Annotated in this window: 56 protein-coding genes and 1 riboswitch (1 of these 57 only partly in view); of the genes, 28 read left to right on the plus strand and 28 right to left on the minus strand. The window is 61.1% G+C overall.

The window, feature by feature from the left end; translation table 11 throughout:
• Window positions 1–86 precede the first annotated feature (86 nt).
• Complete coding sequence (mtgA, locus tag KGA82_RS22615) at window positions 87–809, minus strand: monofunctional biosynthetic peptidoglycan transglycosylase (RefSeq protein ID WP_008026152.1); 723 nt, start codon at window positions 807–809, stop codon at window positions 87–89.
• Window positions 810–883: 74 nt separating this feature from the next.
• On the opposite strand from mtgA, the gene KGA82_RS22620 reads away from it, so the two are divergent.
• The 4 genes from KGA82_RS22620 to trmB all read left to right on the plus strand — a co-directional run bounded on the left by KGA82_RS22620 (window position 884) and on the right by trmB (window position 3136).
• Window positions 884–1255 (plus strand): DUF423 domain-containing protein, encoded by a 372-nt coding sequence (locus KGA82_RS22620; RefSeq protein ID WP_223452577.1) that lies wholly within the window; start codon window positions 884–886, stop codon window positions 1253–1255.
• 90 nt (window positions 1256–1345) lie between these two features.
• Window positions 1346–1546: a sulfur carrier protein ThiS gene (thiS, locus tag KGA82_RS22625; RefSeq protein WP_008026157.1), complete on the plus strand. Its 201-nt coding sequence runs from the start codon at window positions 1346–1348 to the stop codon at window positions 1544–1546.
• A gap of 60 nt (window positions 1547–1606) precedes the next feature.
• Window positions 1607–2401: a thiazole synthase gene (locus tag KGA82_RS22630; RefSeq protein ID WP_008036703.1), complete on the plus strand. Its 795-nt coding sequence runs from the start codon at window positions 1607–1609 to the stop codon at window positions 2399–2401.
• Window positions 2402–2410: 9 nt separating this feature from the next.
• A complete protein-coding gene (gene trmB, locus KGA82_RS22635) occupies window positions 2411–3136 on the plus strand; it encodes a tRNA (guanosine(46)-N7)-methyltransferase TrmB (protein ID WP_008026161.1) in 726 nt (241 codons plus the stop codon).
• A gap of 129 nt (window positions 3137–3265) precedes the next feature.
• On the opposite strand, the gene KGA82_RS22640 is transcribed toward trmB, so the two are convergent.
• From KGA82_RS22640 to KGA82_RS22680, 9 genes are all read right to left on the minus strand, one after another.
• Window positions 3266–3589, minus strand: a complete 324-nt coding sequence (locus KGA82_RS22640) for a DUF3392 domain-containing protein (protein WP_223452578.1) — start codon at window positions 3587–3589, stop codon at window positions 3266–3268.
• 22 nt (window positions 3590–3611) lie between these two features.
• Entirely contained in the window at window positions 3612–4817 is a 1206-nt protein-coding gene (gene hemW, locus KGA82_RS22645; RefSeq protein ID WP_223452579.1) for a radical SAM family heme chaperone HemW, read from the minus strand.
• On the minus strand, window positions 4814–5410 hold the full coding sequence (rdgB, locus tag KGA82_RS22650) for an RdgB/HAM1 family non-canonical purine NTP pyrophosphatase (protein ID WP_223452580.1): 597 nt from the start codon (window positions 5408–5410) through the stop codon (window positions 4814–4816). The genes hemW and rdgB overlap by 4 nt, the downstream gene beginning before the upstream one ends.
• A complete protein-coding gene (locus KGA82_RS22655) occupies window positions 5407–5841 on the minus strand; it encodes a DUF4426 domain-containing protein (RefSeq protein ID WP_223434050.1) in 435 nt (144 codons plus the stop codon). The genes rdgB and KGA82_RS22655 overlap by 4 nt, the downstream gene beginning before the upstream one ends.
• A gap of 26 nt (window positions 5842–5867) precedes the next feature.
• Window positions 5868–6488, minus strand: coding sequence for a methionine biosynthesis protein MetW (gene metW, locus KGA82_RS22660; protein ID WP_008026169.1), 621 nt, complete (start codon window positions 6486–6488; stop codon window positions 5868–5870).
• Between the two features lie 7 nt (window positions 6489–6495).
• Complete coding sequence (metX, locus tag KGA82_RS22665) at window positions 6496–7635, minus strand: homoserine O-succinyltransferase MetX (RefSeq protein ID WP_008026171.1); 1140 nt, start codon at window positions 7633–7635, stop codon at window positions 6496–6498.
• A 202-nt stretch (window positions 7636–7837) separates the two neighbouring features.
• The gene (locus KGA82_RS22670; protein ID WP_192227547.1) at window positions 7838–8425 is read right to left on the minus strand and encodes a YggT family protein; all 588 of its coding nucleotides are present in this window, start codon (window positions 8423–8425) and stop codon (window positions 7838–7840) included.
• Between the two features lie 24 nt (window positions 8426–8449).
• A complete protein-coding gene (gene proC / locus KGA82_RS22675; RefSeq protein ID WP_207284875.1) occupies window positions 8450–9268 on the minus strand; it encodes a pyrroline-5-carboxylate reductase in 819 nt (272 codons plus the stop codon).
• 36 nt (window positions 9269–9304) lie between these two features.
• Window positions 9305–9991: a YggS family pyridoxal phosphate-dependent enzyme gene (locus KGA82_RS22680; RefSeq protein ID WP_223452581.1), complete on the minus strand. Its 687-nt coding sequence runs from the start codon at window positions 9989–9991 to the stop codon at window positions 9305–9307.
• Window positions 9992–10048: 57 nt separating this feature from the next.
• Between KGA82_RS22680 and KGA82_RS22685 the strand changes: the two genes are divergently transcribed.
• Complete coding sequence (locus tag KGA82_RS22685) at window positions 10049–11083, plus strand: type IV pilus twitching motility protein PilT (protein WP_223452582.1); 1035 nt, start codon at window positions 10049–10051, stop codon at window positions 11081–11083.
• 132 nt (window positions 11084–11215) lie between these two features.
• On the opposite strand, the gene KGA82_RS22690 is transcribed toward KGA82_RS22685, so the two are convergent.
• A complete protein-coding gene (locus tag KGA82_RS22690) occupies window positions 11216–11836 on the minus strand; it encodes a C40 family peptidase (protein ID WP_008036675.1) in 621 nt (206 codons plus the stop codon).
• Window positions 11837–12086: 250 nt separating this feature from the next.
• Here KGA82_RS22690 and KGA82_RS22695 point away from each other — a divergent pair, with 250 nt between their 5' ends.
• Window positions 12087–12518, plus strand: a complete 432-nt coding sequence (locus KGA82_RS22695) for an NINE protein (RefSeq protein WP_008026184.1) — start codon at window positions 12087–12089, stop codon at window positions 12516–12518.
• Between the two features lie 94 nt (window positions 12519–12612).
• Here the strand turns inward: KGA82_RS22695 and KGA82_RS22700 are convergent, their stop codons facing one another.
• The 8 genes from KGA82_RS22700 to KGA82_RS22735 all read right to left on the minus strand — a co-directional run bounded on the left by KGA82_RS22700 (window position 12613) and on the right by KGA82_RS22735 (window position 19026).
• Entirely contained in the window at window positions 12613–13884 is a 1272-nt protein-coding gene (locus tag KGA82_RS22700; protein ID WP_008026186.1) for a dihydroorotase, read from the minus strand.
• Window positions 13881–14885: an aspartate carbamoyltransferase catalytic subunit gene (locus tag KGA82_RS22705; protein ID WP_008026189.1), complete on the minus strand. Its 1005-nt coding sequence runs from the start codon at window positions 14883–14885 to the stop codon at window positions 13881–13883. The genes KGA82_RS22700 and KGA82_RS22705 overlap by 4 nt, the downstream gene beginning before the upstream one ends.
• A 27-nt stretch (window positions 14886–14912) precedes the next feature.
• Window positions 14913–15416: a bifunctional pyr operon transcriptional regulator/uracil phosphoribosyltransferase PyrR gene (pyrR, locus tag KGA82_RS22710; protein ID WP_008026190.1), complete on the minus strand. Its 504-nt coding sequence runs from the start codon at window positions 15414–15416 to the stop codon at window positions 14913–14915.
• An 82-nt stretch (window positions 15417–15498) separates the two neighbouring features.
• On the minus strand, window positions 15499–15936 hold the full coding sequence (gene ruvX / locus KGA82_RS22715; RefSeq protein ID WP_007945492.1) for a Holliday junction resolvase RuvX: 438 nt from the start codon (window positions 15934–15936) through the stop codon (window positions 15499–15501).
• Entirely contained in the window at window positions 15936–16508 is a 573-nt protein-coding gene (locus KGA82_RS22720) for a YqgE/AlgH family protein (protein WP_032832312.1), read from the minus strand. The genes ruvX and KGA82_RS22720 overlap by 1 nt, the downstream gene beginning before the upstream one ends.
• 214 nt (window positions 16509–16722) lie before the next feature.
• The gene (locus tag KGA82_RS22725; protein ID WP_008026197.1) at window positions 16723–17622 is read right to left on the minus strand and encodes an energy transducer TonB; all 900 of its coding nucleotides are present in this window, start codon (window positions 17620–17622) and stop codon (window positions 16723–16725) included.
• Window positions 17623–17699: 77 nt separating this feature from the next.
• Window positions 17700–18653, minus strand: a complete 954-nt coding sequence (gene gshB / locus KGA82_RS22730) for a glutathione synthase (protein ID WP_008026199.1) — start codon at window positions 18651–18653, stop codon at window positions 17700–17702.
• A 202-nt stretch (window positions 18654–18855) separates the two neighbouring features.
• Entirely contained in the window at window positions 18856–19026 is a 171-nt protein-coding gene (locus tag KGA82_RS22735; protein WP_157214348.1) for a hypothetical protein, read from the minus strand.
• Between KGA82_RS22735 and pilG the strand changes: the two genes are divergently transcribed.
• The 15 genes from pilG (at window position 19015) to madM (ending at window position 36539) form a co-directional block, all read left to right on the plus strand.
• The gene (gene pilG / locus KGA82_RS22740; RefSeq protein WP_008026200.1) at window positions 19015–19419 is read left to right on the plus strand and encodes a twitching motility response regulator PilG; all 405 of its coding nucleotides are present in this window, start codon (window positions 19015–19017) and stop codon (window positions 19417–19419) included. The two genes, KGA82_RS22735 and pilG, sit on opposite strands and share 12 nt — an antisense overlap.
• A gap of 57 nt (window positions 19420–19476) precedes the next feature.
• Complete coding sequence (gene pilH, locus KGA82_RS22745) at window positions 19477–19842, plus strand: twitching motility response regulator PilH (protein ID WP_007897961.1); 366 nt, start codon at window positions 19477–19479, stop codon at window positions 19840–19842.
• Between the two features lie 10 nt (window positions 19843–19852).
• On the plus strand, window positions 19853–20386 hold the full coding sequence (locus KGA82_RS22750) for a chemotaxis protein CheW (protein ID WP_223452583.1): 534 nt from the start codon (window positions 19853–19855) through the stop codon (window positions 20384–20386).
• Between the two features lie 145 nt (window positions 20387–20531).
• On the plus strand, window positions 20532–22589 hold the full coding sequence (locus KGA82_RS22755; RefSeq protein ID WP_008026203.1) for a methyl-accepting chemotaxis protein: 2058 nt from the start codon (window positions 20532–20534) through the stop codon (window positions 22587–22589).
• 37 nt (window positions 22590–22626) lie between these two features.
• Window positions 22627–28632 (plus strand): Hpt domain-containing protein, encoded by a 6006-nt coding sequence (locus KGA82_RS22760; RefSeq protein WP_223452584.1) that lies wholly within the window; start codon window positions 22627–22629, stop codon window positions 28630–28632.
• Window positions 28625–29080, plus strand: a complete 456-nt coding sequence (locus KGA82_RS22765; protein ID WP_008026207.1) for a chemotaxis protein CheW — start codon at window positions 28625–28627, stop codon at window positions 29078–29080. The genes KGA82_RS22760 and KGA82_RS22765 overlap by 8 nt, the downstream gene beginning before the upstream one ends.
• A 201-nt stretch (window positions 29081–29281) precedes the next feature.
• The gene (gene mdcA / locus KGA82_RS22770) at window positions 29282–30952 is read left to right on the plus strand and encodes a malonate decarboxylase subunit alpha (RefSeq protein WP_008026213.1); all 1671 of its coding nucleotides are present in this window, start codon (window positions 29282–29284) and stop codon (window positions 30950–30952) included.
• Window positions 30952–31827 (plus strand): triphosphoribosyl-dephospho-CoA synthase, encoded by an 876-nt coding sequence (locus KGA82_RS22775; RefSeq protein ID WP_223452585.1) that lies wholly within the window; start codon window positions 30952–30954, stop codon window positions 31825–31827. Before mdcA ends, KGA82_RS22775 begins: the two co-directional genes overlap by 1 nt.
• Window positions 31827–32126 (plus strand): malonate decarboxylase subunit delta, encoded by a 300-nt coding sequence (locus KGA82_RS22780; protein ID WP_008026217.1) that lies wholly within the window; start codon window positions 31827–31829, stop codon window positions 32124–32126. The genes KGA82_RS22775 and KGA82_RS22780 overlap by 1 nt, the downstream gene beginning before the upstream one ends.
• Window positions 32119–32970, plus strand: a complete 852-nt coding sequence (locus KGA82_RS22785; protein WP_008026220.1) for a biotin-independent malonate decarboxylase subunit beta — start codon at window positions 32119–32121, stop codon at window positions 32968–32970. Before KGA82_RS22780 ends, KGA82_RS22785 begins: the two co-directional genes overlap by 8 nt.
• Window positions 32967–33770, plus strand: coding sequence for a biotin-independent malonate decarboxylase subunit gamma (gene mdcE, locus KGA82_RS22790; protein ID WP_223452586.1), 804 nt, complete (start codon window positions 32967–32969; stop codon window positions 33768–33770). The genes KGA82_RS22785 and mdcE overlap by 4 nt, the downstream gene beginning before the upstream one ends.
• Window positions 33764–34384, plus strand: coding sequence for a malonate decarboxylase holo-ACP synthase (locus tag KGA82_RS22795; protein WP_223452587.1), 621 nt, complete (start codon window positions 33764–33766; stop codon window positions 34382–34384). The genes mdcE and KGA82_RS22795 overlap by 7 nt, the downstream gene beginning before the upstream one ends.
• On the plus strand, window positions 34381–35292 hold the full coding sequence (gene mdcH / locus KGA82_RS22800; protein WP_223452588.1) for a malonate decarboxylase subunit epsilon: 912 nt from the start codon (window positions 34381–34383) through the stop codon (window positions 35290–35292). The genes KGA82_RS22795 and mdcH overlap by 4 nt, the downstream gene beginning before the upstream one ends.
• 64 nt (window positions 35293–35356) lie before the next feature.
• Window positions 35357–35773, plus strand: coding sequence for a malonate transporter subunit MadL (gene madL / locus KGA82_RS22805; RefSeq protein ID WP_192416726.1), 417 nt, complete (start codon window positions 35357–35359; stop codon window positions 35771–35773).
• Between the two features lies 1 nt (window position 35774).
• Window positions 35775–36539 carry a malonate transporter subunit MadM gene (gene madM, locus KGA82_RS22810; protein WP_223452589.1) on the plus strand — a complete coding sequence of 255 codons (765 nt, stop codon included), beginning with the start codon at window positions 35775–35777 and terminating at the stop codon, window positions 36537–36539.
• A gap of 112 nt (window positions 36540–36651) precedes the next feature.
• On the opposite strand, the gene KGA82_RS22815 is transcribed toward madM, so the two are convergent.
• Complete coding sequence (locus tag KGA82_RS22815) at window positions 36652–37566, minus strand: LysR substrate-binding domain-containing protein (protein WP_008033325.1); 915 nt, start codon at window positions 37564–37566, stop codon at window positions 36652–36654.
• Window positions 37567–37787: 221 nt separating this feature from the next.
• On the opposite strand from KGA82_RS22815, the gene trhA reads away from it, so the two are divergent.
• Window positions 37788–38405: a PAQR family membrane homeostasis protein TrhA gene (gene trhA, locus KGA82_RS22820; RefSeq protein ID WP_223452590.1), complete on the plus strand. Its 618-nt coding sequence runs from the start codon at window positions 37788–37790 to the stop codon at window positions 38403–38405.
• 113 nt (window positions 38406–38518) lie between these two features.
• Here trhA and KGA82_RS22825 read toward each other — a convergent pair whose 3' ends face one another.
• Together KGA82_RS22825 and KGA82_RS22830 are read right to left on the minus strand one after the other, a co-directional pair.
• The gene (locus KGA82_RS22825) at window positions 38519–39238 is read right to left on the minus strand and encodes a 16S rRNA (uracil(1498)-N(3))-methyltransferase (protein ID WP_223452591.1); all 720 of its coding nucleotides are present in this window, start codon (window positions 39236–39238) and stop codon (window positions 38519–38521) included.
• 140 nt (window positions 39239–39378) lie between these two features.
• Entirely contained in the window at window positions 39379–40785 is a 1407-nt protein-coding gene (locus KGA82_RS22830) for an adenosylmethionine--8-amino-7-oxononanoate transaminase (protein WP_207284869.1), read from the minus strand.
• 223 nt (window positions 40786–41008) lie between these two features.
• Between KGA82_RS22830 and KGA82_RS22835 the strand changes: the two genes are divergently transcribed.
• From KGA82_RS22835 to KGA82_RS22845, 3 genes are all read left to right on the plus strand, one after another.
• On the plus strand, window positions 41009–42775 hold the full coding sequence (locus KGA82_RS22835) for a flavin monoamine oxidase family protein (protein WP_223452592.1): 1767 nt from the start codon (window positions 41009–41011) through the stop codon (window positions 42773–42775).
• A 252-nt stretch (window positions 42776–43027) separates the two neighbouring features.
• Window positions 43028–43579, plus strand: a complete 552-nt coding sequence (locus KGA82_RS22840; RefSeq protein WP_008033319.1) for a cytochrome b — start codon at window positions 43028–43030, stop codon at window positions 43577–43579.
• A 32-nt stretch (window positions 43580–43611) separates the two neighbouring features.
• Window positions 43612–44208 (plus strand): YceI family protein, encoded by a 597-nt coding sequence (locus KGA82_RS22845; RefSeq protein WP_008033318.1) that lies wholly within the window; start codon window positions 43612–43614, stop codon window positions 44206–44208.
• 238 nt (window positions 44209–44446) lie between these two features.
• Here the strand turns inward: KGA82_RS22845 and KGA82_RS22850 are convergent, their stop codons facing one another.
• From KGA82_RS22850 to ahcY, 4 genes are all read right to left on the minus strand, one after another.
• Window positions 44447–46321, minus strand: coding sequence for a DEAD/DEAH box helicase (locus KGA82_RS22850; protein WP_223452593.1), 1875 nt, complete (start codon window positions 46319–46321; stop codon window positions 44447–44449).
• Between the two features lie 222 nt (window positions 46322–46543).
• Window positions 46544–47359, minus strand: a complete 816-nt coding sequence (locus KGA82_RS22855) for a substrate-binding periplasmic protein (RefSeq protein WP_223452594.1) — start codon at window positions 47357–47359, stop codon at window positions 46544–46546.
• Window positions 47360–47555: 196 nt separating this feature from the next.
• On the minus strand, window positions 47556–48401 hold the full coding sequence (metF, locus tag KGA82_RS22860) for a methylenetetrahydrofolate reductase [NAD(P)H] (protein ID WP_008045026.1): 846 nt from the start codon (window positions 48399–48401) through the stop codon (window positions 47556–47558).
• A gap of 191 nt (window positions 48402–48592) precedes the next feature.
• A complete protein-coding gene (ahcY, locus tag KGA82_RS22865) occupies window positions 48593–50002 on the minus strand; it encodes an adenosylhomocysteinase (protein WP_008033313.1) in 1410 nt (469 codons plus the stop codon).
• 23 nt (window positions 50003–50025) lie between these two features.
• A riboswitch (S-adenosyl-L-homocysteine riboswitch) is annotated at window positions 50026–50124 on the minus strand.
• Between the two features lie 198 nt (window positions 50125–50322).
• Here ahcY and KGA82_RS22870 point away from each other — a divergent pair.
• Window positions 50323–50715: an acyl-CoA thioesterase gene (locus tag KGA82_RS22870; protein WP_008033312.1), complete on the plus strand. Its 393-nt coding sequence runs from the start codon at window positions 50323–50325 to the stop codon at window positions 50713–50715.
• Window positions 50716–50911: 196 nt separating this feature from the next.
• Window positions 50912–51793, plus strand: a complete 882-nt coding sequence (locus tag KGA82_RS22875; protein WP_223452595.1) for a formate/nitrite transporter family protein — start codon at window positions 50912–50914, stop codon at window positions 51791–51793.
• On the opposite strand, the gene KGA82_RS22880 is transcribed toward KGA82_RS22875, so the two are convergent.
• Complete coding sequence (locus KGA82_RS22880; protein ID WP_207284864.1) at window positions 51794–53059, minus strand: cation:proton antiporter; 1266 nt, start codon at window positions 53057–53059, stop codon at window positions 51794–51796.
• A 133-nt stretch (window positions 53060–53192) separates the two neighbouring features.
• Window positions 53193–54362 carry an MFS transporter gene (locus KGA82_RS22885; protein WP_008033308.1) on the minus strand — a complete coding sequence of 390 codons (1170 nt, stop codon included), beginning with the start codon at window positions 54360–54362 and terminating at the stop codon, window positions 53193–53195.
• A gap of 285 nt (window positions 54363–54647) precedes the next feature.
• Between KGA82_RS22885 and KGA82_RS22890 the strand changes: the two genes are divergently transcribed.
• On the plus strand, window positions 54648–55326 hold the 5' portion of the coding sequence (locus KGA82_RS22890) for an EamA family transporter (protein WP_008033307.1). 155 nt of this gene lie beyond the right edge of the window; 679 of the gene's 834 nt are visible here — the first part of the coding sequence; its start codon is at window positions 54648–54650; its stop codon lies beyond the right edge, outside the window.

Here is a 55326-nt window from a genome sequence, read left to right on the forward strand (position 1 = left end):
CGCGAAGGCGGCGTGTCAGTCGAGGAGGATGGCGACTGACACACCGCCTTCGCGGGCAAGCCTCGCTCCTACAGGATTTGCGTCAATCACTGGGCCCAAGGCGCCCGGCGCGAATCGTTGAGCCCCAGCAGATAGCTGTCGCCACCCAACTGGCTCATCTGCTGCCGAATCCACCCGGCGCGACGTGCGACGTAATTCGTCGGGTGACTCGCGCTCCACACCCGTGGGTTAGGCAATACAGCCGCCAGATAACTGGCCTGCTGCCGGGACAGCGACTTGGCGCTTACACCAAAGTGATGGCGAGCCGCCGCTTCCGCGCCAAACACCCCGTCATCCCACTCGACGCTGTTCAGGTACACCTCAAGAATCCGCTGCTTGGGCCAGAATACTTCGATCAGCCCGGTAAACCAGGCTTCCAGACCTTTGCGCAGCCAACTACGGCCGGACCATAAAAACAGGTTTTTCGACACTTGCTGGCTCAAGGTGCTGGCGCCGCGAACCGAACCACCCAGCTCGTTGTGCGCCAGGGCTGCACGGATCGCGCCGAGGTCAAAACCCCAGTGCTCCGGGAATTTCTGATCCTCACCGGCAATCACCGCGACTTTAAGGTCGTCGGAGATTTCATCCCAGGGTTTCCAGGTGCGTTGCAGGTCGATGGGCTCGCCGTCGAACCAGGATTCGATCTTGCGCTCGACCATCAGCGTCGTGCCCGGTGGCGGCACCACGCGGAAAATCAGCACCAGCAATACGCTGCCGCCCGCGAACCAGAGCACGGCCTTTGTAAATCGTCGTAAAAATAAACGCAGCATAGAGATGGCTTGGCCGAACCCATTGAGCGGGCCATTATACAGACCCTGTTGATCGAGTCTGACTGGAGTTCTTCATGCTGCGTGGCTTTCTGATGCTGGCCGCTTTCTTCGGCTTCACCGGCGTTGCCCTTGGCGCATTCGCCGCCCATGGCTTGAAAAGCCGCCTGACGCCTGAATACCTGGCGATTTTCCACACTGGCGTCACCTACCAATTGGTGCACACCTTGGCGTTGCTGGGTGTGGCGCTGCTTGCCACGCAGATCCAGGGTCGTTTGATCACGTGGGCCGGCGCCTCGTTTGCCATTGGCATCCTGCTGTTTTCCGGCAGTTTGTACCTGTTGACCCTGACCGGTATCAGCAAGCTCGGAATCATCACGCCCTTCGGCGGCCTGGCATTCCTGATCGGTTGGCTCTGCCTGGGCCTTGCCGCCTGGCGGTTGAGCTGACCGGGTGGTCCATTTCATGACGAATGGCTTGGGTCGCCAAGACTGATCGGGCTAGAATGCCAGCCCCTAAAAATGATGGCGGCATCCGGCATGCGCATTCAGTTGAACGGCGAATCCCTTGAACTGCCCGACGGTGAAACCGTTGCGGCCCTGCTGACCCGTCTGGAACTGACCGGACGCCGGGTAGCGGTCGAACTCAATCTGGATATCGTCCCGCGCAGCCAGCATGCGGACACCACATTGAACGACGGCGATTCCGTCGAAGTGGTACACGCCATCGGCGGCGGCTAGTCGCCCGGCCCGCAAGGGCACAGAATTCTGCAAGAACCTCACCCCTACAGAGGATTTCCCATGAGCATCGTTCGTAGCGACAAGCCCTTCGTCCTGGCCGGTCGTACTTACCAGTCGCGTTTGCTGGTAGGCACCGGCAAGTACCGCGACATGGAAGAAACCCGCCTGGCCATCGAGGCCTCGGGAGCCGAGATCGTCACCTTCGCCGTGCGCCGCACCAACCTCGGTCAGACCCCGGGCGAACCGAACCTGCTCGAAGTCCTGTCGCCGGATCGCTACACCTTCCTGCCTAACACCGCCGGTTGCTTCGACGCTACCGAGGCTGTGCGCACCTGCCGCCTGGCCCGTGAGCTGCTCGGTGGCCACAACCTGGTGAAGCTGGAAGTGCTGGCGGACCAGAAAACCCTGTTCCCCAACGTGATCGAAACCCTCAAGGCCGCCGAAGTGCTGGTCAAGGAAGGCTTCGACGTGATGGTCTACACCAGCGATGACCCGATCATTGCCCGTCAACTGGCGGAAATCGGCTGCATTGCGGTCATGCCGCTGGCCGGTCTGATCGGCACGGGCCTGGGGATCTGCAACCCGTACAACCTGCAGATCATCCTTGAAGAGGCCAAGATTCCCGTGCTGGTGGATGCCGGTGTCGGTACCGCTTCCGACGCCACCATCGCCATGGAGCTGGGTTGCGAGGCGGTGCTGATGAACTCGGCCATCGCCCATGCCCAGCAGCCGATCATGATGGCTGAAGCCATGAAACACGCCATCGTTGCAGGCCGCCTGGCCTACCTCGCCGGCCGCATGCCGAAAAAACTCTATGCCAGCGCCTCTTCGCCGCTGGATGGTCTGATCAAGTAAGAGCCATTGATGACTGAATCAAACGACACGCCAATCCAGACGGAAGAAGGCGACGAGCGCCAACACCGCCGCATCAAGAGTTTCGTGATGCGCGCCGGGCGCATGACCGAAGGCCAGCAAAAAGGTCTGGAGCAGGGCACGCCGCTGTTTGTGCTGCCATTGGCCGACGCGCCGGTGGACTTCGACCAGGTGTTCGGTCGCTCGGCACCGCGTTCGCTGGAAATCGGTTTCGGCATGGGCCATTCGCTGCTGGAAATGGCCGCCGCTTCGCCGGAACAGGATTTCATTGGCGTGGAAGTGCACCGTCCGGGTGTGGGTGCGCTGCTCAATGGCGTGCTGACTCAGGGCCTGACCAACCTGCGGGTCTACGATTGCGACGCGATCGAAGTGCTCAACCGTTGCGTGGCCGACAACAGCCTCGATCGCCTGATGCTGTTTTTCCCGGACCCATGGCACAAGAGCCGCCACCACAAGCGCCGTATCGTTCAGGCGTCGTTCGCTGAACTGGTGCGCAGCAAGTTGAAGGTCGGCGGTATTCTGCACATGGCCACCGACTGGGAACCGTACGCCGAATACATGCTGGAAGTGATGAACGTTGCGCCGGGTTATCGCAACCTGGCCGAAGACGGCAAGTGCGTGCCACGCCCGGCCGAGCGCCCGATCACCAAGTTCGAACGCCGTGGCGAACGACTTGGGCATGGCGTGTGGGACCTGAAGTTCGAAAAGCAGTCCTAAGCCCAACGCTATAAACCTGTAGGAGCGAGGCTTGCCCGCGAAGGGGCCGTACCAGTCACTATCATCATCGACTGACACACCGCCTTCGCGGGCAAGCCTTGCTCCTACAGGTTTTTTTGTGTCCGGAAATCAGCGGCGGTCGGCGACGACGCCAATCAGCACCAACACCACCAACAACACCGGTGCCAGGCTGTAGTTGTTGAACTGGCTCAAACCACGAACGATCCACGGTGTGGCGTAGATCAGCGCGGCACCGCTGCCGATCATGCACACCAGCGCGAGCAACGGGACGCGCAAAGCGTCGGCGATGCTGCCCAGGCGTTGATCGATCCAGGCTTTGATGTCCGCGCCGAACAGCACCAGCAAACAGCCCACCAGCGCCAGAGAGATTTCCGACAGGTTACTGCGGCTCCAGCGGGAGACGGTGGCGAGCAGGTCGAGTATCAAATCCATTCGTTTTCCCTTACGGCTGAAATCAGCTCAGAAATGTTTGCAGCAAGTCATTGAGGAACAATTGCCCGCGCTCGGTGGCCGCCAGGCGTGACGGTTCGACCTGCAACAGGCCGCTTTGTTCGGCTTCGCGGCGGCCTTCGGCGAGGCTTTCCAGGCTCAGCCCGGTGCGCTCCGGATACAGCCGTGATTCCACGCCATCAGTCAGGCGCAAAGCGTTCATCAGGAAATCGAACGGCAGTTCATCGTTGGTCAGCGCTTTCTCGCCAGCCTTGAAGCTTTTCGCCGGGTTCAGGTAATCCTTCGGCAGGCGCGTCTTCCAGGTGCGCACGATGCGCCCGTCCGGATGACTGAGCTTGCCGTGGGCGCCGGCGCCGATGCCGATGAAGTCGCCGAAGCTCCAGTAATTGAGGTTATGCCGCGCCGGACGACCGGGCAGGGCATACGCCGAGACTTCGTATTGTGCGTAACCGTGCTCGGCGAGCAGCGCCTGGCCGGCCTCTTGAATGTCCCACAGCGTGTCGTCTTCCGGCAGCACAGGCGGCTGGTTCCAGAACACCGTGTTCGGCTCCAGCGTCAGCTGATACCAGGACAAGTGGGTCGGCTTCAGGGCGATGGCCTGGCGCAGATCGCTCAAGGCGTCGTCCAGCGACTGATCGGGCAAACCGTGCATCAAGTCCAGGTTGAAGTTATCGAACCCGGCCTGGCGCGCCATGCCGGCGGCTCGCACCGCTTCATCGCCGTTGTGAATCCGCCCCAGTGCCTTGAGTTTCTCTTCCTGAAAGCTCTGGATGCCGATCGATAGCCGATTGATGCCCAGCGCGCGGTAGGCGACGAACTTCTCTTGCTCGAACGTGCCTGGATTGGCCTCCAGGGTGATTTCAATGTCGCCGGCAAACGGAATCCGTTGCTCGACGCCTTTGAGCAGGCGGCCCAAGGCTTCGGCGCTGAACAGGCTCGGCGTGCCACCACCAAAGAAGATCGAGCTCAACTCGCGGCCGTAGACCGCGTGCAAATCCTGATCAAGGTCCGCCAGCAAGGCGTCGACGTACTCTTCTTCCGGCAGCACGGGGCTTGCGGTGTGGGAGTTGAAGTCGCAATAAGGGCATTTGCGCACACACCACGGGATGTGGATGTACAGCGCCAGGGGCGGCAGCACGGGAAGCGCGGCCCGAGGCGATTGTGCGTCACCGCCGTAGATCAGCGGTGGCGCGGATGATTCACGGGTCATTTCAAGCCCAGACGCTGGCGCAGCAGATCCATTGCACGGGCGCGGTGGCTGATGAGGTTCTTGTCGCTCGGGCTCAGCTCGGCGCTGGAGCAATCGCGCTCTGGCACCCAGAACAGCGGATCGTAACCGAAACCGTGCTCGCCACTGGCTTGGGTCAGGATGCGCCCATGCCACAGCCCTTCGCAGAGGATCGGCAGCGGATCATCAGCGTGGCGCACCAGCGCCAGCACGCAGACGAACTGCGCGCCGCGCTCGGCTTGCGGCACGTCTTTCAAGGCGTCGAGCAGTTTGGCGTTGTTCGCCGCATCGCCTTTGCCGTCAGCGTAACGAGCCGAGTAGATACCCGGTGCGCCGCCAAGGAAATCCACCGCCAACCCGGAGTCGTCGGCCAACGCCGGCAGGCCGGAAATGCGCGCGGCATTGCGGGCCTTGAGAATGGCGTTCTCGACGAACGACAGACCGGTTTCTTCAGGCTCGATGCTGCTGAACTCGCCGATCGAGCGCAGATGCACCGAGTCGCCGAGCATGGCCTGGAGTTCCTTGAGTTTGCCGGCGTTGTGGCTGGCCAGTACGAGTTGCGTGAAATTCATCATTGGCCGGGGAAAAGCTCTTGTTGGAAACTGATGGTGTTGGTTTTATCGCCGGTCTGCACTTTGATATCGAAGGTGCGGACTTCCTGTTGCTCCACAGGGTATTGCGCAATGTAGTAGATCGCGCCTTGTTCGGTGATCTGCTTGAATTTCAACGGCACACTTTGGCTGGTGAGGTCTTTGACCGTGCCGCTGACCTCAGAGATCAGCGGTTTGCCATCCTTGATCACTGAGACGTTGATCACGCCCTGGTTCTTGCTGCGGACCAGTTCGGCGGACTTGGCAATGTCCGGTGTCAGGAACGTGGAGTTGAAGGTGTTGTAATGCACCGTCACGTCACCGAAGGTTTCCTTGCGCTCGCCCTTGATGACGTCGGCGGCCATGGCGGTAACGCTCAGGCAGGCAGTGAGTAGAAATAACGCTAGACGACCCATGATCGTTCTCCTTGAAATAGGGTGGTTCAGACCGCGACCTTGTGATCCTGCAGTCCTGGACTGCTGACGCGGTAAATACCGATCTCACCTAACAGATTAGGCCATAGCTTACTGGCCCACCCGTGCCGATGCTGTTGATCCACGGCAAGCCGATCAATGACCTTGGCTTCACGTTCGCGGCAAAGTGCTTCAAAGTCTTCGAAAGTGCAAAAGTGGATGTTCGGCGTGTTGTACCAGGTGTACGGCAGAAACTCGGACACCGGCATCCGACCCTTGCTCGCCAGATACCAGCGGCAGCGCCAGTGACCGAAGTTGGGGAAGGTGATGATGCATTGGCGACCGACCCGCAGCATTTCGTCGAGGATCTTGTCCGGGTAGTGCACGGCTTGCAGCGCCTGGGTCATGACTACGACGTCGAAACTGTTGCTGGCAAAGTTGCCCAGGCCCTTGTCCAGGTCCTGCTCGATCACGTTGATGCCCTTGGCCACGCACTCGGCGATGTTGTCCGGGTCGTTTTCCAGGCCGTAGCCGGTGACTTGCTTGTTGTCGCGCAGCCACGTCAGCAGCTCGCCGTCACCGCAACCGAGGTCGAGCACGCGGCTGCCGGCGGGGATCCATTCCTGGATGATTTCCAGATCAGCTCTCATGGCTTTCTCACAACGTAATGCGGTTCATGTAATTGCTGAACGCCTGCAAGTAACGCGGGATCGGAATCAGGAAGGCGTCGTGGCCTTGCGGAGCGTCGATCTCGAGGTAGCAGACGTCTTTCTTGGCCGCCATCAGCGCGTCCACCAGTTCCCGCGAGCGGGCCGGGGAGAAGCGCCAGTCGGTGGTGAAGGACATCACGCAGAACTTGGCCGAAGCGCCGGCGAAGGTTTTCGCCAGGTCATCGTCGAAGTTTGCTGCCGGGTCGAAGTAGTCCAGCGCCTTGGTCATCAGCAGGTAAGTGTTGGCATCGAAACGCCCGGAGAACTCTTCGCCCTGATAACGCAGGTAGCTTTCAACCTGGAACTCGACGCTGTGGAAGTCGTAGTTGAGCTTTTCGCTCTTCAGGCCGCGGCCGAATTTTTCGCCCATCGAGTCATCGGACAGATAAGTGATGTGCCCGACCATCCGCGCCAGCATCAAGCCGCGCTTGGGGATCACGCCCGCTTCCTGGAACGAACCACCGTGGAATTCGGGGTCGGTGAGGATTGCCTGGCGCGCCACTTCGTTGAAGGCGATGTTCTGTGCCGACAGCTTCGGTGCCGAGGCAATGGCCAGGCAGTGACGAATGCGATCCGGGTAGGTGATGCTCCATTGCATCGCCTGCATGCCGCCGAGGCTGCCACCAATCACGGCGGCCCATTGGCTGATGCCGATCCGGTCGGCCAGGCGCGCCTGGCTGTGCACCCAGTCTTCCACGGTCAGCACCGGGAAATCGGCGCCGAACGGCTTTCCGGTTTCCGGGTTGACGCTGCTCGGGCCCGTGGAACCGTTGCAACCGCCGAGGTTGTTCAGGCTGACCACGAAGAACTTGTTGGTGTCGATCGGCTTGCCGGGGCCGATGCAGCTGTCCCACCAACCGGGTTTGCGGTCGTCGGGGCTGTGGAAGCCGGCGGCGTGATGGTGCCCGGACAAGGCGTGACAGATCAGCACGGCGTTGCTCGCCGTGGCGTTCAGCGTGCCGTAGGTTTCGTAAATCAGGTCATACGCTGGGAGCGAACGGCCACAGGCCAGGGCCAGGGGTTCACTGAAGTGCGCCACTTGCGGCGTCACCAGACCAACAGAATCGGCGGGAAAGGCAGTTGGCATCGACCCTGCTCTCGTTGAAATGAGGCGTAAGTCTAAAGACCGGTGGGGTTAGCGGCAAGCAAAGGCCGGGCCTGATTTCATTCAGTTGAACCGAGGCGCTACATTCGCGGGCAAGCCTCGCTCCTACAGGTCATGCGGCAATGTTGAAATGGCGCATGACCTGTAGGAGCGAGGCTTGCCCGCGAAGAACGATGACGCGGTATCAGATCAAACCGAGCAGCCCCTGCGGCATCAGGGCAAAGTACGCCAGACGCGGAATCAGCCAGCTTTGCAGCAACTGGATCACGATAAACGCGAAGATCGGCGAGATATCGAGGCCGCCCAGGTTCGGGATGATCCGGCGGAACGGGGCCAGTACCGGTTCAGTAATCTGCGCGACCAGCTCGGCGCCCGGATTGTGGCTACCCGGCGCGACCCAGGACAGAATCACGCTGATGATCATCGCCCAGAAAATAATATTCAAAAACAGCGAGAACAGCGCAATCAGCGCCCACGGCACCAGCAGCACCCAGTCGACCATGAAGCCTTTGAGCGACACGATGACCGCGATCAGCAGCATTTGCACGATCAGCGCCAGCACCAGTGACGACATGTCCAGCCCGAACATGCTCGGGATGACCCGGCGCAGCGGCTTGAGCAGCGGCTGGGTGGCTTTGACGATGAACTGGCAGAGCGGGTTGTAGAAGTTCGCCCGGACCAGTTGCAGGATGAAGCGCAACAGCACAATCAGCAGATACAGGCTGCCCAGGGTCTTGATGATGAAAATGGCAGCGTCGTTGAGTCCTAGCATCATTTATTCCTTTGTAAGGGCTGATTAGCGACCGAGCTGCTCAGCCATCTCGGCCGAGCGGTGCGCAGCGGCGCCGAGTGCTTTTTCTACCAGCGCTTCGAAGCCGCCAGCCTGGAACGATTTGATTGCAGCTTCTGTGGTGCCCGCCGGCGATGTCACACGGCGACGCAGTTCAGCCGCGTCGACATCGCTGGCAACCGCCATGTGTGCGGCGCCCAAGGCAGTTTGCAGGGTCAGTTGGGCAGCGATGTCCGCCGGCAGGCCGAGCTTCACGCCGGCGGCGGTCATGGCTTCGATCAACAGGAAGAAGTACGCAGGGCCCGAGCCGGAGACGGCGGTGACGGCGTCCAGTTGCTGCTCTTCATCCAGCCACAAGGCGATGCCCACGGCCGACAGCAGTTCTTGCGCCTGTTGGCGCTGTTCTGCGGTGACTTCGGCGGTTGCGAACAAACCGCTCACGCCCTGACGCAGCAGCGCCGGGGTGTTGGGCATACAGCGCACGATCGGTTGTGCGCCGAGCCAGTTGTTCATGCTGGCGCAGGTGATGCCGGCAGCGATGGATACCACCAGTTGATCCGGTTTCAAGCTCGGGCGAATCGCTTCGCACACGGCTTTCATCGCTTGCGGTTTGACCGCCAGAACGACCACGTCGGCGCCTTGAATGGCCTCGGCGTTGTCAGCGAATACTTCGATGCCGTGTTCGGCGTTCACTTTGGTGCGGGTTTCTGCGCCCGGATCGCTGGCGCGGATCTGCGCGGCGTCCAGACCTTTGGCGCGCAGGCCGCCGATCAGGCTGGCGGCCATGTTGCCGGCACCGATAAAGGCAATACGAGTCTTGCTCATGTCAGGTCCTTATAAATAGAAGAGTCGGCCATGGGTTCAAGGCTGACCGTAGTCGCGGGCGCCAAACAGGGCCGTACCGATGCGGACCCAAGTGGCGCCTTGGGCGATGGCCGACTCAAGGTCGTGGCTCATGCCCATGGAAAGTGTGTCGAGCGGCAGGTTCAGGCTGGCTTGCAGGCTTTGCACGGCAGCAAAAGCGGCGTCCTGGGCGGCGCGATCTTCCGTCGGCTCGGGAATCGCCATCAGCCCGCGCAGCTTGATGCGCGGCAGTTCGCTGATGGCGTTGGCCAGGGCCGGCAGGTCGGCCGGGGTGCAGCCGGATTTGCTGGCCTCACCGCTGACGTTAACCTGGATGCAGATGTTCAGTGGCGGCAGATCGGCAGGACGTTGTTCGGACAGGCGTTGTGCGATTTTCAAGCGATCCACGGAATGCACCCAAGCGAAGTGCTCGGCGATAGCGCGAGTCTTGTTCGATTGAATGGGGCCGATGAAGTGCCAGATCAAGGGCAGGTCGGCCAATTCGAGCTGTTTGCCCAGGGCTTCCTGCAGGTAGTTCTCGCCAAAGTCGCGCAGGCCGGCGGCATATGCTTCGCGCAGGGCCTCGGCGGGCTTGGTCTTGCTCACGGCCAGGAGCTGAACGCTGTGTTCGTCACGGTGGGCGGCGAGGGCGGCAGCCCGGATGCGTGAACTAACCAGGGCTATGTTGTCTGCTATCGTGGACATTCAAGAGGCGCCAGCGGGTCTGAGGTTGGCGGCATTCTACTGGAATTGAGGAGTGCTATGGATATCACTGAGCTGCTGGCGTTCAGCGCCAAACAAGGAGCGTCCGACTTGCACCTGTCGGCAGGCCTGCCACCGATGATTCGCGTCGACGGCGATGTGCGGCGCATCAATCTGCCAGCCCTGGATCACAAGGAAGTTCAGGAGCTGGTCTACGACATCATGAACGACACCCAGCGGGTGGATTTCGAGAAACACCTGGAAACCGACTTTTCCTTTGAGGTGCCCGGCGTTGCGCGTTTCCGGGTCAATGCGTTCAACCAGAACCGTGGCGCCGGCGCAGTGTTCCGGACCATTCCGTCGAAGGTCCTGAGCATGGACGACCTCGGAATGGGGGAAGTGTTTCGCAAGATTACCGACGCCCCCCGTGGCCTGGTGCTGGTCACCGGCCCGACCGGTTCCGGCAAGTCCACCACCCTGGCGGCGATGATCGACTACCTGAACAACCATCGTCATCACCACATCCTGACCATTGAAGACCCGATCGAATTCGTCCACGAATCGCGTAAATGCCTGATCAATCAGCGTGAGGTCCATCGCGATACCCGCAGCTTCGCCACAGCCTTGCGCTCGGCGTTGCGGGAAGACCCGGACGTGATTCTGGTGGGTGAGATGCGTGATCTGGAGACTATTCGCCTGGCGCTGACGGCTGCCGAGACTGGCCATCTGGTGTTCGGCACGTTACACACCACGTCGGCGGCGAAAACCATCGACCGGATCGTGGATGTGTTTCCGGGGGATGAGAAGTCGATGGTGCGTTCGATGCTGTCCGAGTCGCTGCTGGCGGTGGTATCGCAGACGTTGGTGAAGAAGATCGGCGGCGGGCGGATCGCAGCGCACGAAATCATGCTGGGAACGTCGGCGATCCGTAACCTGATCCGCGAGGACAAGGTGGCGCAGATGTACTCGTCGATTCAGACCGGTGGGAATCTGGGGATGCAGACGCTGGATATGTGCTTGAAGGAGTTGGTGACCAAGGGCTTGATCAGCCGCGAGCATGCGCGGGATAAGGCGCGGTCGCCGGATAATTTTTGACCAGTCCGAATACGTCTTCGCGGGCAAGCCTCGCTCCCACAGGTGAATGCATTCCAATGTGGGAGCGAGCCTGCTCGCGATGGGGGCATCAGGTTCAAAGCAAAATCCCGGGTTAGGCCCGGGATTTTCAAATCAACGCTGAACAACCTGCAGCGTGTTCTTCTCTTTAGGCAGAACCCGCTTGGCAACCACGTAGTGGCTTTCCCAGTACGGTTTCTTCAAGGTGTCGATGGTCACCGACTTGCCACGGCGTGGTGCGTGGATGAAGCGGTCGTTGCCCAGATAGATGGCAACGTGATTGACCCGGCGGCTCTTGATGTTGAAGAAAATCAGGTCGCCCGGCTTCAGGTCGCCGCGTTCGACTTTCTCGCCATGACCGCTGGCCATGGCGTTCGAGGTGCGTGGCAGGTCAAACGTGGCGTCGTTGAACGCGTATTTCACCAGGCCGCTGCAATCGAACCCTTTACTTGGGCTGCTGCCGCCCCAACGGTAAGGTGTACCGAGGACATTGACGGCACGGCTCAGCACATTGCTGCTTTCCTTGGTCGCCATCGGCGGGACAAGCTTGCTGTTGGCTTTGCTCAGCGAAGTCGGTTGCTTGGCAGTTTGTTTGTTTTTGCTCGAAGGAGCAGAAACATGGGATTTAGGGGTGTAACCATTAACGTTAGGAAGACGTTGCTCACGATTGGTGGCGTGGGCGGCCAGTGGCATCAAAAGGCAAATGGTTAGCCATGTCTTGAAAAATGGACGCATTAGGCAAGGCTCGTGTTGGTTAGCGCGAAACTTTATAACAGCTTTTTTTGTCATTCCGAGGCCGTTGGTCGATTCAACCTGGCGGTCAACGGAGCCCAATACGCGGCAAATAGACGCAATTGTCGGACAGAAGTCAGGTGCTATAAGGGTTTGACGGGAGACACGGTAGCATTTGCCATACGTCGGCCACCTGTAAAAAAGTCACAAAGAATTCAAGAATATTTATCTATCGTGTGATTCGAGGCCATTCATGAACACCTATCGACACCCCGTTCCACATCAAGATACCCACAGCAAAGTGATCGGTTACCTGCTGTGGATTTTCGGTTTTACCGGCGCTCACCGCTTTTATTACGGTAAGCCGGTGACCGGGACGATCTGGTTTTTCACCCTGGGTTTACTGGGTATCGGCTGGCTGATCGACGTGTTCCTGATCCCGGCCATGGACCGTGAAGCGGACCTGCGTTTCACCGCCGGGCCTATCGAATACAACGTTGCGTGGATTCTGCTGACGTTTCTGGGAGTGTTCGGCGTGCACCGGATGTATCAGGGGAAGTGGATCAGCGGGTTGCTGTACCTGGTGACGGGCGGGTTGTTCTTTCTGGGGGTTTTGTATGACTTCTGGACGCTGAATGACCAGGTTTCCGTGCGTAACGCGCAGAATCGCGGCACTTTCCAGTAAGTCATCGCTAGCAGGCTAGCTCCCACACAGGATCTGTGAACGACACAAATCCCCCGTGGGAGCTAGCCCTGCTAGCGATTGGGACAACGCGGTCTTAAGCCTGGTGGCTGATCCGCCCATCCACCAGCGTGTAACGCACCACGCCCGGCAAACTATGCCCAATGAACGGGCAGTTCTCACCCTTGGACAGCCAGGTTTCACCGGCCACGGTCGAAGCCGCCGGATCGAACAGCACGATATCCGCCGCACCACCCACCGCCAGTTTCCCCGCCGGCAAGCGCAAGGCTTGCGCAGGTCCGGCACTCAGGCGTGCCAGCAACGTCGGCAGATCGAGCAAACCATCTTCCACCAGCGTCATCGCCAGCGGCAGCAGCAGTTCAACGCTGCTGATCCCAGGCTCCGTCGCACCGAACGGCGCCAGTTTGGCGTCCCGTTCATGGGGCTGGTGATGACTGGAAATCGCCGAAACCACGCCGGACTTCACCGCCTCACGCAAGCCATCGCGGTCGGCGCGGGTGCGCAGTGGCGGCTGGACGTGATAGAGGCTGCTGAAGTCGATCAGCGCTTCGTCGGTCAGGATCAGCTGGTACAGGGCGACATCCGCCGTCACCGGCAATCCGCGCGCCTGGGCCTGAGCAATCAGGGCCACGCCGCGAGCGCTGGTCAGCTGGCTGAAGTGCGCGCGCACGCCACTTTGCTCGACCAGCAACAGATCACGGGCCAGCGCTACGGTTTCCGCGGTTTCCGGAATACCCGGGAGGCCGAGGAAACTGGCGGTCGGACCTTCATGTGCCAAGCCACCTTCGGCCAGATCATGGTCCTGCGAGTTGAAAATCACCGTCAGGTCAAAGGTCGCCGCGTACTCCAGCGCCCGGCACAGGGTGCGGGTGTTGCGGAAGCTTTCCAGGCCGTTGCCGAAGGCCACGCAACCGGCATCGCGCAAAGCCACGAGCTCGGCCAGTTGCTCGCCGTCCAGGCCTTTGCTCAGGGCGCCAATCGGGAACACCTTGGTGTTGCCGGCCTCGCGGGCGCGGTCGAGGATCAGTTCGGCCACGGCCGAGGTGTCCAGCACTGGTTTGGTTTTCGGCGGGCAGCACAGGCTGGTCACGCCACCGGCAGCGGCGGCGCGGGTTTCGCTGACGATCGAGCCTTTACGGCTGTAGCCCGGCTCGCGCAGGGCGACGTTCAGGTCAACCAGCCCCGGTGCGGCCACCAGGCCTTGGGCGTCGATGGTATCGACGGCAACAAAACCGGCGGGTGCGGCGCCAAGGGCGACGATCTTGCAGGCTTCGATGTGGATATCAGTCACTTGATCCAGCCCGCTGACTGGATCGATCACGCGGGCGCCGAGAATGCTGAGCTTCACTGAACGTTCTCCTGCTCGAATTGGCGCTGGGCAGTCTGCCCGCTCATGGCCATGGACAGCACGGCCATACGAATCGCGATGCCGTAGGTTACCTGGTTGAGAATCACCGAATGCGGACCATCGGCCACCGCCGACTCAATCTCGACGCCCCGGTTGATCGGGCCCGGGTGCATGACGATGCAGTCCGGTTTGGCCCCGGCCAGGCGCGCGGTGGTCAGGCCGAACAGGCGGTAGAACTCGCCTTCGCTCGGCAGCAGGCCGCCGGTCATGCGTTCGCGTTGCAGGCGCAACATGATCACCACGTCGACGTCTTTCAGGCCTTCGGTCATGTCGGTGTAGACCTTCACGCCGTATTGCTCGATGCCGATCGGCAGCAGGGTTTTCGGCGCGATCACGCGGATGTCCGGGCAGCCGAGGGTTTTCAGCGCCAGCATGTTCGAGCGCGCCACCCGCGAGTGCAGGATGTCGCCGACGATGGCCACGGACAGGTTTTCGAAGCTGCCTTTGTGCCGGCGGATCGTCAGCATGTCGAGCATGCCCTGGGTCGGGTGCGCGTGACGGCCGTCGCCGCCGTTGATGATCGCCACTTGCGGGCACACGTGTTCGGCGATGAAGTGCGCGGCGCCGGAATCACCGTGGCGCACGACGAACATGTCGGCGGCCATGGCTTCCAGGTTGCGCAGGGTGTCGAGCAGGGTTTCGCCCTTGCTCGCCGACGATGTCGAGACGTTGAGGGTGATCACGTCCGCCGACAAGCGCTGGGCCGCCAGTTCGAAGGTGGTGCGGGTGCGGGTGGAGTTCTCGAAGAACACGTTGCACACGGTCTTGCCGCGCAGCAACGGGACTTTCTTCACCGCCCGGGCGCCGACTTCGAGGAACGAGTCGGCGGTGTCGAGGATTTCCGTCAGCAGCTCGCGGCGCAAGCCGTCGAGCGAGAGGAAGTGGCGCAGCTGGCCCTGATCATTGAGCTGCAGCGGGCGCTTGGTTTCTAGAGGCGTCATCGCGAGGGGGACTCTCAATAGGGCGAATTAAAGGGCGAGGTCTTGCAGTTCGAGCTTGAGTTCCGGACCGGACAGCTTCACGCGCTCGTGGGCGGCCAGCGATAACGTCGCGCCGACCACGTTCGGGCGGATCGGCAGCTCGCCGGCGTCCAGGTCCAGCAGGCACACCAGCGTCACGCTGGCCGGGCGGCCGTAGTCGAAGAGTTCGTTCATCGCGGCGCGGATGGTGCGGCCGCTCATGAGTACGTCGTCGATCAGCACCAGGTCCTGGCCTTCGATCTCGAACGGCAGCGCCGAAGGGCGCACCTGCGGGTGCAGGCCGTTCTGGCTGAAATCGTCACGGTAGAAAGACACGTCCAGTGTGCCGAGCGGCGCGTCGCTGCCCAGTTCTTCGAGCAACGCCTGGGCAACCCAGACGCCGCCGGTACGAATACCGATGTAGCGCGGTTCGCTGATGCCACGGTGTTCCAGATGTGCCTTGAGACGGATCGCCATCTGGCTGATCAGTTCGGCGGGATTGGGCAGGCTCATGGTTGCTCCTTCTTGGGCCCGGGCCGGGTGCTGCTGGCGGTGGCTCGGGTTGTCGCTATAGAGAGTCGCTTGTTACGACTCTTCAGGATTCGAACAGTGCGCTGTTTTCATCGAGCCAGCCTTGCAGCAGCAGGGCGGCGGCGATGGCGTCGACCGGGTTGTCGCGGTAACTGCCCTTTTGCCCGCCGCGATCACGTCGTTCGCCCTTGGCTTCAAACGTGGTCAGGCGTTCATCGTGGGTATAGAAGGGCAGGTTGTAGCGGCCGTTGAGGCGGCGGGCGAACTTCTCGGCGCGCAGGCACATGTCGCTGGGCGTGCCGTCCATATTGAGCGGCAGGCCGACCACCACGGCATCGGGTTTCCACTCTTTGATCAGCGCTTCGACCTGATTCCAGTCGGGCACGCCGTTTTGTGCCTTCAAGGTGCACAGCTCGCGGGCCTGGCCGGTAATCACCTGGCCGACCGCCACGCCGATCTGTTTGGTGCCGTAGTCGAAACCCAGAATCAGCCGCAGGGCCATCAGGCGTGTCCTGCCTGGCTGGTGAGCAGGCTGAGGTTGACGCCCAGGTGCTTGGCCGCTGCTTCGAGGCGCAGTTCGCTGCTGGTGTTGAACAGGATGTCGGCATCGAACGGGCAGGTCAGCCAGGCGTTCTGCGCCAGTTCGGCCTCAAGCTGCCCGGCTTCCCAGCCTGCGTAACCGAGGGCGATCAGGCTTTTTGCCGGACCGACGCCATCGGCGATGGCGAACAATACGTCCTGGGAGGTAGACAACGAGAGGTCACCTTCCAGATCAACGGTCGCCTGAAATTGCTTGCCCGAGGGGTGCAGGACAAAACCGCGATCGGTCTGCACCGGGCCGCCGATGAAGATCGGCACATGCTGGCAGAGCAGCGGTGGCTCGATATTGGGGCGCAATTGCTCGAGGATATCGGCCAGGTTCAGGTCTTGCGGGCGGTTGACCACCAGCCCCATGGCACCATTGGCCGTGTGCTCGACGATGTAGGTCAAGGTGTGGGCAAAGTTCGGGTCGGCCATGTGAGGCATGGCGATCAGGAAGTGATGCTTGAGGTAGCTTGGGCTGACGTTCTTCATGAGCGCTAGTGTGGCGTTGGAGGGGCGAACTGACAAGCTGGGGATGCACAGGAAATGCCTGCGTGGGTGTCTTTTTGATGTCTGCTTGCTTGAGGGCCTCTTCGCGGGCAAGCCTCGCTCCTACAGGTCGTGTGCAAGGTTGCGGAACATGCCAAACCTGTAGGAGCGAGGCTTGCCCGCGAAGGCGTCGGTCAAAACAACCGCAATCCTTCGGTCAGTTGCTGGAGAGGCGATCCCCGCGCGCAAATTTCCAGGTACGGATGATTTCCAGTCGGTCGATGTCCGACAAATCCCCGGTAAACGGCGAAAACGGCGCAGCCAGCCGCACAATTCGCTGCGCTGCCTGATCCAGCAGCGGTTGCCCGGATGACTCCAGTACCAATACTTCAAAAAGCGAGCCGTCGCGGTTGATCGAGACCATCAGCCGTAAATTGCCGTAAATCTGTTTACGCCGCGCTTCATCCGGATAATTGAGGTTACCGATGCGCTCGACCTTTTTGCGCCACTCATCCTTATACCAGGCGCCTTTGTCGCGCATGGTCGAGGCCGCGCTCAGGCGGTGGATACGCGGGCGCTTGGCGTACAGCTGTTGTTCGTTGGCCAGTTCCGCTTCGAGGCTGGCGATGTCGCTGGACAGCTGTTCACTGTCGAACGTCGGCGCGGCGATGGCGGGTTTGGTGGCAGGTTTGGGCTCTTCGGTCTTGGCCGCGGCTTTCTTCGGCTTCGGTGCGACGGTGGTCACGGCAGCCTTGGGCGCTGCTTCCTGGACTTCAGGCTTGGCGGCCGGCGGTGGCGTGACTTTTTGCACCTTGTTGTCCTGGAACGGCGCGACCTCGGTGGTCTTGGGAATCGCCTTTTTATCCAGGGTGCCGCTGCCTTCCTGATTTTCCTGCGCGAGAAAGTCGGCCTTCGCCGGTTTCTTTTCGCTCTTGAAGGTGGCGAGGGTGATTTCCAGGGTTTTGCTGATTTGTTTGGGTTCGACCATCGTAAAGCCGACGCCCAACAGCAAGGCCAGGTGAATCAACGCCGCGAGAAACAGAGTAAATCCGAGGCGATCAGCCGGGCGCACGCCACGATGGGCGAGTTCAGCGGGCAGATCGGACGGAAGTGTCATGACAAGAAAACCAACATCGCGTTTTTCAGAGGCCGCGCATGATAGCGCAATGTTGGTTTCATCTTGGGTGTTCTATATCAACGGGCCTTGAGCTTCTGATCGATGGCATCCATCAACAGGCCGCCGATGTCGGTGCCGAACGCGTTATCAATCTCGCGAATGCAGGTCGGGCTGGTGACGTTGATCTCCGTCAGGTGCTCGCCGATCACGTCGAGACCCACGAACAGCAGGCCTTTCTCGCGCAGGGTCGGGCCGACCTGGGCAGCGATCCAGCGATCCTTGTCGCTCAACGGACGGGCTTCGCCACGACCACCGGCGGCGAGGTTGCCGCGGGTTTCGCCGGCCGCCGGAATCCGCGCCAGGCAATAATCCACCGGCTCGCCGTCGATCATCAGGATGCGTTTGTCGCCGTCCTTGATCGCCGGCAGGTACGCCTGGCCCATGATCTGCTGGGTGCCCAGCGCGGTCAGGGTTTCCAGGATCACCGACAGGTTCGGGTCACCTGCGCGATGACGGAAGATCGAGGTTCCGCCCATGCCGTCCAGCGGCTTGAGGATCACATCGCCATGTTTGGCGGCGAATTCACGCAGCACGTCGGCGCGGCGGCTGACCACGGTCGGCGGCGTGCACTGCGGGAACAGGGTGGCGAACAGTTTTTCATTGCAGTCACGCAGGCTCTGCGGCTTGTTGACCACCAGCACGCCCGCGCGCTCGGCTTGCTCGAGCAGGTAAGTGGAGTAGACGAACTCCATGTCGAACGGCGGATCCTTGCGCATCAGGATCACGTCCAGATCGCTCAGCAGCGCGTCGGTCTCGTCTTCCAGCTCGAACCATTTTTCCGGGTTGGCGAAAACTTTCAGCGGCCGCATCCGCGCCCGGGCTTCACCTTCGCCTTGATACAAGTCGCGCTGTTCCATATAGAACAGTTCCCAGCCGCGCTTCTGTGCGGCCAGCAGCATGGCCAGCGAGCTATCCTTTTTATAGGAGATGCTGGCAATGGGATCCATGACAATCCCGACGCGAACGCTCATGGGTTTTTCCTCTGAAGTGGGGGAGGCCTATGTAAGTCCCCTGTAGGAGCGAGCCTGCTCGCGATGGACTTCAGGACACCGCGCTTATCCTGCTGGCACGCGTCATCGTTGACGACCATCGCGAGCAGGCTCGCTCCCACAAAAGATCAATCCAAAGGACCGTATAAAAGTGGCGTCAGAGTGGCGCTGAGTGTGTTCCCGGTCAAGGAAAAACCACTTCAAAGGACGCCCGATAGATTGCATTTGGAGACTGTGCTAAAAAGGCTGCCATGTCGTGCTGGCCCTTGAGTATCAAGGGTTTCAAGCCGCCGGTAACCGGAAAACGGACAATTTGATTCGCAAAGGCGACGGTAGAGCATTTATGGGCCAGCATTCCAGCGCCTTGAAGGTCATGGTGATCGACGATTCGAAGACGATTCGTCGCACCGCCGAAACGCTGTTGAAGAATGTGGGTTGTGAAGTCATTACGGCCATCGATGGTTTCGATGCGCTGGCGAAGATTGCCGATCATCATCCCGGCATCATCTTTGTCGACATCATGATGCCGCGTCTGGATGGCTATCAGACCTGCGCTTTAATCAAGAACAACAGTGCGTTCAAGTCCACGCCAGTGATCATGCTGTCGTCCAAGGACGGGTTGTTCGACAAGGCCAAGGGGCGCATCGTCGGCTCCGACCAGTTTTTGACCAAGCCTTTCAGCAAGGAAGAACTGCTTAACGCGATCCAGGCCCATGTACCGGGCTTCGCCGCCGTTTTGCCGCAGTAGGACACGCACAGTGACGCTCGGCCAGCGGGCCCGGCGTCGACAAGAATGGGGAAAACCATGGCACGTATTCTGATCGTCGATGATTCGCCGACCGAAATGTACAAACTGACCGGCATGCTGGAAAAGCACGGTCATGAAGTGTTGAAAGCCGAAAACGGCGCCGACGGCGTGGCCCTGGCCCGTCAGGAAAAACCCGACGCCGTGCTGATGGACATCGTCATGCCCGGCCTCAACGGTTTCCAGGCGACCCGTCAGTTGACCAAAGACCCGGAAACCGGGCACATCCCGGTGATCATCATCACCACCAAGGATCAGGAAACCGACAAGGTCTGGGGCACGCGCCAGGGCGCCAAGGATTACCTGACCAAACCGGTCGACGAAGACACCCTGATCAAAACCCTGAACAACGTGCTGGCCGGTTGATCACCCGACCATGACCGAGTCGTTGACCGCCTTCGAACTGCTGCTGCAGATCGACCAGCGCTGTCGTCTGCTGGCGGCGGATCTGCCGTCGCAGCCAACCCGACAGGACTGTTGGAGCGGCATCGGTTTTCGTTTGGGCGAGGCGTGGTACGTCGCGCCGATGGGTGAAGTCAGCGAAGTCCTGCATGAACCGCGCTTCACCCAGTTGCCGGGGGTCAAGCCTTGGGTCAAGGGCGTGGCCAACCTGCGTGGGCGTTTGCTGCCGATGATGGATTTGAGTGCCTTCTTCGGGCACGAATTATCGGCGGTACGCAAGCAGCGGCGGGTGCTGGTGGTGGAGCATAACGAGGTGTTTGCCGGGTTGATGGTCGATGAGGTGTTCGGCCTTCAGCACTTTGCCCAGGACAGCCTGGAGCCGGTGGATAACTTGAGTGGCCCGATTGCACCGTTCATCAAGGGCCGGTTTCAGCGTGAGCAGAATTGGCAGGTGTTCAGCCCGTTTGCGCTGGTGCGGTCGCAAAGCTTCATGCACGTAGCGCTGTAAACGCGGCAACGCCGATCCTGTAGGAGCGAGGCTTGCCCGCGAAGAACGATAACGCGGTATTCCTGCAAGACCGCTTCGCCTGCTTCGCGGGCAAGCCTCGCTCCTACAGGGGCTTGGGTGAATTGGGTAGTACAGGCGAGGACCGATGATAAAAGCTAAAACAGGCAAGCCAGAAGGATCGCGCAGCCGCTCGCAGATCATCGCGCTGTTCATCGCGCTGATTGTCTTCATCATGCTGCTGTTCGCCAACTTCGCTTACCTCAACACCCAGGCCTCGTACGATAAACAGTACATCGGCCACGCCGGTGAGCTGCGCGTGCTGTCCCAGCGCATCGCCAAAAACGCCACGGAAGCCGCCGCCGGCAAGGCCGCGGCGTTCAAGTTGCTCAGCGATGCGCGCAACGATTTTGCCCAGCGCTGGGGTTATCTGAAGAAAGGCGACCCTTCCACCGGGCTGCCGCCGGCACCGTCCGCCGTGCGCCCGGAAATGCGCGCCGTGCAGCTGGATTGGGAGCGTGTGCTGAAAAACACCGACGCGATCCTTTCCAGCGAACAGACGGTTTTGTCGCTGCATCAAGTCGCCGCCACCCTCGCTGAAACCGTGCCGCAGTTGCAGGTCGAGTACGAAAAAGTCGTCGAAATACTCCTGCAACGCGGCGCGCCCGCCGCTCAGGTGGCGATGGCCCAGCGTCAGTCGTTGTTGGCCGAACGTATCCTCGGTGCGGTAAACACTGTGCTGTCCGGCGACGAAAATTCGCAACAGGCCGCCGACGCGTTCGGCCGCGACGCCGCGCGTTTCGGCCTGGTGCTCACGGGTATGCTCCAGGGCAATCCGGCACTGAAAGTCAGTCAGGTCGAAGACCACGATGCCCGTGCCCGCTTGATCGAGATTTCCGAGCTGTTCGAATTCGTCTCGGGTTCGGTGGATGAAATCCTCGAAACCTCGCCGGAGCTGTTCAAGGTCCGCGAATCGGCGACCAACATCTTCAGCCTGTCGCAAACCCTGCTCGACGAAGCCTCGCATCTGGCCTCAGGGTTCGAAAACCTCGCCAGCGGGCGCAATACAGACACCATTGGCGGCTACGTGCTGGGTCTGGCGGCGCTGATGTCGATCATCCTTATCGGGATGGTGATGGTGCGCGAAACCAATCGTCAGTTGCGCGAAACCGCCGAGAAGAACGAGCGCAACCAGAACGCGATCATGCGCCTGCTCGACGAGATCGAAGACCTGGCCGACGGCGACCTGACCGTGACCGCTTCGGTGACCGAAGACTTCACCGGGACCATCGCCGATTCGATCAACTATTCCGTGGACCAGCTGCGCGATCTGGTGGCGACAATCAACCTCACCGCCGGCCAGGTCGCCGCCGCCGTGCAGGAAACCCAGGCCACCGCCATGCACCTGGCGCAGGCCTCGGAGCATCAGGCGCAACAAATCAGCGAAGCCTCCACCGCGATCAACGACATGGCGCAGTCCATCGATCAGGTGTCGGCCAACGCCGCCGAGTCTTCGGCGGTGGCCGAGCGCTCGGTGGAAATCGCCAACAAGGGCAACGAGGTGGTGCACAACACCATCCACGGCATGGACAACATTCGCGAGCAGATTCAGGACACCGCCAAACGCATCAAGCGCCTGGGTGAGTCTTCGCAAGAGATCGGCGACATTGTCAGCCTGATCGATGACATTGCCGACCAGACCAACATTCTTGCACTCAACGCCGCAATCCAGGCCTCCATGGCCGGTGATGCCGGGCGCGGTTTTGCGGTGGTGGCCGACGAGGTGCAACGGTTGGCCGAGCGCTCGTCCGCCGCGACGCGGCAGATCGAAACCCTGGTGCGGGCGATCCAGGCCGACACCAATGAAGCGGTGATTTCCATGGAGCAGACCACCACCGAAGTGGTGCGTGGCGCGCGTCTGGCGCAGGATGCCGGTGTGGCTCTGGAAGAAATCGAAGGCGTGTCGAAAACCCTCGCGGCGTTGATCCAGAGTATTTCCAACGCGGCACAACAGCAGACGTCTTCGGCCGGGCAGATTTCCCTGACGATGAACGTGATCCAGCAGATCACCACGCAGACCTCGTCCGGTTCCACCGCCACGGCCGAGAGCATCGGCAACCTGGCGAAAATGGCCAGCCAGCTGCGACGTTCGGTGTCCGGTTTCACCTTGCCGGCCGCCAAGGCGCAGACTGTGGATAAAGTGTGAGGCGCCCGAGGGCGTTCGAACGATGAACGGAGTGGTTATGGGTGATCGGCACGACTATGTGGCCCTCGAGTGGGTCAAAGGCGAGATTGCCGAAACACTGAAAGTGGCTCACCAGGCGATTGAAACGTTGCTTGATGACCCTCAGGCGACGCACGCCCTCAGTGAATGCCTGGCGTGCATCCATCAGGTCCACGGCAGCTTGCAGATGGTCGAGTTCTACGGCGCGGCCCTGCTCGCCGAAGAAATGGAACAACTGACCGCCGCCTTGCAGCAGAACCGCGTCATTCATCGTGACGAAGCGATCCACTTGTTGCTGCAAGCGATCGGTCAATTGCCGATCTATCTCGACCGCGTACAAGGCGCGCGCCGCGACCTGCCGCTGGTGGTGTTGCCGTTGATCAACGACCTGCGCAGTGCCCGTGGCGAAAGCCTGTTATCGGAAACCAGCCTGTTCACCCCGCAATTACCGGACTTGCCGCCACTGGATGACGAGGCGCTGGCGCTGCTGGAGCCGGCGGACCTGCCGAACGTGCTGCGCAAATTGCGCCAGATGTTGCAGATGGCCCTGGTCGGGTTGCTGCGCGAGCAGGATGACGACACTCATCTCGGTTTCCTGAGCACCGTATTTTTACGCCTCGAAGGGCTGTGCGGAAATGCGCCGCTGAGCCCGTTGTGGCACGTTGCCTCGGCGCTTGTCGAAGGCATGCGCGGCGGCTCGATCGCCAACAGCCCGGCCCTGCGCAGCCTGTTCAAGGACGCCGACAAAGAACTCAAGCGCCTGCTTGAACAGGGCATGTCCGCGATCAATCAGCCGGCGCCGCCGGATTTGCTCAAGAGTTTGCTGTTTTACATCGCCAAAGCCGAACACCCCACCGGGCAGATGCTGACCATGAAAGATCGCTATGGACTGGACGATGCGCTGCCTGACAGCGCGATGGTCGACGAAGAACGGGCAAGGCTGGCCGGCCCAGATCGCGATGCCATGCGCTCGGTGCTGGCCGCGCTGTGCGAAGAACTGGTGCGGGTCAAGGAACGCCTCGACCTGTTCGTGCGCAGCGACCGCCAGCATGCCTCGGACCTCGATAGCTTGCTGGCGCCATTGCGGCAAATCGCCGACACCCTGGCGGTGCTCGGTTTCGGCCAGCCGCGCAAGGTCATCATCGATCAGCTTGCGGTGGTGTTGAGCCTCGCTCAGGGGCAACGCGAACCCAACGACGCGATCCTGATGGATGTCGCCGGCGCCTTGCTTTACGTCGAGGCGACGCTCGCCGGGATGGTCGGCACGGTCGAACCGGAGAGCCAGGAAGACAGCCGCCTGCCGACCACCGACCTGACGCAGATCCACCAGATCGTGATCAAGGAAGCACGCATCTGCCTGCAACAGGCCAAGGACATGATCGTCGACTACATCGACGCCGACTGGGACCGCCAGCATTTGCAACCGTTGCCGGCCTTGCTCACCCAGGTGCGCGGCGCGCTGGCGATGATCCCGCTGAGCCGTGCGGCGAGCCTGATCGACGCCTGCAATCACTTTATCCGCGAGCATCTGCTGCTGGACCCGGACCAGCCTGGCTGGCAGGCGCTGGATAGCTTGGCCGACGTCATCACCAGCATCGAGTATTACCTTGAACGCCTGAGCGACGACGCTGAAGCGTCCGGTGAACAATTGCTCGACGTTGCGGAAAAGAGCCTGGCAGCGCTCGGCTTTTTCCCCAGCGAACACAATGTCCCTGTGCTGGATGAAGTGCTCAGCCCGAGTGAGGCGCAGGTGATGCAGGACCAGCAGGAACTGGACGATCCCGACGTCGTCCAGACCCTGGCCGATGTCCTCGCCAACCCGGTGTCGGCGGTCAATCCGCCCGCCCTGAATACGCCGGGCAGCCTGTTGCCACCGCCTCCGGGTGAAGAACCGGTGGACGATGAACTGCGCGAAGTCTTCCTCGAAGAAACCGACGAGGTCCTGGAAATCCTCCGGGAATACTTGCCGCGCTGGGCGGCCAACCCCGAGAGCGAATCGACCCTGGGCGAACTGCGCCGAGCTTTCCACACCCTCAAAGGCAGTGGCCGGATGGTGCGCGCGCTGGTGCTGGGTGAACTGGCGTGGGCCGTGGAAAACCTGCTCAACCGCGTGCTGGAACGCAGCGTTGAACCGGGGCCGGCGGTGCAGCAATTGCTCGGCGATGTATTGAACCTGCTGCCGGAACTGGTGGCTGAATTTGCCGGCAATGCTCAGCGTCAGCGCAACGACGTCGACCAATTGGCCGCCCGCGCCCACGCGCTCGCCAAGGGTGACAAGCCGTTGGCCGATGAGGACGTGCAGGATGTCGCCGCCCTCGATCCGTTGTTGCTGGAGATCTTCCGCAACGAAGCCGAAACCCATCTGGCCAGCCTCAACCGCTTCCTCGATCAGGCCGCCGAACATGTGCCGTTGCAGGCCAGCGACGAACTGCAACGTGCCTTGCACACGCTCAAAGGCAGCGCATCGATGGCCGGCGTGTTGCCGATTGCCGAGCTGGCGACGCCGTTGGACAAACTGGCTCGTGAATACAAGGCGCACCTGATCGCGCTGGACCTCGACGAAGTCGAGCTGCTGCTGGAAGCCGAAGGCGTGTTCCGCGTCGGGCTGCGACAGCTCAAGGTCGATCCGTTGGCCGAGATTCCCGGGGCCCGTTCGTTGATCGAAAGAACCCAGGCGCTGCTGGCTGAACGCCTGGAAGCCCTGTTGAGCACGCCGAGCATGGCGCTCAGAACCAAGCGCGATCCGCAGTTGATCAACAATTTCCTGGCCCAGGGCATGGACATCCTGCTGGACGCCGAAAGCCTGTTGCAGCGTTGGCAGCAGCACCCCGGTGAACGTCAGGAGCTCAGCGCGCTTCTGGATGAATTGACCACCCTCGGCGAAGGCGCGCACCTTGCCGATCTGCATCCGGTGGATGAGCTCTGCGAAGCCTTGCTCGATCTCTACGGCGCCGTGGAAGAAAGCAGCCTGGCAGTCAGCGAGGCGTTTTTCCATGAGGCGCAAAGTGCCCACGAAGCGCTGATCAACATGCTCGACGAACTCGCGGCCGGTCAGGAAGTCAGCCCGCAACCGGAGCGCATCCGGGCCTTGCGCGGCTTGCTCGATGAGAGCCTCGACCCATCGGCCATGGGCCTGATTCGCAGCGACGGCAGCCGCACCCTGAGCATTCGCGAACTAAGCAGCGCCACCGCCGAACTGGCACAAACCCCTGTAGGAGCCGGCTTGCCGGCGATGGACTCACATGCGCCGCATTCATCCAGTGAAAACGCGTCATCGTTAACGACCATCGCCGGCAAGCCGGCTCCTACAGTGGACAGCGTTGTTGATCTGGACGACGAGATCGTTTCGATCTTCCTCGAAGAGGCGGTGGACATCCTCGAAAGCGCCGGTCAGGCCTTGCAGCGCTGGCTGAAAGACCCGGACAACGCCGCGCCGTTGTTGTCGTTGCAGCGGGATCTGCACACGCTCAAGGGCGGTGCGCGGATGGCCGAAGTCGAGCTGGTCGCAGGCCTCGCCCATGAGCTGGAAAGCCTTTACGAAGGGCTTGTCGATCGCCGTTACAGCCACAACGAAACCCTGGCGCAGCTGTTGCAGCAGAGCCATGACCGACTGGCGCAACTGCTTGAGCAATTGCAGCACCACAAGCCACTGGGGGATCCGGGTGAGCTGATCGAAGCCATTCGCCAGTTCCGCCAAGGCAACGCCAGTGCGCCAGAAGTCGCCGAGCCTGTGCGGGTCGAGGACTCGCCGGGGCATGATCCGGAGTTGCTGGAGATCTTCCTCGAGGAAGGTTTCGACATCATCGAAAACTCCGGCGCTGCGCTGGTTCGCTGGCAGGCCGAACCTGCCAATCGTCAGGAAATGGAAACCCTGCTGCGCGATCTGCACACCCTCAAGGGCGGTGCGCGGATGGTGGAAATCGGCCCGATCGGCGACCTCGCCCATGAGCTGGAATTTCTCTACGAAGGCTTGTCCGCCGGTGTGTTGAAACCGACCGCCGCGCTGTTCGGCCTGCTGCAAAGCAGCCATGACCGACTGGCGCAGATGCTCGACGCGACCCGCGCCGGTCAACCGTTGCCACCAGCGGATCGGCTGATCGACGCGATCAGGAATTTCAGCCATCCGGAAGTGCCGGAAACACCCGTTGCCGCACCGGTTGCACCCAAGGTCGAGCCGCTTGCGCCACAAGCCGATACCGGTGCCGACATGGTCAAGGTCTCGGCGGAGCTGCTTGACGATCTGGTCAACCTGGCCGGGGAAACTTCGATCTTCCGTGGCCGCATCGAACAGCAGGTCAACGATGCGCGCGTGGCGCTGAACGAAATGGAAACCACCATCGAGCGCATGCGCGATCAATTGCGCCGGCTCGATACCGAAACCCAGGGTCGGATTCTCAGCCGCCAGCAAGTCGACGCCGAACGCTCGGGCTACGAAGAATTCGACCCGCTGGAAATGGACCGTCACTCGCAGTTGCAGCAGCTGTCGCGGGCGCTGTTCGAATCCGCTTCCGACCTGCTCGACCTCAAGGAAACCCTCGACCGGCGCAATCAGGACGCGGAGAACCTGCTGCAACAGCAAGGTCGCATCAACACCGAATTGCAGGAAGGTCTGATGCGCTCGCGCATGGTGCCGTTCGAGCGGATGTTGCCGCGCTTGAAGCGCATCGTCCGCCAGGTCTCCAGCGAGCTGGGCAAGGAGGTGGAATTCGTGGTCGGCAACGCCGAAGGCGAGATGGACCGCAACGTCCTCGAACGCATGGCCGCGCCGCTGGAACACATGCTGCGCAACGCGGTGGACCATGGTCTCGAATCCGCAGACGTGCGCATCGCGGCCGGAAAACCGGCGCAAGGGCGGATCACCCTCGACCTGTCCCGCGAGGGCGGCGACATCATTTTCGACATCCGCGACGACGGCGCCGGCGTGCCGCTGGACGCGGTGCGGCGCAAGGCAGTCAAGCGCGGGTTGCTCGCCGCTGACAGCGACATCAGCGACCGCGACGTGCTGCAGTTCATCCTGCAACCGGGGTTCTCCACGGCCGAGAAAATCACCCAGATTTCCGGGCGTGGCGTGGGCATGGACGTGGTTCATGAAGAAGTCCGGCAACTCGGCGGCACGATGAGCATCGACTCTGTGGCGGGGCAGGGCGTGCATTTCCGCATTCGCCTGCCGTTCACCGTGTCGGTCAACCGGGCGCTGATGGTGCAGTGCGGTGAGGATCAATATGCGATCCCGCTGAACACCATCGACGGCATCGTGCGTGTGTTGCCCAACGAACTCGAAGGGCATTACAGGCTCGATCCGCCGACCTACAAATACGCCGGGCAGCACTATGAACTGTGCTACCTCGGTGAACTGCTGAAAACCAGCACACGTCCGAAACTGCTGGGCCAGAGCCTGCCGTTGCCGGTATTGCTGGTGCAATGCAACGAGCGCCACATCGCCGTGCAAGTCGATGCCATGGCCGGCACCCGCGAGATTGTGGTGAAAAGCCTCGGCCCGCAATTTGCGGCGGTGCAGGGTTTGTCCGGGGCGACGATTCTGGGCGATGGCCGCGTGGTGCTGATTCTCGATTTGCTGGCGCCGATCCGTGCGATGCAGGCGCAGGTGCCGCAACGACGGCTGCTTCAAGACCCTGAACCCGAGCCGCACAAGCCCTTGCTGGTCATGGTGGTCGACGACTCGGTCACCGTGCGCAAGGTCACCAGTCGTTTACTCGAACGCCACGGCATGAACGTGCTGACGGCCAAGGACGGCGTCGATGCCATGCTGCTGCTCGAAGATCACATGCCGGACCTGATGCTGCTGGACATCGAAATGCCGCGCATGGACGGTTTCGAAGTCGCCACCCAGGTGCGCGCCGACGAGCGACTGCAACACCTGCCGATCATCATGATCACCTCACGCACCGGCCAGAAACACCGCGACCGCGCCATGGCCATCGGCGTCAACGACTACCTCGGCAAGCCGTATCAGGAATCGGTGCTGCTCGAAAGCATCGCCCTGTGGAGCAAAACCCATGCTTGAACATCGCACCAGCAACCTCACCGGGCTGCTGTTGCCCCTGGCTGACCGCAATCTGATTTTGCCCAACGTCGCGGTGGCGGAGTTGATCGACTATCAGCCGGGAGCCTTCGATCTCGATACGCCGCCGTGGTACCTGGGGCGGGTGAGCTGGCGGGAGCGGCAGATTCCGTTGCTGAGCTTTGAGTCGGCGTGCGGCGATAAAATCGTGATTGGCGAGCGGGCGCGGATTGTGATTCTCAACGCCCTGGGCGGGCGACCTGAACTGAAATTCATCGCGTTGCTGGTGCAGGGGATTCCTCGTTCCTACAAGCTCGACAGTCAGCTCAGCTATGTGGATGTGCCGTTGTGTGCGCTGGAACAGGCGGCGGTGCAGGTGGGCGATCAAGTGGCCAAGGTGCCTGACTTGCTGGCGCTGGAGGAGTTGCTTGTGAGTGCCGGGCTGGTCTGACTGGCCCCTTCGCGGGCAAGCCTCGCTCCTACAATGGATCGGGGCGCACACAAAACCCCTGTAGGAGCGAGGCTTGCCCGCGAAGGCGTCCGTCCTGCCAACCATTACCCTGACCGTAACGATCCGTCTCTCTGCTTGATTGATGCCCCCCACCCAACCCTCCTAAGGTGACTCCCACGACAGCGAACCCGTGGAGTGGTCATGACAACAACAATATCCCCCGACTCGCGATGGACGCGGCGGCGCAGCGAAAAGCAGCGGCGTCTGGCGTTGGTCAAGGGCCTGGCTGACGGTGTGGTGCTGCCCACCGACAACATCGTGGCAGCGCTGGAGGCGTTAATCCTGCCCGGCGACCGCGTGGTACTGGAGGGCAACAACCAGAAGCAGGCGGATTTCCTTTCGCGCTCCCTGGCCAAGGCCGATCCTGCCAGGCTCCACGACCTGCACATGATCATGCCCAGCGTCGGGCGCTCCGAGCATCTGGACCTGTTCGAACGCGGCATCGCCCGCAAGCTCGATTTCTCTTTCGCCGGCACCCAGAGCCTGCGCATCAGCCAATTGCTGGAAGACGGCCTGCTGGAAATCGGTGCGATCCACACCTACATCGAGCTCTACGCACGATTGGTGGTCGACCTGATTCCCAACGTCGTGCTCTCGGCCGGTTTCATGGCCGACCGCGCCGGCAACATCTACACCGGCCCCAGCACCGAAGACACGCCTGCATTGATCGAACCAGCGGCCTTCAGCGACGGCATCGTCATCGTTCAGGTGAACCAGCTTGTAGACGACGTCACTGACCTGCCTCGCGTCGACATCCCCGCGTCCTGGGTCGATTTCGTGGTGGTGGCCGACAAGCCGTTCTACATCGAGCCGCTGTTCACCCGCGACCCACGGCACATCAAGCCTGTGCACGTGCTGATGGCGATGATGGCGATCCGCGGAATCTACGAAAAACACAACGTGCAGTCGCTTAACCACGGCATCGGTTTCAACACCGCCGCCATCGAACTGATCCTGCCGACCTACGGCGAATCCCTCGGCCTCAAAGGCAAGATCTGCCGCAACTGGACGCTCAATCCACACCCGACCTTGATCCCGGCCATCGAAAGCGGCTGGGTCGAAAGCGTGCATTGCTTCGGCACCGAACTGGGCATGGAAAACTACATTGCTGCGCGGCCGGACGTGTTCTTCACCGGGCGCGACGGCTCGCTGCGTTCCAACCGGATGTTCAGCCAACTGGCGGGGCAATACGCGGTGGACCTGTTCATCGGCGCGACCCTGCAAGTCGATGGCGACGGCCATTCTTCCACCGTGACTCGCGGGCGCCTGGCCGGTTTCGGCGGGGCACCGAACATGGGGCATGACCCGCGTGGGCGGCGTCACGGCACGCCGGCCTGGCTCGACATGCGCCACGGCGATGCGCCGGAACCCTTGCTCGAACGCGGCAAAAAACTCGTGGTGCAAATGGTCGAAACGTTCCAGGAGGGCGGCAAACCGACCTTCGTCGAAACCCTCGACGCGATTGAAGTGGCGAAGAAAAGCGGCATGCCGCTGGCGCCGATCATGATTTACGGCGACGACGTCACCCACCTGCTGACCGAAGAAGGCATCGCCTATTTGTACAAGGCGCGTTCGCTGGAAGAACGTCAGGCAATGATCGCCGCCGTCGCTGGCGTGACTGCCATCGGCCTGCGTCACAACCCGAAAGACACCGCCCGGATGCGTCGCGAAGGCTTGATCGCCTTACCTGAAGACCTCGGCATCCGTCGCACCGACGCCACCCGCGAATTGCTCGCCGCCAAAAGCGTGGCCGATCTGGTCGAGTGGTCCGGTGGCCTCTACAACCCGCCCGCCAAGTTCAGGAGCTGGTAATGCACGCATTCAACCTGCAACCCAAACCTCTGTCGCTGGCCGAACGGCTGGCGGACCTGGCAGTGGACGCGCTGATCGACGAAGCGGACCTGTCACCGAAACCGGCGCTGGTGGATCGTCGCGGCAATGGCGCACACACCGATTTGCACCTCGGGCTGATGCACGCTTCGGCGTTGTCGCTGTGGCCGGCATTCAAGGAAATGGCGGAATCGGCCATCGCGTTTGGCGAAGTCGGTGTACCGCTGCGCGAAGCGATTGGACGGATTGGCCGGGAAGGCGAGCAAGCCATGCTCGCCACCACTAACGGTGTGAATACACATCGGGGCGCGATCTGGGCGTTGGGCCTGCTGGTCACTGCCGCCGCGCTGGACTGCTCGAATACCCACGCAAGCACGGTGACGTTGCGCGCCGCCCGACTGGCGATACTCGACGACCGTTTCGCCCCGCGTCCTCTGAGCCACGGCGCGCAAGTCGCCCAACGCTACGGCGCGCGTGGTGCCCGTGAAGAAGCCCAACTCGGTTTCCCTTCGGTGCTGCAACGCGCACTGCCGCAACTCAAGCGCAGCCGCGCCGCCGGCCACGGCGAACAGAACGCCCGGCTCGATGCGCTGCTGGCGATCATGACTCAACTGAGTGACACCTGCGTGCTCTACCGCGCCGGCGAACAAGGCCTGCACACCATGCAACTTGGCGCCCAGGCAGTGCTCGACGCGGGTGGCAGCGCCAGCCTTGCCGGTCGCCGGCGCTTGCATGAACTGGACGAACAATTAATCGCGTTGAATGCCTCGCCCGGCGGCGCTGCGGACTTGCTCGCAGCCTGCCTGTTTATCGACCGCATTGCGTCGGCTGACGGCATCAACCAGGGAGCGTTTTGATGGAAACCTTATCCTTTGAATTCCCCGCCGGGCAGCCGCCACGCGGTCGCACGCTGGTGGGTTGTGTCGGTTCGGGCGATCTGGAAGTGCTGATCGAACCGGGTCAGGCCGGCAAGCTGACCATCAAGGTGCAGACCTCGGTCAATGGCGCCGAACAACGCTGGCAGCATCTGTTCGCACGGATGTTCGACGGCCAGACACCACCGGCAATGGCCATCGATATCCACGATTTCGGCGCGACCCCTGGCGTGGTGCGCTTGCGTCTGGAACAAGGCTTTGAGGAGATCGGCCATGACTGACAGTGCAGCGCTCCTCCACAAGCACAGCTTCATCGAACTCGGCGCCCGACACCGGGCGAAAGCCTTGCTCGACGCCGGCACCTTCCGCGAATTGCTTGACCCGTTTCAACGCGTCATGTCGCCGTGGCTCTCGCGCCAGGGGGTGGTGCCGCAAGCCGATGACGGCGTGGTGATTGCCAAGGGCAGCCTCGGCGGTTTGCCGGTGGTGATCGCCGCCATCGAAGGCGCTTTCCAGGGCGGCAGCCTCGGTGAAGTCGGCGGGGCGAAGATTGCCGGTGCTCTGGAACTCGCCGCCGAAGACAACCGCAACGGCATTCCAACCCGCGCCGTGTTGCTGCTGGAAACCGGCGGCGTGCGCTTGCAGGAAGCCAACCTCGGGTTGGCGGCAATTGCCGACATTCATGCGGCGATTGTCGATCTGCGTCAGTACCAACCGGTAATCGGCGTGGTGGCGGGCAGCGTGGGCTGCTTTGGCGGGATGTCGATTGCCGCCGGGCTGTGCAGCTATTTGCTGGTGACTCAGGAAGCGCGTCTTGGCCTGAACGGCCCGCAGGTGATCGAACAGGAAGCCGGGCTTGAGGAATACGACTCCCGCGACCGTCCGTTCATCTGGAGCCTGACCGGGGGCGAGCAACGCTTTGCCAGCGGTCTGGTGGATCGCTTTGTCGCTGATGACGTGGCGCAGGTCCGGCAGCAGGTCAGTGAATTGCTGCAACAAGGCTTGCCGGAACAACAACGCAGTCGTCAGGCCGATCTGTTCCTGCAACGGCTGGCCCGCCTGGACGCCGAACCGCAAATCGATGCGGCGACGGTTCGCGATCTGTATCAAGGAGAGCGCTCATGAGTTCGTATTCCCTGAGAGGTTTGAACTGGTTCAACGCCTTGAGTGCAGGCGCGAAACCGGTGGAGGGTTTGCCTGCATCACTGAAAGCCGCTGATGGTGTGGTGGGCGAACAACCGGTCCGGTTTATCGCAGTGGTGGCAGATCCCGACAACCGTTTCGTCCGCGCTCGCAACGGTGAAGTGGGTTTACTGGAAGGGTGGGGCTTGGCCAAGGCGGTGGATGAAATCATCGTGGCTGACGCTGATAAATCGCATAAGCGCGCCGTGATCGCGATCATCGATGTGCCAAGTCAGGCTTACGGTCGGCGCGAAGAAGCGCTGGGCATTCATCAGGCCTTGGCGGGCGCGGCGGACAGTTATGCCCGCGCCCGGTTGGCTGGCCACGCCGTGATTGGTTTGCTGGTAGGCAAGGCGATGTCCGGAGCGTTTTTGGCTCATGGCTACCAGGCTAACCGGCTGATCGCCCTGCGTGATCCGGGCGTGATGGTGCATGCGATGGGCAAGGCGTCAGCGGCGCGGGTGACCTTGCGCAGTGTCGAAGAATTGGAAGCACTGGCCGCCAGCGTGCCGCCGATGGCGTATGACATCGACAGTTACGCCAGTCTCGGTTTGCTGTGGGAAACCTTGTCGGTGGACCAGATTGAGCAGCCAACATCAGCGGATCTGGCGCGGGTGACGGAATGCCTGAATCTGGCGATTGGCGATGTTGCCGCAAGCGGTCGCGATTTGAGCAGCCGCTTGGGCGCGAGCAACCGCGCCGCGTCGAGCACGGTTCGCCAACTGCTGAGAGCGCAGTGGTGAGCACGTTTCTGGCTCACGACCTGCTGTGGGGGATGACCCCGGAGCAGTTGCCTGCGCAGGCGCCTGCGTGGGTGATCGAGTCGATCAGCGCGGGTCAGCCGGTGGTGGTTCGGCGTGCGTTGAGTACGCCGGGTTTTATCGCGGTCGGGGTGCGTGGTCGGTTGCGTGAGCAGCGCTATGCGACGGTGATGGCGGTCGATGCGGTTCAGCGTCGGGTCACACCGGAAGCGCTGTGTCATGTCTCGATTGATCGGGATTTGCCCGCCGTGCAGGCACTCAACCAATTGCGGCCGTTGCTTGATGGCTACGGCTGGGTGTGGGGCGTCAGCGGCAGTGCCGGATTTGAATTGGCCAGTGGCGTTGTTGCCTTGCATGAGGGCAGCGATCTGGATCTGATCCTGCGTACGCCGCAGGTTCTGGAACGGTTGAAGGCGCAGGAACTGCTGAAAACTCTGGACCGCGCCAAGTGCCAGGTGGACATGCAATTACAGACGCCATTTGGCGCCGTCGCCCTGCGTGAATGGGCCGGTCCTGCGCGTCGGGTGTTGCTGAAAAACGCCAGTGAAGCCTGTCTTGTGATTGATCCGTGGAACCCGCAGGAGCAAGCAGCGTGAGCAGTTTGCTGGTGTTCCCCGGTCAGGGCGCGCAGCAGCCGGGCATGCTCCATCGTTTGCCTCGCGAGACGGTGATCGAGGCGAGCGAAGTGCTTGGCGAAGACGCATTGCAGCTGGATTGCGCTGAAGCATTGAAATCGACACGGGCGGTTCAGCTGTGCCTGTTGATTGCCGGTGTCGCGGCTTCGCGTCAGTTATCCATGACGCCGGATTATGTGGCGGGCTTGTCCATTGGTGCTTATCCGGCCGCCGTGGTTTCGGGTGCCTTGAGCTTCAGCGATGCGCTGCATCTGGTCAGCCTGCGCGGTGAATTGATGCAGCAGGCTTATCCACAGGGCTACGGCATGACCGCGATCATCGGTCTCGATTTATCCACAGTGGAAGGCTTGCTGGCGCAGGTTCACAGCGTCGATACGCCGGTTTACCTGGCCAATATCAACGCCGATAACCAGGTGGTGATTGCCGGCAGCGACGGCGCGATGAAGGCCGTCGCCGAGTTGGCGAAAGGGCGCGGCGCAGGCCTGGCCAAGCGACTTGCCGTCAGCGTGCCGTCGCACTGCCCGTTGCTGAATGCGCCGGCGAAAACCCTGGCCGAAGCCTTCGCCAATGTGAAATTGAAAGCGCCGACGCTGGGCTACCTGAGCGGCAGTCGCGCGCGGCCAATCATCAACATCGAAGCCCTGCGCGAAGACCTGGCTTACAACATGTGCCGCATCGTCGATTGGCGCGGCACGGTACAAAGCGCCTACGAGCGCGGCGTACGGCTACAGATCGAACTGCCGCCCGGTGCGGTGCTGACCGGGCTGGCGCGCCGGGTGTTCGAGCAGGGCACCGTGATTGCCTTCGACGGGGCGCGGCTCGACACCTTGCAGGCGCTGTTGCGTGAGGAGGGAAGCCGCCAATCCTAAATCACCGTCTCAGGCTTCGAACAACAAAAACAACATTCGACGATGCACTTTGAGGACTACAACAATGATTATTTACGGTGTGGCGCTGTTGGCGATCTGTACGCTGGCAGGGGTGATTCTGGGCGATGCGCTGGGCGTATTGCTGGGCGTCAAATCCAATGTGGGCGGGGTCGGGATCGCGATGATCCTGCTGATCTGCGCGCGGTTGTGGATGCAAAAGCGCGGCGGCATGACCAAGGATTGCGAGATGGGCGTCGGCTTCTGGGGCGCCATGTACATTCCGGTGGTGGTGGCGATGGCGGCGCAACAGAACGTCGTGACCGCGTTGCACGGCGGCCCGGTGGCGGTGCTCGCGGCCATCGGTTCGGTGGTGCTCTGCGGCTGCACCATTGCCCTGATCAGCCGGACCCACAAAGGCGAACCGTTGCCTGATGAACCTGCGGAACTCACGCCCATTGGCACGCCAGTAGGAGGCCGCTGATATGTTGGAAGTCATCGAGAAGGGCTTGGCAACTAACGGTCTGGTCACGGCGTTCGCGTTCGTTGGCGTGATCATGTGGGTGTCGGTGGTGTTGTCCAAACGCCTGACGTTCGGGCGGATTCATGGCTCGGCGATTGCCATTGCCATCGGCCTGGTCCTGGCGTGGGTCGGCGGCACCATGACCGGCGGACAAAAAGGTCTGGCGGACCTGACACTGTTCTCGGGTATCGGTTTGATGGGTGGCGCGATGCTGCGTGACTTTGCCATCGTCGCCACGGCGTTCGAAGTGCAGGCCACCGAAGCGAAAAAGGCCGGGATGATCGGCGTGATTGCGCTGTTGCTGGGCACGGTGTTGCCGTTCATTGTCGGGGCGAGCATTGCCTGGGTGTTTGGTTATCGCGATGCAATAAGCATGACCACCATCGGTGCGGGCGCGGTGACGTACATCGTCGGCCCGGTGACTGGCGCGGCGATTGGCGCGAGTTCCGATGTGGTCGCATTGTCGATTGCCACCGGGTTGATCAAGGCGATTCTGGTGATGGTCGGCACGCCGATGGCAGCACGCTGGATGGGGTTGGATAACCCACGTTCGGCGATGGTGTTTGGCGGGTTGGCCGGTACGGTCAGCGGTGTGACCGCCGGATTGGCGGCGACAGATCGGCGGTTGGTGCCTTATGGCGCGTTGACGGCGACGTTCCACACCGGGCTTGGGTGTTTGCTTGGGCCATCGTTGTTGTACTTCATTGTTCGCGGGATTGTTGGTTAGGCCGATGATTCATCGCTGATTGTTCTGACGTCTTCGCGGGCAAGCCTCGCTCCTACAGAGACTGCATATCCCTGTAGGAGCGAGGCTTGCCCGCGAAGGGTGCGACGTGGTCTTAAGCCTGGCGATTGGCATACATCCGACACTCCGCCAGCAGCGCCAGCAAATTCGGGTCGCGCTCCTTGGCCTTCAAAAACACCACGCCGATGTGCTGCTGCAACCGATACTTTTCCTGCAACGGAATCAGTTTCACCCGGTTCTCATACACCGCTGCAATCCTTCCTGGCAGCAACGCATAACCCACCCCCGAACTGACCATGCTCAGCAGGGTGAAGATGTCGTTGACCTGCATCGCCACCTTCGGCTCGAACCCCGCCTGTTTGAACACCCGATTGCCATCCTGGTGCGTGGCGAAGCCCTGGGTCAGGGTAATGAACGTCTCGTCGCGGACTTCGGCCAGATCGACTTCCGTGCGTTGGGCAAACTTCGAATCCGCTGGCGTGGCCAGGAAAATATCATCGGAAAACAGCGGGATCTGCTCGCAATCCGGGTCGTTCACGCTCTCGTCCAAAGACACCAGGATCGCGTCGACTTCCATGTTCTTGAGCTTGTACAACAGGTCGAAATTCGAGCCGAGGATCAGGTCGATGTTGAGTTCGCTGCGGCGGATTTTCAGGCCCATGATCAGTTGCGGCACGGTCTTCACCGTCAACGAATACAACGACCCCAGCTTGAAGCGCTCAGCCGAGAAGCCGGCGGCTTCGCGGGTCAGGCGCACGGTTTCGACCACGTCCTGAATCAGCTTTTGCGCCCGTTCTTCCAGTACATACGCGCTTTCCAGCGGCGTCAGGTTACGGCCTTCGTGTTTGAACAGCGGGCAGCGCAGGGCACTTTCGAGGGAGTGGATCGCCCGGTGCACGCTGACGTTGCTGGTCTGCAATTCGGCAGCGGCGCGAGCCAGATTGCCGGTGCGCATGAAGGCGAGGAACACCTCGAGTTTTTTCAGGGTCAACTCTTCATCGATCAGCATGGGCGTGACTCTTATTCGAATGGCTCGATTGTGCCTAATTCTCTGGCCTCACGCAGACCTTTGTAGGAGCCAGCTTGCTGGCGATGGCGGCCTTGAAATTATCGTAACGCTTGAGGGCCAATCGCCGGCAAGCCGGCTCCTACAGTTTTGAAACATTGCGCTTTTACGCTTGAGGCCTGAGCCTTGCGCAACGCTGCATTGGATTGTGAGGTGAGCAACACATGTACCACGGGGAAAGATTGAACGCCTGGACGCATCTGGTCGGGGCGGTGGCGGCGACGGTTGGGGTGGTGTGGATGCTGGTAATTGCCGGCATGGACGGCAGCCCGTGGAAGATCGTCAGCGTGGCAATTTACGGATTCACGTTGATGGTGCTCTACAGCGCATCGACCGTTTACCACAGCGTGCGCGGGCGCAAGAAAGCGATCATGCAGAAGGTCGATCACTTTTCGATCTACCTGTTGATTGCCGGCAGCTACACACCGTTTTGTCTGGTGACTCTGCGCGGGCCGTGGGGCTGGACGTTGTTCGGGATTGTCTGGGGGCTGGCGTTGATCGGCATCCTTCAGGAGATCAAGCCGCGTTCGGAAGCGCGGATCCTGTCGATCGTGATTTACGCGGTGATGGGCTGGATCGTGCTGGTGGCGGTCAAGCCGCTATTGGCGGCGCTGGGCACGGCCGGGTTTACCTGGCTGGCCTCGGGCGGGATTTTGTACACCGTGGGGATTATCTTTTTTGCACTGGATCATCGGTTGCGGCATGCGCACGGGATCTGGCATTTGTTCGTGATCGCGGGGAGTTTGCTGCACTTTGTGGCGATTATGTTTTACGTCCTGTAAACCGCGTCGCGGCCAATCGCTAGCAGGCTAGCTCCCACAGAAATCTCCAGTGAACATGAAACTGGTGAACACCCAAAATTCAATGTGGGAGCTAGCCTGCTAGCGATGGCGGCCTAGAAATCACCCCAAAGTTGCTGGGCAACCGCCAGTGCAACCACTGGCGCAGTCTCGGTGCGCAACACCCGCGGGCCGAGGCGGGCGGCCTGGAAGCCGCTGGCCTTGGCCTGATCGACTTCGGCATCGGACAAACCTCCCTCCGGACCGATCAGGAATGCCAGACTTGAAGGTTTGGCATGACTCACCAACGGCTCAGCCACCGGATGCAGCACCAGCTTCAACTCCGCCTCAGTCTGCTTCAACCAGTCCGCCAACAACATCGGCGGGTGAATCACCGGCACCCGTGAACGCCCGCATTGCTCGCACGCGCTGATTGCCACCTGGCGCCAGTGCATCAGGCGTTTGTCGGCGCGCTCGTCCTTCAAGCGGACTTCACAGCGGTCGCTGAAGATCGGGGTGATTTCGGTCACGCCCAGTTCGGTGGCTTTCTGAATCGCCCAGTCCATCCGCTCGCCACGGGACAGGCCCTGGCCGAGATGGATCTGCAGCGGCGATTCGATTGGCCCGGCGAAGCTTTCGTCGATCTGCACCACGACGCGCTTCTTGCCGACCTCGACCAGCTTCGCGCGAAACTCATGACCCGAACCGTCGAACAGTTGCAACGCATCACCCTCGGCCATGCGCAGCACGCGGCTGATGTAATGGGCCTGGGCCTCGGGCAACTCGTGCTCGCCAGTGCTCAGGGGGGCGTCGATAAAGAAGCGGGACAGTCTCATGCGGGTTCTCTGAAAAAGGTGTTGGTCGTCTTTGTGGGAGCGAGCCTGCTCGCGATAGCATCACCGAGGATGATCAGAAAGACCTCGGCGTCTGTATCGCGAGCAGGCTCGCTCCCACATTGATCGCTGTGTGTGATCAATCAACCCGGATCACGGAAACCGGGGTGGAAATCCTGCGGCACCGACACGCTCACACTGTTGCGTGTCGCAATGTCGATCCCTTCACTGGCCACTTGCGCCAGAAAGTCGATCTGCTCCGGGGTGATCACGTACGGCGGCAGGAAATACACCACGCTGCCCAGCGGTCGAAGTAAAGCACCGCGTTCCAGCGCGTGCTGGAACACCTTCAAGCCACGACGTTCCTGCCACGGATAAGCTTCTTTGGTCGCCTTGTCCTTGACCATCTCGATGGCCAGCACCATACCGGTCTGACGCACTTCCGAGACGTTCGGATGATCGGCCAGGTGCGCGGTGGAGGAGGCCATGCGCTGGGCCAGCGCCTTGTTGTTCTCGATCACGTTGTCTTCTTCGAAGATATCCAGCGTCGCCAAGGCTGCCGCGCACGCCAGCGGATTGCCGGTGTAGCTGTGCGAATGCAGGAACGCGCGCAAGGTCGGGTAGTCGTCGTAGAACGCGCTGTAGACATCTTCCGTCGTCACACACGCCGCCAGCGGCAGGTAACCGCCGGTCAGGGCCTTGGACAGGCAGAGGAAATCCGGGCGGATGCCGGCCTGTTCGCAGGCGAACATCGTTCCGGTGCGGCCGAAGCCGACGGCGATTTCGTCGTGGATCAGGTGCACGCCATAACGGTCGCAGGCTTCGCGCAGCAGTTTCAGGTAAACCGGGTGATACATGCGCATGCCGCCGGCGCCCTGGATCAGCGGCTCGACGATCACCGCCGCGACGGTGTCGTGATTTTCGGCCAGGGTCTGTTCCATCGCGGCAAACATGTTCCGCGAGTGTTCTTCCCAGCCCATGCCTTCAGGGCGCAGGTAACAATCGGGGCTCGGCACCTTGATGGTGTCCAGCAGCAACGCCTTGTAGGTTTCGGTGAACAGCGGCACATCGCCCACCGACATCGCCGCCATGGTTTCGCCGTGGTAGCTGTTGGTCAGGGTGACGAAGCGCTTCTTGTTCGGCTGGCCGCGGTTCAGCCAGTAGTGAAAGCTCATTTTCAGCGCGACTTCGATGCAGGACGAACCGTTATCGGCGTAGAAGCATCGGGTCAGGCCTTCCGGCGTCATCTTCACCAGACGCTCGGACAACTCGATCACCGGCTGATGGCTGAAACCGGCGAGGATCACGTGTTCCAGCTGATCGACCTGATCCTTGATGCGCTGGTTGATGCGCGGGTTGGCGTGGCCGAACACGTTCACCCACCAGGAGCTGACGGCGTCGAGGTAGCGTTTGCCTTCGAAGTCTTCCAGCCACACGCCTTCACCGCGCTTGATCGGGATCAGCGGCAGCTGTTCGTGGTCTTTCATCTGGGTGCAGGGATGCCACAACACGGCGAGATCGCGTTGCATCCACTGATTATTCAGGCCCATTTCCAGTCTCCTCGAGGCGGTCCGCGACAGGCGCGGACATACAATCGCGCAAGCCTATGCAATGCGTGGCATCGGGACAACCCATTGTGTCGAATGAGCTACTTTGTATAGGGCGATAGACGTCGCTGGCGGGCCTTTGATGGCTGACGTATTCTTCGCGGTTCTTTGAGTCGTCTGACTCGCAAAACCGCTTTTTTCTACGTGTATTTCCGGAGTTCGCTGAATGTCTGCTGGTTGGCTGCGCGCCTGTGCGCTGGTGATGTTGGGGCTGTTCAGCGTGTCTGCGCTGGCCAAGGATAAAACGGCGATCGTGATCGGCGGCGGGCTCTCGGGCCTGACGGCGGCGTACGAACTGCAGAACAAAGGCTGGCAGGTGACCCTGCTGGAAGCCAAGCCGAGCCTGGGCGGTCGTTCCGGCATGGCCACCAGCGAATGGATCGGCAACGACAAGACCCAACCGGTTTTGAACAAGTACGTATCGACCTTCAAGCTGAGCACCACGCCGGCCCCTGAATTCGTGCGCACGCCGAGCTACCTGATCGACGGCGTGTATTACACCGCCGCTGACCTGGCCGCCAAAGAGCCGGCCACCGCTGACGCGCTCAAGCGTTACGAGAAGACCCTGGACGACCTGGCGCGCTCGATCGAAGACCCGCTGAACCCTGCCGCGACCAGCGCGTTGCATGCCCTGGATCAGATCAACGTCTCCAACTGGCTCGACCGTTTGACGTTGCCAGCCACGGCTCGCCAATTGATCAATCAGCAAATCCGTACCCGTTATGACGAACCTTCGCGCCTGTCGTTGCTGTACTACGCACAACAGAGCCGGGTTTACCGTGGCGTGTCCGACCGTGACCTGCGCGCTTCGCGCCTGCTGGGCGGCAGCCCGGTGCTGGCACAAGCCTTCGTCAAACAGCTGAAAACCATCAAGACCAGTTCCCCGGTCTCGTCCATCACCCAGGACAAGGACGGCGTGACCGTCAAGGTCGGCAGCGTCGGCTATCAGGCTGACTACGTCGTGGTCGCGGTGCCGTTGCGCGCCCTCAACAAAATCGTGATGACCCCGGCGCTGGATGCCCAACACATGGGCGCGATCAAAGGCACCAACTACGGTTGGCGCGACCAGATCATGCTGAAGTTCAAGACGCCGGTCTGGGAAAGCAAGGCGCGCATGTCCGGCGAGATCTACAGCAACACCGGCCTGGGCATGTTGTGGGTCGAGCCGGCGCTGAAGGGTGGCGCCAACGTGGTGATCAACCTGTCCGGCGACAACGCACGAGTGATGCAGGCCTTCGGCGACAAGCAGATGGCCGATCAGGTGCTGATTCGCTTGCACACGTTTTATCCACAGGCGCGCGGTTCGTTCACCGGTTATGAAATCCGTCGCTACAGCACCGACCCGTCAATGGGCGGCGCTTACCTGGCCTTCGGTCCGGGCCAGATCAGCAAGTTCTGGCGCCTGTGGGAACGTCCGCTGCAACGCGTAGCGTTTGCTGGCGAACACACCGACACCTTGTACCCGGGCACTCTGGAAGGTGCGTTGCGCACTGGTCAGCGTGCAGCCGGTCAGGTTGAAGACCTGGCGGCCGGCAAGTCGTTTGAACCGGCGAAGGTTGTTCCGGCAGCGACTGCTGCAGCAGCCGGCGCAGTGGCGGCGAAGAAAGGCAACTTCTTCAGCAACCTGTTCGGTGGTTCCTCGGACGACGACAAGAAGCCGGAACCCGTGAAAGCGCCAGAGCCCGTCACACCGCCAGCCCCGGCACCGGCTCCAGTAGCAGCTCCGGTCCCTGCGCCAGTGGAAGCGCCGAAACCTGCCGCCCCGGTGAAAGCCGAGCCGGCCAAGAAGGCTGCGGCCAAGGCGCCGGCGAAAAAGCCTGCTGCCGAAACCAAAAAAGCTCCGGTCAAACCGGCGGCAAAGAAAGCTGAAGCGGCGAAGAAACCAGCAGCCAAACCTGCTGCGACCCCGGTAGCCGATACCAAAGCGCAGTAAGCGTCTGGATTAAAGAAACGCGGCGCAAATGCCGCGTTTTTTTATGCCTGAAGAAAAGAATTGAATAAATCTCATGGCATTGGTGTTCTTGATCTGGACGTCATTTTTTTTCACACATTGGTCGTTAATCTTTCCTTAACTCACCGATTTCAGACTCTTGATCGTATTTCTCGATATTTCAAAGCGAAATTTTCCGCTTTAATTCGATAGATAACTCGATAGTCTTGGTCGCAATTCTCACAGGATTTGGGCATGCAGCTACGTAACTCTTCTTCCCGCTACGGTTGGGTCAGCATCTTCATGCACTGGGGCGTGGCGCTGGCGGTCTTCGGTCTGTTTGCACTGGGCCTGTGGATGGTCGATCTCGACTACTACAGCACCTGGCGCAAAGATGCGCCGGAGCTGCACAAGAGCATTGGCCTGGTGTTGCTGGCCGTGATGGTGCTTCGGGTGCTGTGGCGCTTTATCAGCCCACCACCGCCAACGCTGGAAAGCTATGGCCGGCTGACGCGCATGGGCGCGAAGTTTGGCCATTCGTTCCTGTACCTGGGTCTGTTTGCTGTGATGATTGCCGGTTACCTGATTTCCACCGCAGATGGTGTCGGGATTCCGGTGTTTGGCCTGTTCGAAGTTCCTGCACTGGTTTCCGGACTACCGGACCAGGCAGACACCGCCGGTGAGATTCATCTGTATCTGGCATGGGTGCTGGTAATTTTTTCCGGTCTCCATGCGTTGGCAGCATTGAAGCACCACTTTATCGATCGTGATGCGACCCTTACTCGAATGCTGGGTCGCAAAGCCTGAAGTTCAACCTCGACTCCAAAGGAATAGAAAGCATGTTGAAAAAGACCCTCGCCGCTCTGGCAATCGGTTCCGCTCTGCTGTCCGCCGGTAACGTAATGGCCGCTGATTATGTCGTCGACAAGGAAGGCCAGCACGCCTTCGTTGACTTCAAGATCAGCCACCTGGGCTACAGCTTCATCACCGGTACCTTCAAGGATATCGATGGCAAGTTCAGCTTCGACGCTGCCAAGCCTGAAGACGCCAAGATCGAGTTCAATGTGAACACCGCCAGCGTCTTCACCAACAACGCCGAACGTGACAAGCACATCGCCAGCGGTGATTTCCTGAACGCGAGCAAATTCGCTAAAGCCACCTTCGTTTCCACCAGCGTCAAATCCACCGGCAAAAACGCCGCTGGCAAAGACACTGCGGACGTGGCGGGTGATCTGACCATCGCTGGCGTGACCAAGCCAGTCGTGGTCAAGGCGACTTTCCTGGGTGAAGGCAAGGATCCATGGGGCGGCTACCGTGCCGGCTTCGAAGGCACCACCAACCTCAAGCGTTCCGATTTCGGCAAGCAGAAAGACCTGGGCCCAGCGTCCGACGCGGTTGAACTGTACGTGACGTTTGAAGGTGTCAAAGCGAAGTAATTTTCGCGCCTGACACAAAAACGCCCCCGATCTCGCGATCGAGGGCGTTTTTTATTGCCAAGCGTAATCTGCGTCGCACCACGAATCCTGTAGGAGCGAGGCTTGCCCGCGAAAGCGCCAGCGGCCTCACCACAGAAATCCGGTTAACCCCTTCGCGGGCAAGCCTCGCTCCTACGAAGAGCAGAAAAAAATGCCCCGGATCGTGAGATCAGGGGCATTTTTTATGGCCGGGTAAAACTCAGCGGTTGCGAGTCAGCAACGCCGGTTTTTCACCGCGCGGACGGCCTGGCAATTGATCAAGCTGTTCAGGTGTCGGGAAACGATCGGTTTTCGACTCCTTGTGAATGATCTTCGGAGCCGGGCCGCGCGGGTTCTGCACGGCCGGTTCCGAGCGTGACTGATCGTCACGTGCCGGGCGACGGTTGCGGCCTTCTTCGCGACGGGCCTGACCGTCACGTGGCGCACCGTTGCGTGGACCGCTGCGCTTGGCTGGCGGCGTGCCAGTGGTGGCGCCGTCGCTGCTGCGTGGACCGCTTTGGCGACCCTGAGGCTTGCCGCCGGTGCGTGGAGCACCTGCGCCAGCGGCCGTGCCTTGTGCCGGAGCACCCGGACGGCGGCCACGGCCCTGGGCCGGTTTGGCTTGAGGCACGTAGTCGACGCGGTTACCGAAGTTATCGATATCGTCGTCCAGGAACTCGTCCGGAGCGCGATCAGCGGCAGCGCGTGGCGCCGGGCGCTGTTGCTCGCGGGCAGGCGTGCCTTCGCGTGGTTTCTGCTCACGTGCCGGGCGCTCGCCACGGCCGCTGGCAGCCGGTTTTTCCTTGCCGCCCTTGTCCTTGCCCTTGTCTTTACGACCGCCGCCACCGCCGCTGCCGTTCGGACCGTCGCCGCGCGGGCCACGTGGGTTGCGCGGGTTACGCACGTCCGGACGCTCGCGCACTTCCGGTTTCTCGGCTTCCACGGCGCTGGAATCGAAGCCCATCAGGTCGCCGTCGGCGATTTTCTGCTTGGTCATGCGTTCGATGCTTTTCAGCAGTTTTTCTTCGTCCGGAGCCACCAGCGAGATCGCCTCGCCCGAACGACCGGCACGGCCAGTACGGCCGATACGGTGCACGTAATCTTCGTCGACGTTCGGCAGTTCGAAGTTGACCACGTGTGGCAACTGGTCGATGTCGAGGCCGCGCGCGGCGATGTCGGTAGCGACCAGGATGCGCACTTCGCCGGCCTTGAAGTCGGCCAAGGCTTTGGTGCGCGCGTTCTGGCTCTTGTTACCGTGGATGGCGACAGCGCTGAGGCCATGTTTATCCAGGTATTCGGCCAGGCGGTTGGCACCGTGCTTGGTGCGAGTGAACACCAGCACCTGTTCCCAGGCGCCCGCGGTGATCAGGTGCGCCAGCAGCGAACGCTTGTGGTTGGCTGGCAGGCGGAAAACCCGTTGCTCGATACGCTCGACCGTGGTGTTCGGCGGCGTCACTTCGATGCGTTCCGGGTTGTGCAGCAGCTTGCCGGCGAGGTCGGTGATGTCCTTGGAGAACGTCGCCGAGAACAGCAGGTTCTGACGCTTGGCCGGGAGGCGGGCCAGGACCTTCTTCACGTCATGGACAAAGCCCATGTCGAGCATGCGGTCGGCTTCGTCCAGCACGAGGATTTCCACGTGTGACAAATCGACGCTGCCTTGGCCGGCGAGGTCGAGCAGGCGGCCAGGGCAGGCCACCAGCACGTCAACGCCACGGGACATGGCCTGAACCTGTGGGTTCATGCCGACGCCGCCGAAGATGCAGGCGCTGACGAACTTCAGGTCACGGGCATAGACCTTGAAGCTCTCGTGTACCTGAGCCGCGAGTTCGCGGGTAGGGGTCAGGACCAGTACGCGCGGTTGGCGCGGGCCGTGACGCTGGGATTTGTCCGGGTGACCGTTAGGGAACAACCGCTCCAGGATCGGAAGGGCGAAGCCACCGGTTTTGCCAGTACCTGTCTGAGCCGCAACCATCAGGTCGCGACCTTGCAACACGGCGGGAATGGCCCGCTGTTGCACCGGAGTAGGCTCGGTATAGCCCGCTGCCTCGATGGCGCGGACTAAAGCCTCGGAGAGACCGAGGGAAGCAAAGGACATGAGTAATCCTGTTTTAGTTAGGGCTTGGCCCAATGGGAGTCTTGCCTGGCGCGAATGGCGTTTAAGAGGACGCAATCCCGTCCGGTCCTGCTGGGCCTCGAAGGCTCGTCTGGAGCGCTCGCGCGGGCTGAAAAGCTGCGCTGTAGCGGGGTCGAGATGCCTTGAACAAGTCCGAGCGTCCGGGCGTGAGCCTGGCGGGAAGGCCGGAGTATAACAGAGCAATCACTGCGCGCCGCTTTCCTGCTGCTCAACGGTTTTTTCGCGGGCAGCGGTGGCCCCGGCAGTTTTCGTGCTGGTAGCCGGATCGGCGCCATAACGGGCGCTGAGTTCGGCGTACGCGGGTTCACGCTTGAATCGTTTGAGCTCGGCGCCGAAACGCTGCACCAGCAAATCCATGCCCGCGTTGCGGCGCACCGCCAGAAACTGGCTCTGCTGGCTGATGACGGTCGGGTTTTCGCTGATCTGGTCGCGGATATTCAATTCGTCGAGCAAATGCTGGCCCACCCGGCGGTCGGTGATCAGCAGGTCGATCCTGCCGCGCACCAGTTTGCCGAAGTTGGCTTCATGGGTGGGCGCCGGTTCGCGCGTGAACAGCGTCGATTCACGGAAGTCCGGGCTGTACAGATAACCCGGCGAGGTGCCTATCGTCAGGCCTTTCAGGTCGTCGAGGGTGCTAAATGGATGCGGGCGTTCGTTGGCGTAGAACAGCACGAACTGGACTTCCGAGAGCGGTTCGCTGGGGTAGAGCAGGGTCGCCTCGCGCTCGTCGCTGTGAAAAATGTCCAGCGCGCCATCGGCCTGGCCGGTTTCAAGCATCGACAGGCAGCGTTTCCACGGCAGGAACTGCCACTCGACTTCGATCCCCAGGCGCTTGAAGACGATGGCCGTGGTTTCGTAGTCCAGGCCCAGTGATTTGCCATTTTCCTCGTAGACATAAGGCGCCCACGGTTCAGTGACAATGCGTAGCTTCTCGCCCCGAGCGGCGAAGCTCAGGCAAGTGAAAACCAGCACGGCAATTAACTGTGGGATCAAAGGCATGGGCTTGAGATTACGACGAGAAACGGGAAAGAGCCAGAAACCGACTGCAGATGCTCTATCTCCGTGTGTTGCATCACAATAAAAGTACGTAGAAAGCAAAAAATCGCAGCCTTCGACCGCTCCTACAGGGATTAAACATGCCCGAATGTAGGAGTGGCCGAAGGCTGCGATCTTTTGATCTTGCTTTAAACGTTTATCAGCGCGGCAACTTCAGGTTGTTCCACACCGCCAGACTCGCTTCAGCCTGGTTCAGTGTGTAGAAGTGCAGCCCTGGCGCGCCACCTTGCAGCAGGCGTTCGCACATTTCGGTGATGACTTGTTCACCAAAGCCTTGAATGCTCTGGGTGTCGTCGCCGTAGGCTTCCAGTTGCTTGCGGATCCAGCGCGGGATTTCCGCACCGCAGGCATCGGAGAAGCGCGCCAGCTTGCTGTAGTTGGTGATCGGCATGATGCCCGGCACGATCGGGATGTTCACGCCCATCGCCCGTACACGCTCGACGAAGTAGAAGTAGCTGTCGGCGTTGAAGAAGTACTGGGTGATCGCGCTGTCGGCGCCAGCGTTGGCTTTGCGCACGAAATTGGTCAGATCGTCTTCGAAATTGCGCGCTTGCGGATGCATCTCCGGGTAGGCGGCGACTTCGATGTGGAAATGATCACCGGTCTCTTCACGAATGAATTGGACCAGGTCGTTGGCGTGGCGCATTTCGCCGCTGGCCATGCCCATGCCCGAAGGCAGGTCACCGCGCAGGGCAACGATACGCTTGATGCCGGCGGCCTTGTATTGCGCCAGCAGGCCGCGCAAGTCGTCCTTGCTGTCGCCTACGCAGGACAGATGCGGTGCGGCAGGGACTTTGACTTCGCTTTCGAGCTGCAACACGGTGTTGAGGGTTCGATCACGGGTCGAACCGCCAGCGCCATAGGTGCAGGAGAAGAAATCGGGGTTGTACGTGGCCAGCTGACGAGCAGTGGCGAGCAGCTTTTCATGCCCAGCGTCGGTCTTCGTAGGGAAGAACTCGAAGCTGTAGCGACGGTCTTGGGACATGGTCATATCCTTGGAAACGCGTAAGCCTTGCAGTCGCCACGTTTACTGTAGGAGCGAAGCTTGCTCGCGAAAGCAACAACACGGTGCTTCAGAAACAACGCGGTGATGCTTTCGCGAGCAAGCTTCGCTCCTACAGGGGAGCGTGGTTTCTGCTTAAGTCCGCTCCCATGGGGAGCGGACAGCAGGTCGAATCAGTAGCGGTAAGCGTGCGGCTTGAACGGACCTTCGACAGTCACGCCGATGTAGTCGGCCTGGGTCTTGGTCAGTTGAGTCACGACGCCGCCGAAACCGCGGACCATTTCCAGGGCCACTTCTTCGTCGAGTTTCTTCGGCAGTACTTCAACAGTCAGGCGCTCGGCTTTCTGGGCTGGCGACAGGTCGGCGTACTTCTGGCCGAACAGGAAGATCTGCGCCAGAACCTGGTTGGCGAACGAACCGTCCATGATGCGGCTTGGGTGACCGGTGGCGTTACCCAGGTTAACCAGACGGCCTTCGGCCAGCAGGATCAGGTAGTCGTCGTTCTGGGCATCGAATGCGCCAGGACCGGTACGGTGGATTTTGTGAACCTGTGGCTTCACTTCTTCCCATGCCCAGTTCTTGCGCATGAAAGCGGTGTCGATTTCGTTGTCGAAGTGGCCGATGTTGCAGACAACAGCGCGCTTCTTCAGGGCTTTGAGCATGTTCGAGTCGCAAACATTGACGTTACCGGTGGTGGTCACGATCAGGTCGATCTTGCCCAGCAGCGCTTTGTCGATGCTTGCTTCGGTACCGGTGTTGATACCGTCGATGAACGGCGAAACCAGTTCGAAACCGTCCATGCAGGCTTGCATGGCGCAGATCGGGTCGACTTCGGAGACTTTAACGATCATGCCTTCCTGACGCAGGGACTGAGCGGAGCCCTTGCCCACGTCGCCGTAACCGATGACCAGCGCTTGCTTGCCGGACAGCAGGTGGTCGGTGCCGCGCTTGATCGCGTCGTTCAGGCTGTGACGGCAGCCGTACTTGTTGTCGTTCTTGCTCTTGGTCACCGAGTCGTTGACGTTGATGGCCGGGATTTTCAGCTCGCCCTTGGCCAGCATGTCCAGCAGGCGGTGAACGCCGGTGGTGGTTTCTTCGGTCACGCCGTGAACGCGATCCAGAACCTGTGGGTACTTGTCGTGCAGCAGCTGGGTCAGGTCGCCGCCGTCGTCGAGGATCATGTTGGCATCCCATGGCGCGCCATCTTTCAGGATGGTTTGCTCCAGGCACCACTCGTACTCTTCTTCAGTCTCGCCTTTCCAGGCGAAAACCGGGATGCCAGCAGCGGCGATAGCAGCAGCGGCCTGATCCTGAGTCGAGAAAATGTTGCAGGACGACCAGCGAACTTCGGCACCCAGGGCAACCAGGGTTTCGATCAGCACGGCAGTCTGAATGGTCATGTGGATGCAGCCGAGAATCTTGGCGCCTTTGAGCGGCTGCTCACCGACGTACTTGCGGCGCAGACCCATCAGGGCTGGCATTTCGGATTCAGCGATGATGGTTTCGCGACGGCCCCAGGCAGCCAGGGACATGTCGGCGACTTTGTAATCGTTAAAATCTGCAGGCGTGATAACAGCGCTCATGAAGAGCCTCCATTCGTAATGTATGCGAATGGGCGCCGTTGTGCGTTTAGTGTCTGGCCGTGGCCAGTCAACGCCCCATCCGAGCCTGACAGGTTGAACCTGCTGCAGCGCCCCTCGGACAGGTGGCGGGAAAACGGTATCAATGGAACGTTACCGTTTTGAAACGGGGGCGATTATAGCGGGCTATGCTGATCTTCCAAAGCGTTTCTGTCGGTCAATGTCCGAACGGTAATCGTGACCATAGACGATGCTTAATAGAGCTCTAGTCCGGGCTCTGCCATGATGGCACCCATCATTCGGCAAGACGCTCAGGAGTGAATATGAATTTCCACACCCGCAAATGGGTAAAACCCGAAGACCTCAACCCCAACGGCACGCTGTTCGGCGGCAGTCTGTTGCGCTGGATCGACGAAGAAGCGGCGATCTACGCCATCGTCCAGTTGGGCAATCAGCGCGTGGTGACCAAGTACATTTCCGAAATCAACTTCGTCAGCGCCTCGCGCCAGGGCGACATCATCGAACTGGGCATCACCGCCACCGAGTTCGGCCGCACCTCGATCACCCTGACCTGCGAAGTGCGCAACAAGATCACCCGCAAAAGCATCCTGACGGTGGAGAAGATGGTCTTCGTCAACCTGGGTGAAGACGGCCTGCCCGCCCCACACGGCCGGACCGAGATCAAATACGTCAAAGACCAGTTCAAGGACGAGTAATGCGAGTTCCGTAGGAGCCGGCTTGCTGGCGATAGCGTAATCAGCGACAGCGCAGAAGCCGAGTCGACCCCATCGTCGGAACGCCGCCCGCAGCAAGCCGGCTCCTACAGAATGCGGTTTCATTTGTGGGGCCACTGAACAAGCGCCGAACCCCGCGTGTCGTACCTACATGACACGCCACCGGTTCCGGAGCTCTATGGACGCGCAAAAAGACGGCAAGACCCCGAACCTCTCGGCTGAAGAACGGCACGACGTCGAAAAAAGCCAGCCGCCACGTGCGGCTGTATTGCACGAAATCATCCGCACCCAGGGCGATCAGGAACTCGAACGCAGCGTCGCCGCGCTATGGTGGTCGGCGCTCGCCGCCGGCCTGACCATGGGCCTGTCGCTGATGGCCATGGGGTTGCTCAACTCGCGTCTGCCGGACGGCGAACACTTCAAGGTGATCGCCAGTTTCGGTTACTGCGCCGGGTTCCTTGCGGTCATCCTCGCCCGCCAGCAATTGTTCACCGAGAACACCCTGACGGCGGTGCTGCCGGTCATGACCAAACCCACCCTGAACAATTTCGGCCGGTTGTTGCGGCTGTGGTCGGTGGTGCTGGTGGGCAACCTTTGCGGCACCTTGCTGGTCGCGTATGTGATGTTGCACCTGCCGATTTTCGACACCAGGACCGACCTGGCCTTCCTCGATATCGGGCGCAAGGTCATGGAGAACGACGCGAGCAAGATGTTCGCCAAAGGCATTGTGTCGGGCTGGATGATCGCCACCATGGTCTGGATGATCCCGTCCATGGAGAGCGCCAAGATGTGGATCATTATCCTCATCACCTACCTCATGGCGCTGGGGGATTTCACCCACATCGTCGTCGGTTCGGCCGAGGTGTCGTATCTGGTGTTTGCCGGCGAGTTGCCGTGGAAGGATTTCTGGCTGGTGTTCGCAGGTCCCACGCTGGCGGGGAACATCATCGGTGGCAGCTTTATCTTTGCGCTGTTGAGCCATGCGCAGATTCGCAGCGAAAGCGGGCCGCCGAAGCAATCTGCGGATCGGCAACCCGACCCGCAGCAGGTCAAAAAATAATCAGTGATGCCCGGCCTGTGCCGCTGGCGCAGGCTCATCCCGGGTCACGTGCTTGACCAGTTTGCCGATGCTCAAGCCCTGCAACAGGATCGACGACAACACCACGATGTAGGTGATGCTCAGCAGCAAATCACGCTCCGGGCCCAATGGCAGCGCCAGGGCGAGCGCTACCGAAACACCACCGCGCAAACCACCCCAGGTCAGAATCCGGATCGTCCCGCGCGGCACTGTGCGCCAGCGTCGCAGCAGGAGGATGGCCGGTGCCACGGTCAACAGGCGCGAGAGCAGAATGGCCAGGGCCAGCAAACTTGCCGCCAGCACGTGCAGCCAGTTGAACGGCAGCAGCAACAGCTCCATGCCGATCAGGGCAAACAGCAGGGCGTTGAGCATGTCGTCGAGCAGCTCCCAGAAACCGTCCAGGTACTTTCGGGTCATGTCGTTCATCGCCAGGTTGCGCCCCAGATTGCCGATGATCAGGCCGGCGACCACCATCGCGATCGGTGCGGAAACATGCAGCTCCGACGCCATGGCCGAGCCGCCGATCACCAGTGCCAGGGTCAGCATGACTTCGATCTGATGCTGCTCGATGCTCTTGATCATCAGGTACACCAGGTAGCCGATCAGCCCACCAAACAGCACGCCGCCAATTGCTTCGTGCGCGAACAGCAGGGCCGTGGCGCCTACGGTTGGGGTTTCACCGAGTTGCGCGATACCCAGCAGCACGGTGAACACCACTACCGCGGTGCCATCGTTGAACAGCGATTCGCCGACAATCGTGGTTTTCAGCGGTTTGGACGCGTTGGCGGTCCGCAGCACGCCGAGCACCGCGATGGGGTCGGTCGGGGAAATCAGCGCGCCGAACAGCAGGCAGTACAGAAAGCTCACATGCCAGCCGAACAGGGCAAAGATGTAATACGCGAGGCTGCCGATCACAGCGGTGGCGATCAATACACCAAATGTTGCGAGCAGGCCGATGGGCCAGCGATAGCTACGCAGGTCATTGAGATTGACGTGCAGCGCGCCGGCGAACAGCAGAAAGGACAGCATCCAGTTCATCAGCAGATCACCGAAGTCGATCTGGCCGATGAGCTGTTGCACACGCTCTTCGAGGCCGGGGTAACCGAGGAAACTCAGGCCCTGCAACAGCAGGGAAAACATCAGCGCGGTGACCATGACGCCGATGGTCGGGGGCAGGCCGATGAAGCGGAAATTCACGTAGGTGAGCAGGGAAGTGAGGCAGATAAACGCAGCGACAAGTTCAAGCATCCGGGGTCCTTGGATGAGGGGAAAGATTGGTTTTCAGGTAGGTGCACCGAGTCGGCTTCTTCGCGGGCAAGCCTCGCTCCTACGGGATCTGCGCGATCCTGTAGGAGCGAGGCTTGCCCGCGAAGGCAATTATTCAGGCGGACACATTGACCGCAGCCGCACCGCGACGTTGCAGGTAAATGAAGAAAAGCGCTGTCAGTACCGTCAGGCCACTGACCAGCGCGCCAGTCCACGGCAAGTCCGCCAGGTCCGCGCCGCTGGCGACCACCAGCCCGCCAATCCACGCGCCGGCCGCATTGCCGAGATTGAAGGCGCTCTGGTTCAACGTTGAGCCGAGGTTCGGTGCTTCATGCGCCTGATCAATGATCAGCAGTTGCAGAATCGGGCACAGGGCGAAGGCAAAGATCCCCCACAACACCAGCGTGATCGCCGCCGGAATCACCGAGTGACTGGTCTGCGTGAACGCGGCCAGCACGACCACCACCGCCAACGCCATGCCCACCAGTGAAGGCAGCAAGCGACTGTCGGCCAGGCGGCCGCCGAGCATGCTGCCCGCCGTCAAACCGACGCCGAACAACAGCAGCATAATGGTCACGCCGTGCGGGCTGACCCCGGTGATGTCCTGCAGGATCGGTGCGATGTAGGTGAACACGCTGAACAGGCTGGTCGACGCCAGCACGCTCATGCCCAAGGCCAGCAGCACATTGACCTTGCCCAGCACCTTGAACTCGCTGGCGAGGTTGGCCTTGTCCATGGCGATGTCCTTCGGCAACCAGACCCACTGCGCAATTGCGGCGATCACCCCGATCACCGACACCGCCCAGAACGTCGAACGCCAACCGGCGTATTGGCCGAGCGCGGTGCCCAATGGCACACCGAGCACATTGGCCAGGGTCAGGCCGGTGAACATCATGGCAATCGCCTGCGCCCGTTTGTTCGGCGCGACCAGACCGGCCGCGACCACCGAACCGATGCCGAAGAACGCCCCGTGGCACAACGCGGTAACCACTCGCGCGGCCATCAGCGTGGCGTAGTTTGGCGCCAACGCGCACAGCACGTTGCCGAGGATGAACATCAGTGTCATGCCCAGCAGGGTGGCTTTGCGCGGCATATTGGCGGTGCCGACCGCGAGGATCGGCGCGCCGAACACCACGCCCAGGGCGTAACCGGTGATCAACAGGCCGGCGTGGGGAATGCTCACGGCGAGGTCGCGAGCGACGTCGGGCAGCAAGCCCATGATGACGAATTCAGTGGTGCCGATGCCGAACGCGGCAACAGCGAGGGCAAGCAAGGCGAGTGGCATGCGCAAGGTCTCTGTCGGTAGTCTTGACGCTGTGATCAGGCATACGCAGGCCGACGACCGTTCTCGAAGAGAGCGGGCCATGGCAGAAATTATTGGAATTAGTCTGTGCGCAACTGAGTGCGGCGTGGTCGCTTGCAGTATAAACAGCTGCTGACATATGGCGAATCAATTATCTCCCCCCGTCCCTGTAGGAGCACGGCTTGCCGGCGAAAGCGGTCTGAAGTACGCCTTCGCCGGCAAGCCGTGCTCCTACAGGGTGAGGATGATGAACAAAAGGAGTGTGCCGTGCTTGCGACGGCGTTGGTGTTGGTGGCGGCGCTGTTGCACGCGGCGTGGAACACCCTGATTAAATTCAGTGCGGAACGGTTGTTGGTCGTGGCCTGCATGGACAGCGTGGCGATGCTTTTTGTCGCGCTGATGCTGCCGTTCGTGGCGCTGCCACCGATTGAAATCTGGCCATGGATTCTCGCATCGGCCGCATTCGAATTGCTTTATCGCTATCTGCTGATTCAGGCCTATCGAGTGGGTGATCTCGGTTTGGTGTACCCGCTGATGCGTGGCTTGTCGCCGTTAGTGGTGCTGGCCTTGACGCTGATCTTTGCCGGGGAGGTGCTGACGAATCAGCAGATCTTCGGAATTCTGCTCATCCCGTTGGGCATGCTGTGCCTGCTGTGGCAGGGCGGTGGCGGTACGCGTTTGCCGTGGTCGATGCTGCCGGTGGTGGCGCTGATTGGCCTGTGCATTGGCTGCTACACCTTTATCGATGGCCAGGCGTTGCGGCGCTGGTCGCATCCGCTGGACTACCTGGTCTGGGTGACGTTGCTCAGCGCCTGGCCGTTTCCGCTGCTGGCGTTGGTGCGCAAGCGGCCGGCGTTCATGCTGTTCTGGCGTGAACAATGGCGCTTGGGATTGGCGGTCGGGTTCTGCGTGTTGTTCAGCTACGCTCTGGTGCTGTGGGCGATGC

The organism is Pseudomonas sp. BF-RE-22 (genome assembly GCF_019956155.1).
Taxonomy (GTDB): Bacteria; Pseudomonadota; Gammaproteobacteria; order Pseudomonadales; family Pseudomonadaceae; genus Aquipseudomonas; species Aquipseudomonas migulae.

What these genes read in the sequence shown, in the direction of transcription:
- madL (WP_192416726.1), top strand. Translation starts at nt 35,357, where the DNA reads ATGATTATTTACGGTGTGGCGCTGTTGGCGATCTGTACGCTGGCAGGG.
- KGA82_RS22725 (WP_008026197.1), bottom strand. Translation starts at nt 17,622, where the DNA reads ATGACACTTCCGTCCGATCTGCCCGCTGAACTCGCCCATCGTGGCGTG.
- KGA82_RS22840 (WP_008033319.1), top strand. Translation starts at nt 43,028, where the DNA reads ATGCAGCTACGTAACTCTTCTTCCCGCTACGGTTGGGTCAGCATCTTC.
- KGA82_RS22680 (WP_223452581.1), bottom strand. Translation starts at nt 9,991, where the DNA reads ATGTCCACGATAGCAGACAACATAGCCCTGGTTAGTTCACGCATCCGG.
- KGA82_RS22755 (WP_008026203.1), top strand. Translation starts at nt 20,532, where the DNA reads ATGATAAAAGCTAAAACAGGCAAGCCAGAAGGATCGCGCAGCCGCTCG.
- KGA82_RS22765 (WP_008026207.1), top strand. Translation starts at nt 28,625, where the DNA reads ATGCTTGAACATCGCACCAGCAACCTCACCGGGCTGCTGTTGCCCCTG.
- KGA82_RS22785 (WP_008026220.1), top strand. Translation starts at nt 32,119, where the DNA reads ATGACTGACAGTGCAGCGCTCCTCCACAAGCACAGCTTCATCGAACTC.
- KGA82_RS22760 (WP_223452584.1), top strand. Translation starts at nt 22,627, where the DNA reads ATGGGTGATCGGCACGACTATGTGGCCCTCGAGTGGGTCAAAGGCGAG.
- KGA82_RS22690 (WP_008036675.1), bottom strand. Translation starts at nt 11,836, where the DNA reads ATGCGTCCATTTTTCAAGACATGGCTAACCATTTGCCTTTTGATGCCA.
- KGA82_RS22780 (WP_008026217.1), top strand. Translation starts at nt 31,827, where the DNA reads ATGGAAACCTTATCCTTTGAATTCCCCGCCGGGCAGCCGCCACGCGGT.
- pilH (WP_007897961.1), top strand. Translation starts at nt 19,477, where the DNA reads ATGGCACGTATTCTGATCGTCGATGATTCGCCGACCGAAATGTACAAA.
- mtgA (WP_008026152.1), bottom strand. Translation starts at nt 809, where the DNA reads ATGCTGCGTTTATTTTTACGACGATTTACAAAGGCCGTGCTCTGGTTC.
- madM (WP_223452589.1), top strand. Translation starts at nt 35,775, where the DNA reads ATGTTGGAAGTCATCGAGAAGGGCTTGGCAACTAACGGTCTGGTCACG.
- KGA82_RS22670 (WP_192227547.1), bottom strand. Translation starts at nt 8,425, where the DNA reads ATGCTAGGACTCAACGACGCTGCCATTTTCATCATCAAGACCCTGGGC.
- KGA82_RS22685 (WP_223452582.1), top strand. Translation starts at nt 10,049, where the DNA reads ATGGATATCACTGAGCTGCTGGCGTTCAGCGCCAAACAAGGAGCGTCC.
- KGA82_RS22720 (WP_032832312.1), bottom strand. Translation starts at nt 16,508, where the DNA reads ATGAAGAACGTCAGCCCAAGCTACCTCAAGCATCACTTCCTGATCGCC.
- trmB (WP_008026161.1), top strand. Translation starts at nt 2,411, where the DNA reads ATGACTGAATCAAACGACACGCCAATCCAGACGGAAGAAGGCGACGAG.
- KGA82_RS22880 (WP_207284864.1), bottom strand. Translation starts at nt 53,059, where the DNA reads ATGCTTGAACTTGTCGCTGCGTTTATCTGCCTCACTTCCCTGCTCACC.
- mdcE (WP_223452586.1), top strand. Translation starts at nt 32,967, where the DNA reads ATGAGTTCGTATTCCCTGAGAGGTTTGAACTGGTTCAACGCCTTGAGT.
- KGA82_RS22775 (WP_223452585.1), top strand. Translation starts at nt 30,952, where the DNA reads ATGCACGCATTCAACCTGCAACCCAAACCTCTGTCGCTGGCCGAACGG.
- rdgB (WP_223452580.1), bottom strand. Translation starts at nt 5,410, where the DNA reads ATGATGAATTTCACGCAACTCGTACTGGCCAGCCACAACGCCGGCAAA.
- KGA82_RS22695 (WP_008026184.1), top strand. Translation starts at nt 12,087, where the DNA reads ATGAACACCTATCGACACCCCGTTCCACATCAAGATACCCACAGCAAA.
- ruvX (WP_007945492.1), bottom strand. Translation starts at nt 15,936, where the DNA reads ATGGCCCTGCGGCTGATTCTGGGTTTCGACTACGGCACCAAACAGATC.
- KGA82_RS22850 (WP_223452593.1), bottom strand. Translation starts at nt 46,321, where the DNA reads ATGTCCTTTGCTTCCCTCGGTCTCTCCGAGGCTTTAGTCCGCGCCATC.
- KGA82_RS22655 (WP_223434050.1), bottom strand. Translation starts at nt 5,841, where the DNA reads ATGGGTCGTCTAGCGTTATTTCTACTCACTGCCTGCCTGAGCGTTACC.
- hemW (WP_223452579.1), bottom strand. Translation starts at nt 4,817, where the DNA reads ATGACCCGTGAATCATCCGCGCCACCGCTGATCTACGGCGGTGACGCA.
- KGA82_RS22825 (WP_223452591.1), bottom strand. Translation starts at nt 39,238, where the DNA reads ATGAGACTGTCCCGCTTCTTTATCGACGCCCCCCTGAGCACTGGCGAG.
- KGA82_RS22855 (WP_223452594.1), bottom strand. Translation starts at nt 47,359, where the DNA reads ATGCCTTTGATCCCACAGTTAATTGCCGTGCTGGTTTTCACTTGCCTG.
- KGA82_RS22630 (WP_008036703.1), top strand. Translation starts at nt 1,607, where the DNA reads ATGAGCATCGTTCGTAGCGACAAGCCCTTCGTCCTGGCCGGTCGTACT.
- pilG (WP_008026200.1), top strand. Translation starts at nt 19,015, where the DNA reads ATGGGCCAGCATTCCAGCGCCTTGAAGGTCATGGTGATCGACGATTCG.
- metF (WP_008045026.1), bottom strand. Translation starts at nt 48,401, where the DNA reads ATGTCCCAAGACCGTCGCTACAGCTTCGAGTTCTTCCCTACGAAGACC.
- ahcY (WP_008033313.1), bottom strand. Translation starts at nt 50,002, where the DNA reads ATGAGCGCTGTTATCACGCCTGCAGATTTTAACGATTACAAAGTCGCC.
- KGA82_RS22870 (WP_008033312.1), top strand. Translation starts at nt 50,323, where the DNA reads ATGAATTTCCACACCCGCAAATGGGTAAAACCCGAAGACCTCAACCCC.
- KGA82_RS22735 (WP_157214348.1), bottom strand. Translation starts at nt 19,026, where the DNA reads ATGCTGGCCCATAAATGCTCTACCGTCGCCTTTGCGAATCAAATTGTC.
- gshB (WP_008026199.1), bottom strand. Translation starts at nt 18,653, where the DNA reads ATGAGCGTTCGCGTCGGGATTGTCATGGATCCCATTGCCAGCATCTCC.
- KGA82_RS22885 (WP_008033308.1), bottom strand. Translation starts at nt 54,362, where the DNA reads ATGCCACTCGCCTTGCTTGCCCTCGCTGTTGCCGCGTTCGGCATCGGC.
- KGA82_RS22875 (WP_223452595.1), top strand. Translation starts at nt 50,912, where the DNA reads ATGGACGCGCAAAAAGACGGCAAGACCCCGAACCTCTCGGCTGAAGAA.
- proC (WP_207284875.1), bottom strand. Translation starts at nt 9,268, where the DNA reads ATGAGCAAGACTCGTATTGCCTTTATCGGTGCCGGCAACATGGCCGCC.
- KGA82_RS22640 (WP_223452578.1), bottom strand. Translation starts at nt 3,589, where the DNA reads ATGGATTTGATACTCGACCTGCTCGCCACCGTCTCCCGCTGGAGCCGC.
- KGA82_RS22835 (WP_223452592.1), top strand. Translation starts at nt 41,009, where the DNA reads ATGTCTGCTGGTTGGCTGCGCGCCTGTGCGCTGGTGATGTTGGGGCTG.
- KGA82_RS22845 (WP_008033318.1), top strand. Translation starts at nt 43,612, where the DNA reads ATGTTGAAAAAGACCCTCGCCGCTCTGGCAATCGGTTCCGCTCTGCTG.
- KGA82_RS22830 (WP_207284869.1), bottom strand. Translation starts at nt 40,785, where the DNA reads ATGGGCCTGAATAATCAGTGGATGCAACGCGATCTCGCCGTGTTGTGG.
- KGA82_RS22620 (WP_223452577.1), top strand. Translation starts at nt 884, where the DNA reads ATGCTGCGTGGCTTTCTGATGCTGGCCGCTTTCTTCGGCTTCACCGGC.
- thiS (WP_008026157.1), top strand. Translation starts at nt 1,346, where the DNA reads ATGCGCATTCAGTTGAACGGCGAATCCCTTGAACTGCCCGACGGTGAA.
- metX (WP_008026171.1), bottom strand. Translation starts at nt 7,635, where the DNA reads ATGCCAACTGCCTTTCCCGCCGATTCTGTTGGTCTGGTGACGCCGCAA.
- KGA82_RS22815 (WP_008033325.1), bottom strand. Translation starts at nt 37,566, where the DNA reads ATGCTGATCGATGAAGAGTTGACCCTGAAAAAACTCGAGGTGTTCCTC.
- pyrR (WP_008026190.1), bottom strand. Translation starts at nt 15,416, where the DNA reads ATGAGCCTGCCCAATCCCGCCGAACTGATCAGCCAGATGGCGATCCGT.
- KGA82_RS22750 (WP_223452583.1), top strand. Translation starts at nt 19,853, where the DNA reads ATGACCGAGTCGTTGACCGCCTTCGAACTGCTGCTGCAGATCGACCAG.
- KGA82_RS22705 (WP_008026189.1), bottom strand. Translation starts at nt 14,885, where the DNA reads ATGACGCCTCTAGAAACCAAGCGCCCGCTGCAGCTCAATGATCAGGGC.
- metW (WP_008026169.1), bottom strand. Translation starts at nt 6,488, where the DNA reads ATGAGAGCTGATCTGGAAATCATCCAGGAATGGATCCCCGCCGGCAGC.
- mdcA (WP_008026213.1), top strand. Translation starts at nt 29,282, where the DNA reads ATGACAACAACAATATCCCCCGACTCGCGATGGACGCGGCGGCGCAGC.
- trhA (WP_223452590.1), top strand. Translation starts at nt 37,788, where the DNA reads ATGTACCACGGGGAAAGATTGAACGCCTGGACGCATCTGGTCGGGGCG.